The 55441-nt window shown below is 68.3% G+C and carries 62 protein-coding genes (1 of these 62 cut by a window edge); 24 read left to right on the forward strand and 38 right to left on the reverse strand.

Going from position 1 to position 55441, the window contains the following annotated elements:
- Window positions 1–25: 25 nt before the first annotated feature.
- Window positions 26–517 carry a YajQ family cyclic di-GMP-binding protein gene (locus ACFWAY_RS09650; RefSeq protein ID WP_005252088.1) on the forward strand — a complete coding sequence of 164 codons (492 nt, stop codon included), beginning with the start codon at window positions 26–28 and terminating at the stop codon, window positions 515–517.
- Window positions 518–585: 68 nt separating this feature from the next.
- Here the strand turns inward: ACFWAY_RS09650 and htpX are convergent, their stop codons facing one another.
- Complete coding sequence (gene htpX, locus ACFWAY_RS09655; RefSeq protein WP_378510533.1) at window positions 586–1446, reverse strand: zinc metalloprotease HtpX; 861 nt, start codon at window positions 1444–1446, stop codon at window positions 586–588.
- Window positions 1447–1588: 142 nt separating this feature from the next.
- The gene (locus ACFWAY_RS09660; RefSeq protein WP_378452366.1) at window positions 1589–2644 is read right to left on the reverse strand and encodes a polyprenyl synthetase family protein; all 1056 of its coding nucleotides are present in this window, start codon (window positions 2642–2644) and stop codon (window positions 1589–1591) included.
- A gap of 129 nt (window positions 2645–2773) precedes the next feature.
- Here ACFWAY_RS09660 and ACFWAY_RS09665 point away from each other — a divergent pair, with 129 nt between their 5' ends.
- Entirely contained in the window at window positions 2774–4036 is a 1263-nt protein-coding gene (locus ACFWAY_RS09665) for a geranylgeranyl reductase family protein (RefSeq protein ID WP_378452367.1), read from the forward strand.
- A gap of 3 nt (window positions 4037–4039) precedes the next feature.
- Here ACFWAY_RS09665 and ACFWAY_RS09670 read toward each other — a convergent pair whose 3' ends face one another.
- The 5 genes from ACFWAY_RS09670 to menD all read right to left on the reverse strand — a co-directional run bounded on the left by ACFWAY_RS09670 (window position 4040) and on the right by menD (window position 9514).
- Window positions 4040–4738, reverse strand: a complete 699-nt coding sequence (locus ACFWAY_RS09670) for a demethylmenaquinone methyltransferase (protein ID WP_012688877.1) — start codon at window positions 4736–4738, stop codon at window positions 4040–4042.
- A gap of 62 nt (window positions 4739–4800) precedes the next feature.
- Window positions 4801–6177, reverse strand: coding sequence for an NAD-dependent succinate-semialdehyde dehydrogenase (locus ACFWAY_RS09675; protein ID WP_378452369.1), 1377 nt, complete (start codon window positions 6175–6177; stop codon window positions 4801–4803).
- A gap of 56 nt (window positions 6178–6233) precedes the next feature.
- Entirely contained in the window at window positions 6234–7379 is a 1146-nt protein-coding gene (locus ACFWAY_RS09680; protein WP_378510534.1) for a glycosyltransferase family 4 protein, read from the reverse strand.
- A gap of 72 nt (window positions 7380–7451) precedes the next feature.
- Window positions 7452–7892, reverse strand: coding sequence for a DUF3592 domain-containing protein (locus ACFWAY_RS09685; RefSeq protein WP_378452371.1), 441 nt, complete (start codon window positions 7890–7892; stop codon window positions 7452–7454).
- The gene (gene menD / locus ACFWAY_RS09690; protein WP_378510535.1) at window positions 7889–9514 is read right to left on the reverse strand and encodes a 2-succinyl-5-enolpyruvyl-6-hydroxy-3-cyclohexene-1-carboxylic-acid synthase; all 1626 of its coding nucleotides are present in this window, start codon (window positions 9512–9514) and stop codon (window positions 7889–7891) included. The genes ACFWAY_RS09685 and menD overlap by 4 nt, the downstream gene beginning before the upstream one ends.
- A 93-nt stretch (window positions 9515–9607) precedes the next feature.
- Between menD and ACFWAY_RS09695 the strand changes: the two genes are divergently transcribed.
- Window positions 9608–10204 carry a flavin reductase family protein gene (locus ACFWAY_RS09695; RefSeq protein ID WP_378452373.1) on the forward strand — a complete coding sequence of 199 codons (597 nt, stop codon included), beginning with the start codon at window positions 9608–9610 and terminating at the stop codon, window positions 10202–10204.
- A gap of 63 nt (window positions 10205–10267) precedes the next feature.
- Entirely contained in the window at window positions 10268–11095 is an 828-nt protein-coding gene (locus ACFWAY_RS09700) for a siderophore-interacting protein (protein WP_378452374.1), read from the forward strand.
- A 54-nt stretch (window positions 11096–11149) separates the two neighbouring features.
- Here ACFWAY_RS09700 and ACFWAY_RS09705 read toward each other — a convergent pair whose 3' ends face one another.
- The 3 genes from ACFWAY_RS09705 to ACFWAY_RS09715 are packed head-to-tail and all read right to left on the reverse strand — an operon-like array spanning window position 11150 to window position 13301.
- Window positions 11150–11596 carry a DUF6918 family protein gene (locus ACFWAY_RS09705; RefSeq protein ID WP_378452375.1) on the reverse strand — a complete coding sequence of 149 codons (447 nt, stop codon included), beginning with the start codon at window positions 11594–11596 and terminating at the stop codon, window positions 11150–11152.
- Window positions 11597–11641: 45 nt separating this feature from the next.
- Window positions 11642–12643, reverse strand: a complete 1002-nt coding sequence (locus ACFWAY_RS09710) for an o-succinylbenzoate synthase (protein ID WP_378510536.1) — start codon at window positions 12641–12643, stop codon at window positions 11642–11644.
- Window positions 12644–12647: 4 nt separating this feature from the next.
- Entirely contained in the window at window positions 12648–13301 is a 654-nt protein-coding gene (locus ACFWAY_RS09715; protein ID WP_378452377.1) for a PaaI family thioesterase, read from the reverse strand.
- A 73-nt stretch (window positions 13302–13374) separates the two neighbouring features.
- On the opposite strand from ACFWAY_RS09715, the gene ACFWAY_RS09720 reads away from it, so the two are divergent.
- Window positions 13375–14292 (forward strand): 1,4-dihydroxy-2-naphthoyl-CoA synthase, encoded by a 918-nt coding sequence (locus ACFWAY_RS09720; RefSeq protein ID WP_087561619.1) that lies wholly within the window; start codon window positions 13375–13377, stop codon window positions 14290–14292.
- Between the two features lie 31 nt (window positions 14293–14323).
- Here the strand turns inward: ACFWAY_RS09720 and ACFWAY_RS09725 are convergent, their stop codons facing one another.
- A complete protein-coding gene (locus ACFWAY_RS09725; RefSeq protein ID WP_378510537.1) occupies window positions 14324–16651 on the reverse strand; it encodes an arylsulfatase in 2328 nt (775 codons plus the stop codon).
- Window positions 16652–16804: 153 nt separating this feature from the next.
- Here ACFWAY_RS09725 and ACFWAY_RS09730 point away from each other — a divergent pair, with 153 nt between their 5' ends.
- From ACFWAY_RS09730 to menE, 7 genes are all read left to right on the forward strand, one after another.
- The gene (locus tag ACFWAY_RS09730) at window positions 16805–17254 is read left to right on the forward strand and encodes a hypothetical protein (protein ID WP_037233459.1); all 450 of its coding nucleotides are present in this window, start codon (window positions 16805–16807) and stop codon (window positions 17252–17254) included.
- A 3-nt stretch (window positions 17255–17257) separates the two neighbouring features.
- Window positions 17258–17653, forward strand: coding sequence for a VOC family protein (locus ACFWAY_RS09735; RefSeq protein ID WP_378452380.1), 396 nt, complete (start codon window positions 17258–17260; stop codon window positions 17651–17653).
- 79 nt (window positions 17654–17732) lie between these two features.
- The gene (locus tag ACFWAY_RS09740; protein WP_378452381.1) at window positions 17733–18941 is read left to right on the forward strand and encodes an anion permease; all 1209 of its coding nucleotides are present in this window, start codon (window positions 17733–17735) and stop codon (window positions 18939–18941) included.
- Window positions 18942–18951: 10 nt separating this feature from the next.
- Window positions 18952–19218: a hypothetical protein gene (locus tag ACFWAY_RS09745; RefSeq protein WP_378452382.1), complete on the forward strand. Its 267-nt coding sequence runs from the start codon at window positions 18952–18954 to the stop codon at window positions 19216–19218.
- 45 nt (window positions 19219–19263) lie between these two features.
- Window positions 19264–19617 carry a DUF3349 domain-containing protein gene (locus ACFWAY_RS09750; RefSeq protein WP_378452383.1) on the forward strand — a complete coding sequence of 118 codons (354 nt, stop codon included), beginning with the start codon at window positions 19264–19266 and terminating at the stop codon, window positions 19615–19617.
- Window positions 19618–19619: 2 nt separating this feature from the next.
- Complete coding sequence (locus tag ACFWAY_RS09755) at window positions 19620–19919, forward strand: DUF3349 domain-containing protein (protein WP_005252058.1); 300 nt, start codon at window positions 19620–19622, stop codon at window positions 19917–19919.
- 28 nt (window positions 19920–19947) lie between these two features.
- Window positions 19948–21093 (forward strand): o-succinylbenzoate--CoA ligase, encoded by a 1146-nt coding sequence (menE, locus tag ACFWAY_RS09760; protein WP_378510538.1) that lies wholly within the window; start codon window positions 19948–19950, stop codon window positions 21091–21093.
- 89 nt (window positions 21094–21182) lie between these two features.
- On the opposite strand, the gene ACFWAY_RS09765 is transcribed toward menE, so the two are convergent.
- The gene (locus tag ACFWAY_RS09765) at window positions 21183–22106 is read right to left on the reverse strand and encodes a hypothetical protein (protein WP_378510539.1); all 924 of its coding nucleotides are present in this window, start codon (window positions 22104–22106) and stop codon (window positions 21183–21185) included.
- 228 nt (window positions 22107–22334) lie between these two features.
- On the opposite strand from ACFWAY_RS09765, the gene ACFWAY_RS09770 reads away from it, so the two are divergent.
- Together ACFWAY_RS09770 and ACFWAY_RS09775 are read left to right on the forward strand one after the other, a co-directional pair.
- Entirely contained in the window at window positions 22335–23321 is a 987-nt protein-coding gene (locus ACFWAY_RS09770; RefSeq protein WP_378510540.1) for an ATP-binding cassette domain-containing protein, read from the forward strand.
- On the forward strand, window positions 23318–24148 hold the full coding sequence (locus ACFWAY_RS09775; protein ID WP_378452387.1) for an ABC transporter permease: 831 nt from the start codon (window positions 23318–23320) through the stop codon (window positions 24146–24148). Before ACFWAY_RS09770 ends, ACFWAY_RS09775 begins: the two co-directional genes overlap by 4 nt.
- A gap of 53 nt (window positions 24149–24201) precedes the next feature.
- Here the strand turns inward: ACFWAY_RS09775 and tatA are convergent, their stop codons facing one another.
- Genes tatA through ACFWAY_RS09790 form a run of 3 tightly spaced genes read right to left on the reverse strand, consistent with a single transcriptional unit; the run spans window position 24202 to window position 26653 of the window.
- Window positions 24202–24369, reverse strand: a complete 168-nt coding sequence (gene tatA / locus ACFWAY_RS09780) for a Sec-independent protein translocase subunit TatA (protein WP_005252050.1) — start codon at window positions 24367–24369, stop codon at window positions 24202–24204.
- Window positions 24369–25043, reverse strand: a complete 675-nt coding sequence (locus ACFWAY_RS09785) for a RidA family protein (RefSeq protein WP_378510541.1) — start codon at window positions 25041–25043, stop codon at window positions 24369–24371. Before ACFWAY_RS09785 ends, tatA begins: the two co-directional genes overlap by 1 nt.
- Before the next feature lie 29 nt (window positions 25044–25072).
- Window positions 25073–26653 carry a flavin monoamine oxidase family protein gene (locus ACFWAY_RS09790; protein WP_378510561.1) on the reverse strand — a complete coding sequence of 527 codons (1581 nt, stop codon included), beginning with the start codon at window positions 26651–26653 and terminating at the stop codon, window positions 25073–25075.
- A 226-nt stretch (window positions 26654–26879) separates the two neighbouring features.
- Between ACFWAY_RS09790 and ACFWAY_RS09795 the strand changes: the two genes are divergently transcribed.
- Both ACFWAY_RS09795 and ACFWAY_RS09800 read left to right on the forward strand, forming a co-directional pair.
- On the forward strand, window positions 26880–28394 hold the full coding sequence (locus ACFWAY_RS09795; protein ID WP_378510542.1) for an APC family permease: 1515 nt from the start codon (window positions 26880–26882) through the stop codon (window positions 28392–28394).
- Window positions 28394–29137, forward strand: coding sequence for an IclR family transcriptional regulator (locus tag ACFWAY_RS09800; protein WP_378510543.1), 744 nt, complete (start codon window positions 28394–28396; stop codon window positions 29135–29137). The genes ACFWAY_RS09795 and ACFWAY_RS09800 overlap by 1 nt, the downstream gene beginning before the upstream one ends.
- Window positions 29138–29146: 9 nt before the next feature.
- Here the strand turns inward: ACFWAY_RS09800 and ACFWAY_RS09805 are convergent, their stop codons facing one another.
- Window positions 29147–32398, reverse strand: a complete 3252-nt coding sequence (locus ACFWAY_RS09805; protein ID WP_378510544.1) for a BTAD domain-containing putative transcriptional regulator — start codon at window positions 32396–32398, stop codon at window positions 29147–29149.
- Window positions 32399–32474: 76 nt separating this feature from the next.
- On the opposite strand from ACFWAY_RS09805, the gene ACFWAY_RS09810 reads away from it, so the two are divergent.
- On the forward strand, window positions 32475–33344 hold the full coding sequence (locus ACFWAY_RS09810; RefSeq protein WP_378452391.1) for a 1,4-dihydroxy-2-naphthoate polyprenyltransferase: 870 nt from the start codon (window positions 32475–32477) through the stop codon (window positions 33342–33344).
- Between the two features lie 13 nt (window positions 33345–33357).
- Here ACFWAY_RS09810 and ACFWAY_RS09815 read toward each other — a convergent pair whose 3' ends face one another.
- The 4 genes from ACFWAY_RS09815 to ACFWAY_RS09830 form a co-directional block, all read right to left on the reverse strand.
- Window positions 33358–33738, reverse strand: coding sequence for a phage holin family protein (locus ACFWAY_RS09815; protein WP_378452392.1), 381 nt, complete (start codon window positions 33736–33738; stop codon window positions 33358–33360).
- Between the two features lie 60 nt (window positions 33739–33798).
- On the reverse strand, window positions 33799–34365 hold the full coding sequence (locus ACFWAY_RS09820; RefSeq protein ID WP_378452393.1) for a Clp protease N-terminal domain-containing protein: 567 nt from the start codon (window positions 34363–34365) through the stop codon (window positions 33799–33801).
- Between the two features lie 6 nt (window positions 34366–34371).
- On the reverse strand, window positions 34372–34587 hold the full coding sequence (locus tag ACFWAY_RS09825; protein ID WP_005258323.1) for a hypothetical protein: 216 nt from the start codon (window positions 34585–34587) through the stop codon (window positions 34372–34374).
- A 64-nt stretch (window positions 34588–34651) separates the two neighbouring features.
- The gene (locus ACFWAY_RS09830) at window positions 34652–35404 is read right to left on the reverse strand and encodes a lysophospholipid acyltransferase family protein (protein ID WP_378452394.1); all 753 of its coding nucleotides are present in this window, start codon (window positions 35402–35404) and stop codon (window positions 34652–34654) included.
- 127 nt (window positions 35405–35531) lie between these two features.
- Between ACFWAY_RS09830 and ACFWAY_RS09835 the strand changes: the two genes are divergently transcribed.
- A complete protein-coding gene (locus ACFWAY_RS09835) occupies window positions 35532–36068 on the forward strand; it encodes a GNAT family N-acetyltransferase (protein WP_378452395.1) in 537 nt (178 codons plus the stop codon).
- On the opposite strand, the gene ACFWAY_RS09840 is transcribed toward ACFWAY_RS09835, so the two are convergent.
- Both ACFWAY_RS09840 and ACFWAY_RS09845 read right to left on the reverse strand, forming a co-directional pair.
- Window positions 36056–37165: a PLP-dependent cysteine synthase family protein gene (locus ACFWAY_RS09840; RefSeq protein WP_378510545.1), complete on the reverse strand. Its 1110-nt coding sequence runs from the start codon at window positions 37163–37165 to the stop codon at window positions 36056–36058. The two genes, ACFWAY_RS09835 and ACFWAY_RS09840, sit on opposite strands and share 13 nt — an antisense overlap.
- A complete protein-coding gene (locus tag ACFWAY_RS09845) occupies window positions 37162–37539 on the reverse strand; it encodes a DUF4229 domain-containing protein (RefSeq protein ID WP_378510546.1) in 378 nt (125 codons plus the stop codon). Before ACFWAY_RS09845 ends, ACFWAY_RS09840 begins: the two co-directional genes overlap by 4 nt.
- 188 nt (window positions 37540–37727) lie before the next feature.
- Here ACFWAY_RS09845 and ACFWAY_RS09850 point away from each other — a divergent pair, with 188 nt between their 5' ends.
- Entirely contained in the window at window positions 37728–37955 is a 228-nt protein-coding gene (locus ACFWAY_RS09850) for a BldC family transcriptional regulator (protein WP_005252019.1), read from the forward strand.
- A gap of 209 nt (window positions 37956–38164) precedes the next feature.
- Window positions 38165–38368, forward strand: coding sequence for a hypothetical protein (locus ACFWAY_RS09855; RefSeq protein WP_005252018.1), 204 nt, complete (start codon window positions 38165–38167; stop codon window positions 38366–38368).
- A 47-nt stretch (window positions 38369–38415) separates the two neighbouring features.
- Here ACFWAY_RS09855 and ACFWAY_RS09860 read toward each other — a convergent pair whose 3' ends face one another.
- From ACFWAY_RS09860 to hppD, 10 genes are all read right to left on the reverse strand, one after another.
- A complete protein-coding gene (locus ACFWAY_RS09860) occupies window positions 38416–39702 on the reverse strand; it encodes a MinD/ParA family protein (protein WP_378510547.1) in 1287 nt (428 codons plus the stop codon).
- A 94-nt stretch (window positions 39703–39796) separates the two neighbouring features.
- Window positions 39797–40774, reverse strand: a complete 978-nt coding sequence (gene ccsB / locus ACFWAY_RS09865; protein ID WP_378452398.1) for a c-type cytochrome biogenesis protein CcsB — start codon at window positions 40772–40774, stop codon at window positions 39797–39799.
- The gene (locus ACFWAY_RS09870) at window positions 40771–42435 is read right to left on the reverse strand and encodes a cytochrome c biogenesis protein ResB (protein WP_378510548.1); all 1665 of its coding nucleotides are present in this window, start codon (window positions 42433–42435) and stop codon (window positions 40771–40773) included. The genes ccsB and ACFWAY_RS09870 overlap by 4 nt, the downstream gene beginning before the upstream one ends.
- Window positions 42432–43262 carry a cytochrome c biogenesis CcdA family protein gene (locus ACFWAY_RS09875; protein ID WP_378452400.1) on the reverse strand — a complete coding sequence of 277 codons (831 nt, stop codon included), beginning with the start codon at window positions 43260–43262 and terminating at the stop codon, window positions 42432–42434. Before ACFWAY_RS09875 ends, ACFWAY_RS09870 begins: the two co-directional genes overlap by 4 nt.
- On the reverse strand, window positions 43259–43858 hold the full coding sequence (locus ACFWAY_RS09880; RefSeq protein WP_378452401.1) for a TlpA disulfide reductase family protein: 600 nt from the start codon (window positions 43856–43858) through the stop codon (window positions 43259–43261). The genes ACFWAY_RS09875 and ACFWAY_RS09880 overlap by 4 nt, the downstream gene beginning before the upstream one ends.
- Window positions 43855–44514: a histidine phosphatase family protein gene (locus ACFWAY_RS09885; RefSeq protein ID WP_378452439.1), complete on the reverse strand. Its 660-nt coding sequence runs from the start codon at window positions 44512–44514 to the stop codon at window positions 43855–43857. Before ACFWAY_RS09885 ends, ACFWAY_RS09880 begins: the two co-directional genes overlap by 4 nt.
- Before the next feature lie 79 nt (window positions 44515–44593).
- Window positions 44594–45919, reverse strand: coding sequence for a glutamate-1-semialdehyde 2,1-aminomutase (gene hemL, locus ACFWAY_RS09890; protein WP_378510549.1), 1326 nt, complete (start codon window positions 45917–45919; stop codon window positions 44594–44596).
- A gap of 61 nt (window positions 45920–45980) precedes the next feature.
- Window positions 45981–46493 carry a VOC family protein gene (locus ACFWAY_RS09895; RefSeq protein WP_378510550.1) on the reverse strand — a complete coding sequence of 171 codons (513 nt, stop codon included), beginning with the start codon at window positions 46491–46493 and terminating at the stop codon, window positions 45981–45983.
- Complete coding sequence (locus ACFWAY_RS09900) at window positions 46490–47254, reverse strand: SDR family NAD(P)-dependent oxidoreductase (protein ID WP_378510551.1); 765 nt, start codon at window positions 47252–47254, stop codon at window positions 46490–46492. The genes ACFWAY_RS09895 and ACFWAY_RS09900 overlap by 4 nt, the downstream gene beginning before the upstream one ends.
- A gap of 33 nt (window positions 47255–47287) precedes the next feature.
- On the reverse strand, window positions 47288–48496 hold the full coding sequence (gene hppD / locus ACFWAY_RS09905; protein ID WP_378452405.1) for a 4-hydroxyphenylpyruvate dioxygenase: 1209 nt from the start codon (window positions 48494–48496) through the stop codon (window positions 47288–47290).
- Between the two features lie 115 nt (window positions 48497–48611).
- Here hppD and ACFWAY_RS09910 point away from each other — a divergent pair, with 115 nt between their 5' ends.
- Entirely contained in the window at window positions 48612–49127 is a 516-nt protein-coding gene (locus ACFWAY_RS09910) for an Lrp/AsnC family transcriptional regulator (RefSeq protein ID WP_378452406.1), read from the forward strand.
- On the opposite strand, the gene ACFWAY_RS09915 is transcribed toward ACFWAY_RS09910, so the two are convergent.
- Window positions 49087–49545 carry a MarR family winged helix-turn-helix transcriptional regulator gene (locus ACFWAY_RS09915; RefSeq protein ID WP_378510552.1) on the reverse strand — a complete coding sequence of 153 codons (459 nt, stop codon included), beginning with the start codon at window positions 49543–49545 and terminating at the stop codon, window positions 49087–49089. The genes ACFWAY_RS09910 and ACFWAY_RS09915 overlap by 41 nt on opposite strands.
- Before the next feature lie 76 nt (window positions 49546–49621).
- Here ACFWAY_RS09915 and ACFWAY_RS09920 point away from each other — a divergent pair, with 76 nt between their 5' ends.
- Both ACFWAY_RS09920 and ACFWAY_RS09925 read left to right on the forward strand, forming a co-directional pair.
- Entirely contained in the window at window positions 49622–50488 is an 867-nt protein-coding gene (locus ACFWAY_RS09920) for an alpha/beta fold hydrolase (protein ID WP_378510553.1), read from the forward strand.
- Window positions 50489–50570: 82 nt separating this feature from the next.
- Window positions 50571–51074 (forward strand): DUF427 domain-containing protein, encoded by a 504-nt coding sequence (locus ACFWAY_RS09925; protein ID WP_378510554.1) that lies wholly within the window; start codon window positions 50571–50573, stop codon window positions 51072–51074.
- A 42-nt stretch (window positions 51075–51116) separates the two neighbouring features.
- Here ACFWAY_RS09925 and ACFWAY_RS09930 read toward each other — a convergent pair whose 3' ends face one another.
- Entirely contained in the window at window positions 51117–51452 is a 336-nt protein-coding gene (locus ACFWAY_RS09930; protein ID WP_378452410.1) for a DUF3099 domain-containing protein, read from the reverse strand.
- A gap of 28 nt (window positions 51453–51480) precedes the next feature.
- The gene (locus ACFWAY_RS09935) at window positions 51481–51663 is read right to left on the reverse strand and encodes a hypothetical protein (protein ID WP_378452411.1); all 183 of its coding nucleotides are present in this window, start codon (window positions 51661–51663) and stop codon (window positions 51481–51483) included.
- Between the two features lie 420 nt (window positions 51664–52083).
- Here ACFWAY_RS09935 and ACFWAY_RS09940 point away from each other — a divergent pair, with 420 nt between their 5' ends.
- Complete coding sequence (locus ACFWAY_RS09940) at window positions 52084–54030, forward strand: acyl-CoA dehydrogenase (RefSeq protein WP_378510555.1); 1947 nt, start codon at window positions 52084–52086, stop codon at window positions 54028–54030.
- On the opposite strand, the gene ACFWAY_RS09945 is transcribed toward ACFWAY_RS09940, so the two are convergent.
- The 3 genes from ACFWAY_RS09945 to ACFWAY_RS09955 all read right to left on the reverse strand — a co-directional run.
- Window positions 53962–54297: a hypothetical protein gene (locus ACFWAY_RS09945; RefSeq protein WP_378452413.1), complete on the reverse strand. Its 336-nt coding sequence runs from the start codon at window positions 54295–54297 to the stop codon at window positions 53962–53964. The genes ACFWAY_RS09940 and ACFWAY_RS09945 overlap by 69 nt on opposite strands.
- Window positions 54294–54776, reverse strand: a complete 483-nt coding sequence (locus ACFWAY_RS09950; RefSeq protein WP_378452414.1) for a hypothetical protein — start codon at window positions 54774–54776, stop codon at window positions 54294–54296. The genes ACFWAY_RS09945 and ACFWAY_RS09950 overlap by 4 nt, the downstream gene beginning before the upstream one ends.
- Before the next feature lie 255 nt (window positions 54777–55031).
- Window positions 55032–55441, reverse strand: partial view of a hypothetical protein gene (locus tag ACFWAY_RS09955; protein WP_378452415.1) — the 3' portion only. Its footprint extends 196 nt past the window's final position; only the last 410 of its 606 coding nucleotides appear in the window; its start codon lies beyond the right edge, outside the window; its stop codon occupies window positions 55032–55034.

Genomic DNA, 55441 nt, shown 5'->3' on the forward strand with positions numbered 1-55441 from the left:
AACTAGACGAAACCGGGAGTGTGAAGTGGCTGATTCGTCCTTCGATGTGGTGAGCAAGGTGGAGCGTCAAGAGGTGGACAACGCCCTGCATCAGGCCGGCAAGGAGCTGTCGACCCGGTTCGACTTCCGGAACACGGGAGCATCGATCGAATGGTCCGGCGAGGAAACCATCACCCTGACGGCCGACACCGAGGAGCGACTGCTCGCCGCCCTGGACGTCTTCAAGGAGAAACTGATCCGGCGTGACATCTCCCTGAAGGCGTTCGACGCAGGCGAGCCGGCGCAGTCCGGAAAGATCTACAAGCTGTCGGGCAGCCTCGTCCAGGGCATCACCACGGAGAACGCCAAGAAGATCACCAAGAAGATCCGCGACGAGGGCCCCAAGGGCGTCAAGGCGCAGATCCAGGGTGAGGAACTGCGGGTGAGCAGCAAGAAGCGTGACGACCTGCAGGCCGTCATCTCCCTGCTGAAGGGCGAGGACTTCGGGATCGCGCTGCAGTTCGTGAACTACCGGTAGGCGCTCCGCACCCGTGCGCCTTTCTGGTTGCAGGAACGACCAGAAAGGCGCACGGGCGGCGAAGCCGCCTACATGCCCGCCATGCGCTCGAGACGCTCGATCCGCTCGGCCATCGGCGGGTGGGTGGAGAACATCCGGCTCATCTTCTCGCCGGTGCGGAACGGGTTGGCGATCATCAGATGCGACTGCGCGGCGAGCTGAGGCTCCGGCGGCAGCGGTGCAGCCTGAGTGCCCTGCTCCAGCTTCCGTAGCGCGGACGCCAGCGCCAGGGGGTCGCCGGTGAGTTCTGCACCCGACTGGTCGGCCTGGAACTCCCGGGACCGCGACACCGCGAGTTTGACGACGGTCGCGGCGATGGGCCCGAGCAGCGCCACCAGGAGCAGCGCGATCGGGTTGGCGCCCTGTCCCCCGCCGCGCCCGCCGAACATGTTGGCGAACATGGCGAAGTTCGCGAGTCCCGACACGACGGCGGCCATGGCGCCGGCGACGGAGGAAATCAGGATGTCGCGGTTGTAGACGTGCGACAGCTCGTGTCCGAGCACGGCCCGCAACTCTCGTTCGTTGAGAATCTGCAGGATGCCGCTCGTGACGCACACCGCGGCGTGGCGCGGACTGCGCCCGGTGGCGAAAGCGTTGGGCGCGGAGGTGGGGCTGATGTAGAGCCGCGGCATCGGCTGGTGCGCGGTGGTGGCCAGTTCCCGGACGATGCGGTAGATGACCGGCGCCTGCACCTCGGTGATCGGCTGGGCGTGCATGGCCTTGAGTGCCATCTTGTCGCTGTTGAAGTACACGTACGCGTTCATTCCCACCGCGAACACGATCGCCAGCAGCAGGATGGTGGGGTTGCGGAACAACGCGCCGATGAACACGATCAGCGCCGACATGCCGACCAACAGAACCAGAGTCTTCGCCCCGTTTGCGTAGCGCACGTCACGCCTTCCTTGCCGTTGTCACCCGATCAGGTCGCCCGAGTTTCGGGATCTTGATCATTCAACGAAACACGGTGGCGGGACGGTTCCCGGTCGGACAACGAGAATCGGGTGAAGACGAGTCAGGTACTGACGATACGGCTCAGCCGACGCGCTCGATCGTGTAATCGACGAGCTTCACGAGGGCGTCGTTGGCGGGGCCCTGCGGCAGCTCGGCGAGCTGCGCGCGTGCCTGGACCGCGAACTCCTCCAGCTTGGCCTTGGCGGCGGCCATGCCGGGTGACCGTTCGAGGAGCGCGAGCGCCTCCGCGACGTCGTCGTCGTTGGTGACGGGTCCGTCGAGGAGCACCCGGAGGCGATCGGCGTCGGGTCCGTCGTCGCGCAGCGCGTACAGGACGGGCAGCGTGTGGACACCCTCGCGCAGGTCGGTTCCGGGGGTCTTGCCGGACTGCGCGGACACCGAGGAGATGTCGATGATGTCGTCGGAGATCTGGAAGGCGGTGCCCACGGCGTCGCCGAGTCGTTCGAGCCGCTTCACGTGGTCGGCGTCCGCGCCGGAGAAGGTGCCGCCGAAGCGCCCGCACGCCGCGATGAGCGAGCCCGTCTTCTCCCACACGACCTTGAGATAGTGCTCGACCGGATCCTGTTCGCCGCGAAGTCCGATCGTCTCGCGCATCTGGCCGGTGACGAGTTCGGCGAACGTCTCGGCGATGATGCGCACCGCCTCGGGACCGAGGGTCGAGACGAGACGGGACGCGTGCGCGAACAGATAGTCGCCGGCGAGGATCGCAACGCTGTTGCCCCACCGCGAGTTCGCACTGGGTGCACCGCGGCGCATCGACGCCTCGTCCATCACGTCGTCGTGGTAGAGCGTGGCGAGGTGGACCAGCTCGACGACGGTGGCCGCCGTGACCACCGACGGGTCGGAGGCCTTCGGTCCGAGCTGGGCGGTGAGCACCGTGAACAACGGGCGGAAACGCTTGCCTCCCGCCTTCGCGAGATGCAATGCGGCCTCCGTGAGGAAATCCTCCCCGTCGGAGAGCTCGCTGACCAGCAGTTCCTCTACTTGCTTCAGTCCTTCACGGACCGTGGCAGCGAGCTGCGGGTCGCCGAGATCGATCCCGGCGACCGTAGTGCCCACTACAGCGTCGGCAGCGGTGTGTGCTGCGCCCTCGGTGCTCACGTTCTCAGTACCCATCCTGTCGTCAGTGACGGCTCGGTTCCCGCGCCGTCGGTGGCGGCTCGGCTACCACGGTAGTGAACCTAGCGGTTCCACCGCCCGTCGGCCTCGCCGCGGTCGCATAGCGAAGCCTGACAGGATGTAGGTGTGGTCGCAGCAGAACAGTCCCCCGCGGGATCCCCGCATCCCACCGCCACCGATGTCCTGGTCATCGGTGCTGGTCCGGCCGGTTCCTCGGCTGCCGCGTGGGCGGCGCGCGCGGGACGTGACGTGGTCCTCGCCGACGCGGCGGTGTTCCCCCGCGACAAGACGTGTGGCGACGGACTCACCCCGCGTGCCGTCGCCGAACTCGACCATCTCGGTCTCGGCGACTGGGTGCGGTCGAAGGGGACCAACCGCGGGCTGAGGCTCAGCGGGTTCGGCCACGAGCTCGAACTCGAGTGGCCGGGCAGGTCGTTCCCGGCCGTCGGCAGCGCGGTGGCCCGCACCGAACTGGACGACAGGATCCGCGCCACCGCCGTCGACGCCGGAGCCGTCATGGTGCAGGGCGCCAAGGCGATCGGGGTCGAACGGGACGGCGACCGGGTGACGGCGGTGACCCTGAAGACCTCCGACGGAACCCATACCATCGGCTGCCGGACGCTGATCGTCGCCGACGGCGTCCGGTCCACGCTGGGCAAGCAGCTGGGTCGCGAATGGCACCGGGACACGGCCTACGGTGTGGCCGCCCGCGCCTACATCGCCACCGATCGCAGCGCCGACCCGTGGATCACCTCGCACCTCGAACTGCGGGACGATGCGGGGACGCTGCAGTCGGGCTACGGCTGGGTGTTCCCCCTCGGCACCGGAGAGGTGAACATCGGCGTCGGCACCCTCGCCACCGCCAAACGTCCGGCCCCGGGTGCGCTGCGACCGCTGCTCGACCTGTACACGGCACAGCGCCGCGACGAGTGGAACTGGGACGGCGAGCTGCGCGCGGTGGCGTCGGCGTTGCTGCCGATGGGCGGTGCGGTGTCCCACATCGCAGGCCGGAACTGGGCGATCATCGGCGACGCGGCGGCGTGCGTGAATCCGCTGAACGGCGAGGGCATCGACTACGGGCTCGAAGGCGGGCGCCTGATCGCGGAGATCCTCGACGCCGACGACCTGACGGAGCTGTGGCCCTCGATTCTCCGGGAGCGGTACGGCCGGGCGTTCTCCGTGGCGCGGCGACTCGCCGGACTGCTGACCGTCCCCCGGGTTCTGCCCACCTCCGGTCCGGTGGCGATGCGGTCCCGGGCGCTGATGACCGTCGCGGTCCGGGTCATGGGCAACCTCGTCACCGAGGAGGACAGCGACCTCACCGCCCGCGCGTGGCGGGCATCCGGGCTGCTGTCGCAGAAGGTCGACTCGCGACCGCTGTTCGGCTGACGTTCAGCGGGTGGCGCGGTGCAGGGCCACCACACCGCCGGTGAGGTTGCGCCACTGCACGTTCCGCCACCCGGCGGCCTCGATGCGCAGCGCGAGTTCCTGCTGGGTCGGCCAGGCGCGGATCGACTCCGCGAGGTACACGTAGGCGTCGGGGTTACTGCTGACGGCGCGCGCGACCCGCGGCAGCGCCTTCATCAGGTACTCCATGTAAACCGTGCGGAACGGCCCGAACACCGGGGTCGAGAACTCGCTCACGACGAGGCGGCCGCCGGGCTTGGTGACGCGGGCGATCTCGCGGAGACCGGCGTCGAAGTCGGAGACGTTGCGCAGTCCGAAGGAGATGGTCGCGGCGTCGAACACGGCGTCGGCGTAGGGCAGGTGCATCGCGTCGCCCGCGACCATCGGGACGTGGCGTCCACTGCCGGCCTGCAGCATCCCCTTGGAGAAGTCGGTGGCCACACACCACGCACCCGACCGTCCGAGTTCGACGGTCGACACGCCGGTTCCCGCCGCGAGGTCGAGAACGCGCTCCCCCGGCTTCAGTGCCAGGGCCGAGCGCGTCGCCTTGCGCCAACTGCGGTCCTGACCGAACGACAGGATCGTGTTGGTGAGGTCGTAGCGCTTCGCGACGCCGTCGAACATCGACGCGACCTCGTGCGGATCCTTTTCGAGCGACGCCCGCGAACCGTGTGTAGTTGCCACGCCCGAAACGCTACCAACCGCGCCCGCCGCCGATGTCGGCGCCGGGCGCGGTGGCGTGGCGGTCACTTCTTGGAGACCCGCACCAGCTTCTTGTTGACGAATTCGTCCATCCCCCACGGGCCGAGTTCGCGGCCCACGCCGGAGCGCTTGACGCCACCGAACGGCAACCCGGGAAGCGTCGTGCCGTGTTCGTTGACGAAGGCCATGCCGACGTCGAGCCGGTCGGCGACCTCACGTGCCCCGTCGAGGTCGGTGCTCCACACCGAACCGCTGAGACCGTAGGAGGAGGAGTTGGCGAGTTCCACGGCTTCGTCGGCGGTGGCGACCTTGTAGACGACGCCGACCGGGCCGAACAGTTCCTCGCTGTACGCCCGCATCTCGGGGGTCACGTCGACGAGCAGAGTCGGTTCGACGTACGAGCCGGGGCCGTCGATCTTCTTCCCGCCGGCGAGGAGCGTCGCGCCCTTGGCGATGGCGTCCTCGATCTGCTCGATCAGCGAATCCGCGGCGCTCTGCGAGGACAGCGGCCCGAGGACGGTCTTCGCGTCGAGCGGATCGCCGGTCGGGGTGGCCTTGAACGACTCGGCGAGCTTCGAGACGAACTCGTCGTAGTTCGGCTCGGTCACGATGAATCGCTTGGGCGAGTTGCAGGCCTGGCCCGCGTTGGACAGGCGGGCACGGGTCGCGGTCTTGACCGTGGCGTCCATATCGTTGGTGTCGAGGACGACGAACACGTCGGACCCGCCGAGTTCGAGCACCACCTTCTTGAGGTTGCGGCCCGCCGTCTCGGCGACGCTGGTCCCGGCCCGCTCGCTGCCGGTGAGGGAGACACCCTGGACACGCGGATCCGCGATCATGTCGGCGATCTGCTCGTTGGTGGCGAACACGTTGATGTACGCATCCTCGGGGAGACCGGCCTGCCGGAAGATCTCCTCCATCAGCAGCGCCGACTGCGGACAGTTCGGGGCGTGCTTGAGCAGCACGGTGTTGCCGAGCATGAGGTTCGGCGCCGCGAAACGGGCGACCTGGTAGTACGGGTAGTTCCACGGCATCACGCCGACGAGCGCACCGATCGGCCTGCGGTAGACCACGGATTCGTCCGCGCCCGGCACGTCGAGTCGTTCCGCCTCGAGCAGTGCGGGGCCGTTGTCCGCGTAGTAGCGGTAGATCGCCGAGGAAAGCTTGACTTCGCCTTTGGCCTCCCGGACGGGTTTGCCCATCTCGAGGGCGATCATCCGCGCCAGTTCGTCTTCACGCTCCGCGTAGAGATCGGCGGTTCGGCCCAGAATCCGGGCGCGTTCCTCGGCGGGGGTCGTCCGCCAGTCGAGATATCCGCTGTGGGCGCGGGAGAGCGCCGACTCCACACCTGCATCGTCCAAGGTCGTGAATTCCCGGACGGTTTCACCGGTCGCGGGATTGACAGTCTTGTACTTCGCCATACTCCGGGCAACCACGAGACGGCCTCTCGAATTCCCCACCGGTATCGATCCGGTGGTCAGGCCGCTCGGGACTCGCGAAAGTCCTGCCCGCCCACAACCGCCGCGTAGTGGCCCAGCAGCTCGTCGCAGATCGCGGGCCACGTGCGGTGCAGCACCGACTGCCGGGCGGCCTCCCCGAAGCGGGCCCGCATGCGGCGGTCGCGCAGTGCGTCGACGGCGCTCGGCAGCAGTTCGCCGAACCGGTCGACCGGGAGCAGGTAGCCGTTGCGGCAGTGCGCGACCAGATCGCGCGGTCCGCCGGCATCCGGTCCGATCACCGGCACCCCGCTGGACAGCGCCTCCTGTACCGCCTGGCAGAACGTCTCGTGCTCGCCCGGGTGGACGAAGACGTCCAGGCTCGCGTAGGCCTCCGCGAGCTCCACACCGCCGAGTTGGCCGGTGAACACCGCATCGGGCATCAACCGGTGCAGGCGGGCGCGCTCCGAGCCGTCGCCGACGATCACCAGCCGGACCCGCTGGTCGTCTGCGAGTGCGGCCAGCCGCTCGACGTGCTTCTCGGGTGCGAGCCTGCCCACGAATCCGACGACCAGCCGGTCCGAGCCGCCCAGCCAGGAGTCCCGCAAAGCGGTGCTGCGGCGGGACGGCGCGAATCGGGTGGTCTCCACGCCGCGGGCCCAGCGGTGGACCCTCGGAATCCTCTGCTCGGCGAGTGCCTCGACCGCCGACGTGGACGGCGCGAGGGTGCGGGTGCAGCCTCTGTGGATGCGACGCGTCCAGGCCCACGCCGCGCGGCTGGTGATGCCGAGGCCGTAGCTCTCGGCGAAACCCGCCACGTCCGTCTGGTACACCGCGACCGTGGGGACGTCGAGCCGGTGGGCCGCACCGAGCCCGCCGGCACCGAGGAGGAACGGTGACGCCAGATGCACGACGTCGGGGTCGAACGCCCGCAGCGCGGCGGTGAGTCCGGGCTGCGGCAGACCCACCGGGAGCGAGCTGACCTTCGGCACCATCACCGCGGGCACCCGGTGGACGGGCACGCCGTCGTGTTCGGTCGGCGCGGACGTCTGCGATCCCACCGTGTCCGGGGCGACGACCATCGCCTGGTGTCCGGTGCGCTGGAGGTGGTCGAGGACCCGCAGCACCGAGTTGGTCACACCGTTCATGTTGGGAAGAAACGATTCCGCGACGATGGCTACTCTCACGCGCTCAGCGTGGCAGTGCTCGTAGTCACAGCAGCGAGATCGACGTGACGGTCGCGCGAAGTTCCGGGAAACTCAGGATGACACTGCCGGCGAGGGCTCTGCCGAATTCTCCCGCCGCCGCAGGTACCAGATCACCGGTCCCGCGATCAGCCAGGTCACGACGATCAGCGAACCAGCGGGGACGACGGCCACGCTGGCGTCGCGGCCGGACACCCGCACCAGGTCGGGGTCGCTGCGCGCGTACTCGACGTCGATCCGCTGCCCCACCGTGAGCTTGGTCGGGTACAGCACGCCGAGTTCGGGGTTGTGCGTCACCCCGTCCGGCGTGACGAAGCTGATGGCCGACCGCAGCGACCCCGCCGACAGCACCTCTGCGGTAGCCACGCCCCGGTCGGATTGGATCGTGTGGTCGTTGCGCCAGGCGGCCAGGACGAGGAGCACGGCCAGGATCGAGATGCCGATCGCCGTCACCAACACCCCGCGCCGGACACGCCGCGTCACTTTCGCATTCACAGTTGTGCCCGCACCGCGGCGTGCAGTTCGCGCAGCCCGGAACGTTCGGTGGTCACCTCGAGCACCCGGATTCCGCGGTCGCCGGGCGCTTCGGGCGCGCTCAGCCGCGTCGACAGCTCACCCAGACCCACCAGATGATGCTCCACCCGGTAGGCGGCGCACAGTGCGGCGAGATCCATACCGTGCGGAGTACCGAAGACCCGCTCGAACACCCCTGCGTACTGCGGATCGCCCTGCTCGAGCAATTCGAAGATGCCGCCACCGTCGTCGTTGGCGACCACGATCGTCAGGTCCCGGGGCCGCGGTTCGCCCGAGCCGATGAGCAACCCGGACGCGTCGTGCAGGAACGTGAGGTCGCCGAGCAGGGCCACCGTCCGCCCCTCCTCGTAGGCCAGGGCCGCCCCGACGGCCGCGGACACGGTGCCGTCGATGCCGGCGACACCCCGGTTGGACAGCACCCGGATCTTCGGTGCGGGATAGCTGACGAGTGCCGCGTCACGCACGGGGTTGGACGCCCCGAGCAGCAACTGGTCACCGTCGGTGAGGGCGTCCATGACGGCGGCCGCCACGTGCAGACCCGTCGACTTCGAGTGGGCGGCGAGTTGCGCGCGCACCGCCTTGTCGGTGTGTTCGGACAGCGTGCGGCACCGGTTGATCCACGCCCGGTCGGGCTCACCGGACACGACGGCGCGGGTGCCGGTGGCCAGCACGTTGCCGGACACGTCGGGCCAGCGGGGGCCGGTGGTAAGCGCGTAGACGGCCACCGCCGGATCGGCGAGGACCTTCGACACGGACCGGTGGAGCGTGGGGCGTCCGGTGATGACGGCCTGCCGCGGTTTGAGCTGCGGCAGCGCCATCGGATGCACCGGAATGCCGTGCAGTGGCGCGGTCGGCTCGGCGACCGTCGGCAGTCCGGCGAGTTCCGGCCGGAGCGCAGACCCGTGCCCGGAGATCACGATGGTGTCGGGGGTGATGTCGAGGTCCATCGGCACGTCGAGCGTCGCGTGCTGGGTGGTGGTCCACGCCGCCCCACCCGGCCGTCCCTGCGGGACCGGACCCTGCGCGTGGACGTCGGGAACGAGCGGTTCCCGGAGCGGGATGTCGAAGTGCACGGGACCGGCGTTGCCCGACCTCGTGCCGCGCGCCGCGGCGAGGACCCGGCACACGGCCGAACGCCACTGGCTGTTCTGCCGGGCGTCGTCCTCGGCCAGGCCCAGGCTGATGGTCGCGCGCACCTGGCTGCCGAACAGTCCGAGTTGCTCGATGGTCTGGTTGGCGCCCGTGCCGAGCATCTCGTACGGACGGTTGGCGCTGAGCACCACGAGCGGCACCCGGGCGTAGTTCGCCTCGAGGACCGCGGGTCCGAGATTGGCGACCGCGGTGCCGGACGTCATGACGATCGGGACGGGGCGCTTGCCGGCCACGGCCAGGCCGAGCGCGAGGAATCCCGCGGTGCGTTCGTCGATGCGCATGTGCAGACGCAGCCGGCCCTCGAGATCGGCGGCCTGCAGGGCGAACGCCAGCGGCGCGTTGCGCGAACCCGGGCAGAGCACGACCTCGCGTACTCCCCCGCGGACCAGTTCGTCGACGACCGCGGTGGCTTGTGCAGTGGACGGGTTCACGACATCAAGAGTGTCAGATACTCCGGCAACCCTGTCCGGCGACCTCGCCGGGTGAGTTCACGGCCACATCGCGGGCGCTGACACCATGAACGCATGCGCACTCTCTTCGATCCCGCCGAGCTTCCCCCACACCGCATGTATCAGGTGCTGACCGCTTCGATCGTGCCCCGGCCGATCGCGTGGGTGTCCACCGTCTCGGCGGACGGGGTGGCCAACCTGGCCCCGTACAGCTTCTTCTCGGTGTCCAGCACCCACCCGCCGGTGGTGCAGTTCACCTCGGTCACCCGCAAGGACAGCCTTCGCAACATCGAGGCGACGGGAGAGTTCGTGATCAACCTGGCGACGGAGCCGCTGATGTCGACGGTCAACGCCAGTTCCGCCACGTATGACAGCGACGTCGACGAGTTCGCCGCGCTGGGCATCGACACCGAACCCAGCGAGCGGGTCCGTCCCGTCCGGGTCGCGGGTTCGCCGGTCGCCATCGAATGCACCCTGCACCAGGTGATACCTGTCGGTGACTCGTTCGTGGTGATGGGCGACGTCGTCACGGTCGCGGTGCGGCCCGAGGCGCTCGCCGACGACGGACTTCCGGACTTCGCGGAACTCGCCCCGCTCAGCCGCCTCGGCCGCAACGAGTGGGGCCTGCCGCCGAAGGTCGTGATGCGCGACCGCCCTCGTCGCCCCGAATAAGAGATCGATTGGTTAGGCTTACCTGACAAAATCGCACCGCTACCCGGGGGAGTAACCAACGCCATGGCTCAACGCAGCAAGTTCGTCAAACCTCAGAGTCGCCGGATCGCGTCCGCTCGAGTCGTCGCGGGCAAGCAGATCAGCCCGAACTTCGTCCGCGTCACGATCGCGGGCGAAGAACTCGACTCCGTCAGCCCGATGGGGTTCGACCAGTGGTTCCGGATGTTCATCCCCCAGCGGGGACAGAGCACGCTGCGGCTTCCGACCAGCGCAAGCAACCTCTGGTACGCCCAGTACAAGCTGATGTCCAAGGACACCCGGCCGGTCGTGCGCAACTACACGATCCGCGAGATCCGCGTGGCGGGATCGGGAACGTTCGGCGACACCACCGAGATCGACATCGACTTCGCCTCGCACGGTGACCTCGGTCCCGCATCGGCGTGGGCGGACGCGGCTGCGGCCGGTGACGAGGTGGCGATCCTCGACGAGGGCCTGATCTACAACCCGACGCCGGACGCCGAGTGGCAGCTGCTGGTCGGTGACGAGAGCGCCCTTCCCGCAATCGTCGGGATCCTGCGATCGGCACCGCGGGACCTGCGGGCCGAAGTGTTCGTCGAGATTCCCGATGCCGAAGACGCGCAAGATGTTTCGGTGGGTGACGGCGTGAACGTGCACTGGCTGGTGCGCGAGGACGCCGATGCCCGTCCGGGAGTGCTCGCGCTGAACACGGTGAAACAGGCGGAACTGCCGACCGGGCCGTCCTATACGTTCGTCGCCGGCGAGAGCGAGTTGACGACGGCGTTGCGCCGCCACCTCGTGAACGAGCGCAGCATCCCGAAGTCGAACATCTCGTTCACCGGGTACTGGCGCCACGGCCACGCTGCCAACTGACCACAGGTGAGTGGCACGGCACGCCTGGGCGCGCCGTGCCACTCACCTGGGTTCTCAGTTGGCGTGCTTCTGAACGAGGGCGCCCAGACGCGGAAGTGCCTCGATCACATTCTTCTTCGCCGACGGACGCAGCGACGAGTACACCTTCTTGACAGCACCGCGGTCGCTGCCCTCGATACGCTCGTCGGTCACACCGAGGAGCGAGTCCGAGACCTCGTCGCTACGCGCGACCAGGTACTCGGAGAATCCGGCCTCACCACTGACGGTGAAGGCCTGCCAGTACGGCTCGAGCTTGGCGACGAATGCCGGCAGCAGGCCCTCGATGGCGTCCGGCACGATCGACGGTCCCACCTTCTTGACGGCGCCGTATCCACCCTTGAGTGCCAGTCCCGAGGCCCCCGACTTGTCCGAAACCTCCGCGTCGATGAGAGCCTGGACGTCTGCGATGACCGCAGGAACGCGCGACTCGTCGAGCAGGGTTTCGTTCAGAGCTGCAACCACTTTCAATGCCTCCGTATTGACTGAGCGATCAGGTCCGGCCAGACACTATACGAAAAACCGGACTCCGCGTTGTTCGAGCAGGCCATGGCACCGGCGCGTCCGCTCGATCCACCAGCGTGAACGCTCCGCGGACGCGGCGAGAGCCGCGACGAGTTCGACGTCGGGTACCACCGCTTCGACGGTGAGCTCGCCGTCGACGGGTTCGCGGGCACGGGCCACGTCCGCCTCGAAGAGTCCCCCGGTACCCAGGCCGCACGCGAACTGCAATTCGGGGAGGGCTGCGGCAGCGGCGACACCGGCGGCGATGCCGACAGCGGTGTCCAAGGCGCTCGACACGACCACCGGCACACCGTACGACGACAACTCGTCCGCGAGCGACAGCAGCCGCCGCATCCCCCCGAGCGGGGCGACCTTCACGACGGCCACATCGGCACCGCCTGCCCGCACGACCTTCAGCGGATCCTCGGCGCGCCGGATGCTTTCGTCGGCGGCCACGCGCACGTCGGGCATCCGCCTGCGGACCTCCACCAATTCGGGCACACTCGCGCACGGCTGCTCGGCGTATTCGAGCGGACCGTCCGCGGTCAGTGCCCGCAGCGCGGTCTCGGCCTCGTCGACCGACCATCCCCCGTTCGCGTCGACGCGCACGTTCGGAACGAGTGCGCGGACCGCCCGCACCCGCGCGACGTCGTCGTCGAGGGTCTGACCACGTTCGGCCACTTTCACTTTCGCGGTCCGCGCCCCGGGGTAACGGTCGAGCACGGCGGGCACGCGGGCGGCGTCGACGGCAGGGACGGTGGCGTTGATCGGCACCTGCGTGCGCACCGCGGGCGGCGGCCCCAGCCAGGCGTCCTCGATCGCCGACTGCAACCAGTGCGCCGCCTCGTCGTCCGCGTACTCGGGGAACGGCGCGAACTCGCCCCACCCTGCGGGACCGCGCAGCAGCAACGCTTCTCGCGTCGTGATGCCGCGGAACCGCATGCGCATGGGCAGACTCACCACGACGGCGTCGGCCAGGACCTCCTCCACGGAGGGCAGGGATGTCACGGGGTCAGGGCTGCCCGGGCAGCAACTGGAGCATGAGGGCCTCGCAGTCGGCGAGCAACGTGTCGTCCTGCATCAACCGTGCGGTGATGAACGTCTTGCGCCCCTCCACGCGGTCGACGCTGCCCTCGACGGTCAGACGCGTGTCGAGCGGGGTGATCGCGCGATAGTTCACGTGCAGGTAGGCGGTGCGACTGATGGGCCGACCGTACGCGTGGACGATCATGCCCATCAGGTCGTCGAACAGCAGCGGCAGCGTGCCGCCGTGCGCGGCGCCGTTGCCACCGAGGTGGTAGCGCCGGAACATGCCCACGCTGCGCACCCCGTCAGGCCCGAACTTCTCGATGGTCCACGGCGGCATGAGGAGACTCCCCCGGCCCGGCAACTCGATCGTGCGGCCCGCCGGCGACCGCCCCTCGGGAACGACGTGCGGTCCGAGCAGTTCGGCCAGCTTCTCCACCTGGTCCGCGGCCTGCGTGAGCACGTCGTCCGGGGCGTCGACCGACACCGCGAGGTCCTGCAACGTGCGCATTCCCTCGACGAACCGCGCCCAGTCCGGACCGGGTGTCACCGGCTCGTACTTGGGGAACCCGCCGTGGTGCTCGTACTCGTCGTCGCCCTTGCCGTCGAGACGGGTGACGTCGGCAGCCTGTTCGCTCATACCTGCACGGTAAACCCGGGCAAACCCGTGCGCGCGCGGACACCCGCCGACGGCACCCGATAACCTCGGAGCCGTGACTTTCAACCCGCAGCACTGGCGACCGGTTCCCGGTTTCGAGAACCTGACCGACATCACCTACCACCGGCATGTCACCCAGGGAATCGTCCGGGTGGCGTTCGACCGTCCCGAAGTGCGCAACGCCTTCCGCCCGCACACCGTCGACGAGTTGTACCAGGCGCTCGACCACGCCCGGATGACGTCCGACGTGGGCGCCGTGCTGCTCACCGGCAACGGTCCGAGCCCCAAGGACGAGGGCTGGGCGTTCTGCTCCGGCGGCGACCAGCGCATCCGCGGACGCAGCGGATACCAGTACACCGAGCAGGATGCGACCACCGGCCGCGCCGGCGAAACCGCGGACACCGTCGACAAGGCCCGCGCCGGACGTCTCCACATCCTCGAGGTCCAGCGGCTGATCCGGTTCATGCCGAAGGTCGTCATCTGCCTCGTCAACGGCTGGGCCGCGGGCGGCGGTCACAGCCTGCACGTGGTGTGCGACCTGACGCTCGCCAGCCGCGAACACGCCCGTTTCAAGCAGACCGACGCCGACGTCGGCAGCTTCGACGGCGGATACGGCAGCGCCTACCTCGCCAAGATGGTCGGCCAGAAGTTCGCCCGCGAGATCTTCTTCCTCGGTGAGACGTACACCGCGGAGGAGATGCACCAGATGGGCGCCGTCAACAAGGTCGTCGACCACGCCGAACTCGAGGACGTCGCGATCGACTGGGCCACCAAGATCAACGGCAAGTCCCCGCAGGCGCAGCGCATGCTCAAGTACGCGTTCAACCTGCAGGACGACGGTCTCGTCGGTCAGCAGCTGTTCGCCGGCGAGGCAACCCGCATGGCGTACATGACGGACGAAGCCGTCGAGGGCCGCGATTCCTTCCTCGAGAAGCGCGAACCCGACTGGAAGCCGTACCCCTGGTATTTCTGACGCGGCCCGCATCCCGTACTTCTGAGGTCCCCTACGTGTACTCGACCGCCATGCGGTCGATGGTGCCGTTGAACGGGAACGGCGCCCGGTCGTAGTAGTCCAGCGACACCGGGGAACCGAGGCAGGTGCCGACGTCGAGACAGTCGTTGGCTGTGAACAGCAACGGCACGCTCACCGGCACCTGCCCCTCCCCGACGACACTGCCGTCGACACAGAGCTTCACGTTCAGCGGGCCGCCGGGCCGCGCCTCGACGAACTCCGTGACCACCTGCACCGTGCGGGTGCCCGGCGGGATCGGCACGGTCGAACGAATCTTGGTGCGCATCAGGATGAACAGGTTGTACTCGAAACAGAGGTAGCCGTCGTCGACGAAGCACGTGAGTCCGCCGGCGTTGCTTCCCAGTGCGTAGAGCACTCCGCTCGGATTCTCCGGCGCCGAGAGGTCGAGGGTCACCCGGTTGTTCTTGTTGCCCAGCGCGGGAGCGCAGAACTCGGGCATGCGGATCGTGTCGCCGGAGAACTCCCAGCTCGTGTACGGCGTCGTGATCCGCTGTTCGGGATGCAATGCGATGACCCACAGCCCGCCGCCGACCGGGAGCGCATTGTTCTTCGCGGCCTCGATCGCGAACAGTTCCCGCAGTTGCGCCAGCTTCTGCGGATGCTGCTCGGCGAGGTCCCGGTTCTGGGTCCAGTCCTCGTCCAGGTTGTAGAGCTCCCACGTGTCGTCGTCCGGGCTCCAGTCGCGGATGCCACCGGGCACACCCGCCGCCCAGGGTGCGCGTGGCCCGAACGCGGACGCCATCCAGCCGTCGTGGTAGATCGCCCGGCTGCCCATGATCTCGAAGTACTGGGTGAGCTTTCCCCCTGTCGCGCCGGGTTCGACGAGCGTCTGCGCGAAGCTGGCGCCGTCTACCGGGTCCTGCGGAACACCGTTCACCGTCCGCGGCGGGGTGATCCCGACGATGTCGTACAGCGTCGGCATCACGTCGTTGCAGTGCAGAAAATGCGTGCGGGGTGTCGGGTCGGGGGTCACCTTCGCCGGCCACCGCACGACCATCGGGTTGCGGGTGCCACCGAGATGGGACGCCAATAGCTTCATTCCCTTGTACGGCGCGCTGCCCGCCCACGCCCAGCCCGCGTGATACATGTTGTCGGTCTTCGGCGACCCCAGGACGTCGAGACCACCGAGTTGTTCGAGGGCCGCGATGTGCTGCGCCGGTGTCGTGGGAATGCCGTTCTGCGCCAACAGTTCACTGATCGTGCCGTTCTGCCCCTCACCGGACGAGCCGTTGTCGCCCCAGATGTACAGGATCAGCGTGTCGTCCCGGTACCCCAAACGGTCCAGCTCGTCGAACAGCCTGCCCACCTGGACGTCACAGTGCTCGGCGTACCCGGCCGCGACCTCCATCAGCCGACGCTGGAAGGGCTTCTCGTCCTCGGGAATGTCGTCCCACGCGGCCATCGTCGGATCGCGGTCGGTCAGCTCCGCTTCGGGGGGAATCCAGCCCTTCTCCTTCGCCCTCGCGAAGACCCGCTCCCGGTAGGCATCCCAGCCGTCGTCGAACTTCCGGGCGTACTTGTCGGCCCACGGTTTCATGATGTGGTGCGGTCCGTGCAGGCAACCGCTGGCCCAGTACATGAAGAACGGCTTGTCGGCGTCGAACGCCTTGTGCCTGCGCAGCCAGCCGATGGCGTCGTCCGCGAGATCCTCACTGAGGTGGTACCCCTGCCCCGGGGTCTTCGGGGGCAGCACCACCGTCGTGTTACGCACCAGGTTCGGCTCGTACTGCGACGCCTCGCCGGCGAGGAATCCGTAGAAGTACTCGAACCCGAGACCCGTCGGCCAGTTGTCGAACGGACCGGCGGCGGTGGTCTCCTCGGCCGGCGTGTTGTGCCATTTCCCGAATGCGGCAGTGCTGTACCCGTACTGGCGCAGGACCTCGGGCCCCGTCGCACTCGACCGGGGGATGTGGCCGGAGTAGCCGTCCCAGTCGTTGGCCAGCTCGGCGATCTGCCCGTTCCCCACGCGATGGTGGTTGCGGCCGGTCAGCAGCGACGCCCGGGTCGGCGAACACATTGCGGTCGTATGGAATCGGTTGTACCCGACACCGTCCTGCAACATCGCGTCGAGCGTCGGGGTGTTCACCTCACCGCCGAGGCCGCTCGGCAGACCCGGCCCGGCGTCGTCGATGAGGACGATCAGAACGTTCGGGGCGTCGTCGGGCAGCCTCCGCTTCTTCGGATGGGGGCTGTACACCGACTCCTGCATCGTCCGGCCGGCGATGCTTCCCGACGGCGTCGGCGGAAATGGTAACGATTCGCCGCCCGGCATCGGCTCGCCTGTCACGCTCGAACTCATGGCCCAGTCCCCTCGTCGTCCGACGCTGTCGATCCAGTCCAGCACCGGGCGGTCACGCACGAGTAGACCCTCGGAGGGTGAAATACGCGGGCGGATTCGTCGCCTCGGCAGGAGAGGGCACGCCGCGTCTCCGATTCGGGCACACTGACCCACATGAGCATCGACCGCGAGCTCCCCGCACCGGAACATCGTCGTCCGCCCGGAGTGAGTGACGACACCGTCGCCGCGCTCGGAAAGTTGTCGGAGGCCCTCGAAACGGTCGAGCGTGCCCGCGGGCACCTCTACTCGTTCCATCAGCTGATCGGACACGCCGATCTTCAGCTCGGTGAAGCCGTCGACGCGCTGCGGGACGCCGGACACGCGGCCGTCGCGGACCGGGTGCAGTCCGAGCTCGTGGGCCGCAACGTCGTCGAGGGCCGGTGGACGTTCCAGCTCGTCGAGGAGTTCGACGACCACTACTGGTCGCCGCTGCGCGAGCACGAACGTGGCGCACGTCACGAACTCGCCGACGGACGGCGGCACCTGTTCGAGGCGGAGATGAAGGAAGATCGACGCACACACGGCCGGACGGGACACGAAGCCCGGCCCGGCGAAGGAGGGTGACGGGTGGAGATCCTCAGCAGCAGGACGATTCTGCGGCCGCGCGACTACACGACGACGCTGAGCTTCTACCGCGACATCCTCGGGCTCGCCACCGCTCGCGAATACCCCGGGGGCACGGTGTTCTTCGCCGGTCAGGGCCTGATCGAGGTTGCCGCGCACGGTGGAACCGGCGAGTCGTCCTCCTTCGACGGCGCCCTGTGGCTGCAGGTTCGCGATCTCACCGCAGTCCAGACCGAGCTGGTTCTCGCCGGGGTGAAGATCGACCGCGAGGCCCGGCAGGAACCGTGGGGGCTGTTCGAGATGTGGATCGCGGACCCCGACGGAATCCCGATCGTTCTGGTGCAGATCCCGGAGGATCACCCCATCCGCCGCGACCTCCGTCCGAAGGGTGAGAACTGACGGGAGGCCATACGCAGGAGTGATTCTGTACACCGGACGTCAGCTGTACATTTTCGGTTGAAATCCGCACAATCTGGGTGTGACCGCAGAGCTCGTAGTTCTCCTGGTGGTAGTCGTCACCGCCCTCGCATTCGACTTCACGAACGGCTTTCACGACACCGGCAATGCAATGGCCACCTCGATCGCGACGGGAGCTCTGCGACCCAAGGCCGCTGTCGCGCTCTCCGCATCGTTGAATCTGGTCGGCGCGTTCCTGTCCGTGGAGGTTGCGGCGACTGTCGCCAAGGGCGTGGTGAACCTGGGAGAAGTGGGCGGCGAGGATCTGCTGCTCATCGTGTTCGCCGGCCTGGTCGGCGGCATCATCTGGAATCTGGCGACGTGGCTGCTCGGCCTGCCGTCGAGCTCTTCCCACGCACTGTTCGGCGGACTGATCGGTGCCGCCATCGCGTCCATCGGCATGAGCGGTGTCGAGTGGGGTGGCGTGCTCAGCAAGGTCGTCGTTCCCGCCGTCCTCGCCCCCGTGGTCGCAGCACTGGTCGCCACCGCGGGCACCAAGCTGGTCTACCGGATCACCTCCGGCGTGCCGGAGGACACCAAGGAACACGGATTCCGCATCGGTCAGATCGGTTCCGCGTCCCTGGTGTCGCTGGCCCACGGAACGAACGACGCCCAGAAGACGATGGGCGTGATCTTCCTCGCACTCGTCGCACACGGATCCCTGTCCGCCGACGACGAAATGCCGTTCTGGGTGAAGCTCAGTTGTGCGATCGCCATCGCGCTCGGCACCTATCTCGGCGGCTGGCGCATCATCCGCACGCTCGGCAAGGGACTCGTCGAGATCGCCGCTCCCCAGGGCATGGCCGCGGAGTCTTCGTCCGCCGCCATCATCCTGACGTCCAGCCACCTCGGACTGCCGCTGTCCACGACACACGTCGCGACCGGTTCCATCCTCGGCACCGGGCTCGGCCGCAAGGGCGCCGAGGTTCGCTGGGGCATCGCCGGACGCATGGCCGTCGCATGGCTGGTCACACTGCCGTCCGCGGCGATCGTGGGAGCCGTGTGCTGGGTCATCGCGCACGTGATCGGCGGTCTGCCCGGTGTTCTCGTCGTGTTCGCCGCCCTGATCGTGCTCGCCGGGTTCATGTACCTGCGCTCCCGCCTGCAGCCGGTGACGTCCGGCAACGTGAACGCCGAGTGGGAGTCGGGCGAGGCCCACGTTCCCGCCGAACCCACCGAGCCGGGAGTGGCCGAGACCGCGGACTCCGCCGGTCCCGCCACGAACCGCTGAGGGGCTCGCCATGACATTGCTGACCACCACCATCCACTCGCTCTGGCAGGTCATCCTCGTCGGTCTGCTGTTCGGTGCCGGCCTACCCGCGATTTTCGCGCTCGGCCTGCGGTCGCTCGGCGGCACGGACACCGGTGAGGGAGTCTCGCAGCCGACCGTCGCCGGCCGGATCGGCGCCTGGGCCTGCTTCGCCGTGGTGCTGATCGCGATCATCACTGGGATACTTCTCTTGATGCAGGGCTTTTTGGCCGGCAGCTTCGGTATCCACATCTTCTGAGCGGCGACCACGAGTCCCGTTCCATCGACGAAAGAGGCCGAACGCGTGCCCACGAATTCACTTCGCTCCGTGCTCGACTGGCTACGCGCCGGGTACCCCGAGGGAATCCCGGCGAAGGACCATTTCGCGCTGCTGGCAGTGCTGCGTCGCCGTCTCACCGACGACGAGATCGAACAGGTCGTCGCGCTGTCCATCGAGATGGCCCACGAGACACCCGAACGCCACGTCGACTACGACAACATCCGCCGCCTCATCAGCGAGATCACCCACGAGGAACCCTCCGAGGACGACGTCGCCCGGGTGACGGAGAACCTCGAGGCCGGAGGGTGGCCGGTCGGACCCGACGCCGAATGCGGCGAAGGTTCCGGCGACACGGAAGAAATCCGCGACGCAGGCTAGCCATGAGCCTTCCACCGTTTCTCTCCTCCATCATCGGCTGGCTGCGAGCCGGCTACCCGAACGGCGTGCCCGAGCAGGACTACATTCCGTTGTTCGCGCTGCTCACCCGCCGTCTGTCGGAAGACGAGGTGGACGCCGTCGCCGACGCCCTCGTCGAGGAGGGCGACCTTCCCATCGAGAAGACCGACATCCAGGTGCTCATCACCAAGGTCACCGACGAGTTGCCGCTCGAGTCCGACGTCGACCGGGTGCGCAGCAACCTCGCCGCAGGCGGCTGGCCGCTTGCCGGGCCAGCCCAGTGATGCGATGGCCGCTGGCCGGGCCAGCCCAGTGAGCGAACTGCAGGTCCTGCCCGTCCCCTCCGGCGCCGGGGTTCTCGACATCCTGCCGCAGCTGTCGGCGATCCTCGACGGAACCGCCCCCGCCGCGCTCCCCGTCCCCGCCGCTGACGAGCGGGAGACCCGCCGACTGACGGACGCACTGCGCCCCGGGGAGCCGATCGACGACGGTGTCGCACTCGTGGTCGCGACATCCGGCACGACCGGAGTGCCGAAGGGGGCCATGCTCTCCGCGGCCGCCCTCCGTACCAGCGGTGACGCGACACACGCGCGCCTCGGCGGTCCGGGCGCCTGGCTGCTGACGCTTCCCGCCCACCACATCGCAGGCATGCAGGTGTTGCTGCGCAGTGTCGTCGCGGGCACCGAGCCGGTGGTGATCGACGTGACCGACGGCTTCGACCCCGGTGCGCTGCCCGCCGCAGTCGCGTCGATGAGCGGTCCCCGCCGCTACACCTCGCTTGTCCCGACCCAGCTGGTCAAGGCCCTCGACCACCCCGACGCGGTGGCGGCACTGGCCGCACTCGACGCCGTCCTCCTCGGCGGCGCCGCGACCCCCGCCCCGGTCCTGCGGCGCGCCGTCGACGCCGGCATCACCGTCGTCCGCACGTATGGAATGAGCGAGACGTGCGGTGGATGCGTGTACGACGGGGTGCCCCTCGACGGCGCCCGGGTGCGGATCGACGGCGACGGCCGCGTCCTCCTCGGCGGGCCCATGCTCGCGTCCGGTTACCGCGGCCTCCCCGACCATCCGGCGTTCGCCGAACCCGACTGGTTCCGCACCGACGACGCCGGCGCCGTCACCGACGGCGTCCTCAGCATCTCCGGCAGGCTCGACGAGGCCATCTCCACCGGCGGTCTCACCGTCGTCCCGCAAGTGGTCGAGGCGGCCCTCGTCGCGCACCCCGCGGTCCGCGAATGCGCGGTGATCGGCCTCCCCGACGAGCGACTGGGGCGCCGCGTCACCGCCGTCGTCGTCGCCGAGCCCGGCACCGAACCGACACTCGCCGAACTCCGCTCCTTCGTCGAACGCACCCTCGACCCCACCGCCGCCCCACGCGAACTGCACCTCGTCGACGCCCTCCCCCTCAGAGGTCCGGGGAAGATCGACCGGCGAGCGCTGGAATCGCGGTTCGGCTAGCGGTTCGCCTGTCTGCGTAGTTGCACACCGATTCGCCAGATTCCCGTGCAATTGCGTGTGATTCCAGCCATTCGGTGGGCGGGAATGGGTCACCGGCGCCGCGAGCGAACACACGCGCGCTCGAATCGCGCCTTCACGGCGTCGAACCGCCCGAGGTCCGCCCACACCCACCGGATCACCTCGAGGCCCGTGTCGCGTATCGCATCCTCCCGCAACTTCTCCTTCGCCACGATGTCGGCCGATTGCCCGGAGCCGAATCTGTACTTGCCCATCCCGTCGAACTCGCCGACAACTCCCCAGCGCTCCCAGAAGAAGTCGACGCGGCCGACGAACGCACCTACGTCGGTGCGCACTTCGTGTTGCAGCGCGGGCGCCGGCATCCCACACTCGCGCATCCTGATTCGACTGAGCGACTCACCAGGACTCTCACTGCCTCCGTCCAACAGAGCCACTGCGCGGCGCGCGGCACCGATGCCTTTGCGGCGCCCGTGACGCTCCACCACAGCCTGGACGTCGCCGATCGACAGACCGCCTCGATGCAACGCGCAATCGCCGATCACGACGGCCTGGTCCAACGATTCCGATCGCGCCACGTCCACCACGGTCCGGGCGAGCGAGGTCACTGCCACGCCGTCGATCTCCGTCACATCGTCACGGTCGAGTGGAGCGATGTGACAGTGCAGTGTCGCGGTCCGTCGGCCGCCCGATCGACGCTCCCGGCTCAGGTGCACCCGATCGAGGTTCACCGCACCGACATCGAGTCCGTGAAGGACGGCGGCGGACGCGTGGCTGACCACGACCTCACCCCCGTGCGCCACGACGGCCGCAGCGACCCGGGCTCGGTGCATCTCAACCGCATCCAGTGATGCCGCGCTGTCGCAGTGGAGGTAGGCACCCGCAGCCACGGCGACCAGTTGTCCCGACGTCCTCGCGCGGCGCAGGTCCGGGTCGGTGATTCCGTCGGCCAATGCATGGCGGCGAAAGATCAGGTCCTCTGCTCTCTTATCGAGCATCCTGCACCCTGCTCGACGCCGGCCGCCCTCTCCGACCAGGGAAAACAGTCCACCTGTGGATAACCGACTGGTTGTGGAAAACCACATCCGCACACCGATTCGTCAGATTCCGACGCAATTGCCCTCGATTCCGACCAATGTCTGTGAATCCGCAGAACAACAAGGTCCGCAAGGCCGTGCAAGAGGCGTGCAAGCCCGCTGCAAGGGGTGGGCTGCATCGTCTACGGCATGAACCTCACTGCAACTCCCCCAGCCATCGAGGCCGACGGGCTCGTGAAGCTCTTCGGCCGTCAGCGTGCCGTCGACGGCGTGAGCCTGTCCGTTCCGACCGGGTCGGTGTACGGAGTGCTCGGCCCGAACGGCGCCGGCAAGACCACCACGGTGCGAATGCTTGCGACGCTGTTGCGTCCGGACGGCGGTGAGGCTCGCGTCTTCGGCCACGACGTGGTGCGCGAACCGAACGCGGTGCGCTCGCTGGTCGGTGTCACGGGCCAGTACGCGTCCGTCGACGAGGACCTGTCGGCGGTCGAGAATCTGGTGATCTTCGCCCGGCTGCTCGGGCTCAGCCGGGGTGATGCCCGCCGCAAGTGCGCGGAACTGCTCGAGGAGTTCGACCTTATCGAGGCGGCGACGAAGCCGCTGAAGAATTTCTCGGGCGGCATGCGCCGACGTCTGGACCTGGCGGCCAGCCTGATTGCCCATCCCCCGCTGTTGTTCCTCGACGAGCCGACGACGGGTCTGGACCCTCGGACGCGCGCCCAGATGTGGGACACCATCCGCAGGCTGGTCGCGGAAGGGTCGACGGTGCTGCTCACCACGCAGTACCTCGACGAAGCGGATCAGCTGGCCGACCGGATCGCCGTCATCGACCACGGAAAGGTGATCGCGGACGGCACGGCCGACGAGCTGAAGGCGTCCGTGGGCATCTCCTCGCTGCAGTTGACCCTGGCCGACCGCGGACAGACCGACGACGCGCGTTCGGTGATCGCACACACCCTCGGTGTGGACGTGGCGATCACGCCGGAGATCGGCCGCCTCACCGCGCCGATGACCGATCCGTCGCTCACCGTGGAACTCCTGATCCGACTGCGCGACCACGGGATCGCCGTCGACGAGATCACCGTCCAGAAGCCGAGTCTCGACGAGGTCTTCCTCACCATCACCGGCCACGGCGCAGACGCCACTGAGGCCGACACCGAACGGAGCGTCGCATGACCACCACCCTCGAATCCCGCACTTCCGCGGGCCCCCGACCGATTCCGGAGGCCCGGAACCGAATCAGCCTCGAGCAGTCCGTCGCCAACACGCTGACCATGGCGTACCGGGGACTGCTCAAGATCAAGCACAACCCGGAACAACTGTTCGACGTCGTCGTCCAGCCGATCATCTTCACGTTGATGTTCACGTACATCTTCGGTGGCGCCATCTCCGGCGACGTGGCGTCGTATCTGCCGATCATCATCCCGGGCATCCTGGTCCAGACGGTGATCACCACGTCGATAGTGACGGGGACCCAACTGCGGGAAGACATGGACAAGGGCGTCTTCGACCGCTTCAAGTCCCTGCCGATCGCCCGCATCGCGCCGCTGTCCGGTGCGCTCCTCGCCGACGTCGTGCGGTACGGCATCGCCACGACCATCACGTTCGCCGTCGGTATCGCGATGGGTTACCGGCCCGGCGGCGGTGTCGTCGGGGTCGTGTCGGCAGGCGCGCTCGTCATCGTCTGCGCCTTCTCGATCAGCTGGATCTTCGCCCTGATGGGCGTCCTGATGAGCAAAGCGTCGTCGGTGCAGGGCATTTCGATGCTCATCCTGTTTCCGCTGACGTTCATGTCCAACGCATTCGTGCCCGCCGACACGATGCCGGGCTGGATGCAGGCGTTCGTCAACGTCAACCCCGTGTCGCACGTCGTGACCGCGGTGCGTGAACTCGTCAACGACGGCCACTTCGGTGTCCACGTCGTGTGGGCGCTGCTCGGCGCCGCCGTGATCGTCGCGATCATGGCTCCGCTGACGGTCCGGACCTACATGCGTAAGGCCTGACACCCGAAGAACGAAGCGAGCCGGTGGACGCGGGGTCCACCGGCTCGCTTCGCCTATTTCTCCAGTTCGGGGGCGTCCGCCTGCAACTCCCCCACCTCGGTCTTGAGGATCCGCATCGACCGTCCCAGGCCGCGGGCGGCGTCCGGAAGCTTCTTCGACCCGAACAGCACCACGAGCACCACCGCGATGATCGCCCAGTGGCTCGGGCTCAGCGCCCCCACTACTGGGGCTCCTCACCGTCGGGGTACACAGCGTCCACCTCGACCTCGACGAGCCAGCCCGCGGCAGGCAGGCTCGCGACCTCGAGCGCGAACCGGCTGGGACGCGCGGAGTTCCGTTCCATCGGGGCGGCCGGTTCCGCGGTGCCGAGCGGGACCAGTTCGGTGTCACCGGTGTCGAGGTTGGTGTTCGCGAAGAACTGCCGGTAGGCGCGGTTCCAGCCGGCGTAGTCGGCGCGGTCTGTGCCGGGGGCGTTGTCGAGGAACACCCGCATGGTCACGACGTCCTCGAGCGTGAGGCCCTGCGCCTCGAGATTGTCGCGAATCCGCTTCAGCGCGTTGATGCCCTGCGCTTCGGTGATCGTGACTCCGGCCGGGAGTGCGCCGCCCGAGAATACGTCGGTGTCGATGTACGACTCGGGGGTTCCCTCGGGTGCGGCCTTGTTGGACGCGCCCGGGCCGATGCCGCTCGACTTGTAGACGGCGGTGCCGCCACCGATGGCCACACCCTGCGCGATCATCGGATTCGCCTCGCCGGCTTCGAGAACGGACTTGGAGACGAAGGTGCTCGCGGGCGCTTCCGCTGCCGCCTCCTCGGAGGAGCACGACGTCGCCCCGGCGATCAGAGCGGATGCGGCAAGTGCCGCGGTGACGGCCTTGGTACGAAAAGACTTCACAGTGCACAACTCCTTGTTCGAGGGGAAGGTCAGGCTTCCTGGGCCACGCGCTCGTGGATGTGGGTGACGACGTCGCGGGCGGACGTCAGGGCGCCGTGCTGCCAGGCGATGGCGTTGGACAGGTGGTCGCCGGCGAAGTAGATCTTGTCGACGGGTTCGAGCAGCTTCTCGTACTCGGGAGTGGCCGCCCCGCCGTGCGAGCCGCCACTGCCCGCCCAGTTGGCCCAGGCGCTCTCGGAATATTTGGTGCGCCGCCAGCTGCCCGAGAACGACGACGAGATGTCGCGGGTGTACTTGTCGCCGTGGATCTCCGAGCCCTCCGCGATCGCCTTGGCGAGCCGCTGGCGGTGCGTGAGGGACTCGAACGCCTCCTGCCGCTTGCCGCTGCTGTAGTAGGCGACGACCACGCCCCGGTCGGAGTTGTAGTGGTCGTACGGGAACATGATCTGCGAGATGTCCATGTCGGTGTTGGATGCGCCGCCGTAGATGCGGTCCTCCGTCTCCCACCACCGGCGCGAGTACTCGATGCCGAGCTTCCCGGACGACGACGGCTTGGCCGCCTTCAGCGCGGTGAGCACGTCGGCGGGCAGATTGTTCTGGAGTCGTCCGACGAGGTGCGGCGGGATCGTGCAGATCGCGTAGTCGGCGGTGATCGACTTCTTCGAGCCGCCGGCGGTGTACTCGACGGTGACGCCTTCGGACACGTTCTTCATCGACGTGACCTCGGCTCCGAAGACGATGTTGTCGGTGCCGATCCTGTCCTGGAACGCGTAGTAGATCCGGTCCATGCCGCCGACCGGAGAAAACATCATCATCGCCTGGTCGTAGCCGAAGTCGAAGCTGAAGTTGCGGCCGATGCCGCTGCGGATCACTTCCTGCATCGCGAACGGCTTCTTCTCGGTGCCGAAGTTCAGGCCGGCTCCGGGCTCGGAATCGTAACCGCGACGCGAGGATCCGAGGTAGCGGCCGTCGTCCGACAGGTCACCGAAGTCACTGAGGAACTCCGACAGCGCGTCCTTGTCCTCCCGGCTCAGCACCTGGTCCAGGGCGCCCTGATCGGTGGCCTTCTTCAACAGCTCCGACATGTAGCCGAACGTGTCGGCCTTCGCGGCCCGGTAGGTGACGGACTGCCCCGACAGCGACGTGTCGCTCTCGTAGTTCACGAACGTGTTGGCGTTCTGGTTCCCGAAGCCCTGGATCTCGACGCCGAGTTCGCGGCAGTAGTCGAGCGTGATGTGGCTCTGCGGGATGCGGGTGGCGCCGACGTTGTAGAAGTGGCCCTCCGAGAACGTGCACTTCTGCGTCTCGCCGCCCAGGTCCGTCTCCTCGGTGCCGCCCCGGGCGGTCCAGACCCGGCCACCGGGCCGGGTGCGCGCCTCGAGGACCGTCACCGTGTATCCGGCCTTCTGCAGTTCGAACGCCGAACACAGACCGGCCGGGCCGCCGCCGAGCACCACCACGGAGTGATTGCCCTTCACCTTCCCGATCAGATCGCCGGCCGCGAGCGGCTGGAAGGCGCGGGCGGGCGCGGCGGTCGACGGTGCGAGCCCGAGCGTCGACATCGCCCCGTACGCGAGGCCCGCGCCCCCGGTGGCCCCGAGGCCCTTCATGAAAGATCTACGTGTGAATGCCAATTCGCGCTCCCATTCTTGCGCCCGGCGACCCGGGTAACTTGTCCGGATTCATCCTGGGAGGGAGGCGAGTCGGGCAGTTGTCGGCGGCGAAACAGTCTGAGGCCGGCGAGCGAGAACGGGCGCGTGCCGTTCTCACTCCCGAGTCGGAGTTCGACCCGAAACCGAAACTTTTCGGCAACACGACCCGGCTAGTTTCACGCGCATGTCAGCCCTTTCCGACGCGATCGCGCGTTCGTTCGCCACCCGCGAGCCCGAACGTCAGGCCCTGTCGCCGTTGCGCGCGCTGGGCCGGCGGCAGTTGTCCGGCTTCGAGGTTCTCGCGCAGTCGGTGGCCACGACGGCTCCGGCGGTGTCGATGGTGGTCCTGCCCGTCACCATGTTCACCCATCAGATGCTGCTGAGCGGTCTGATCACGATCGTCGTCGCGACGGTGGTGGTCTCCCTGATCGCGGTGTGTGTCTCGCAGTTCACGCGCCGCATGGCGGCCGCGGGCGGCCTCTACAGTTTCGTGTTCCAGGGCCTCGGCACGCGAGCCGCGCTGACCGCCGGGGTCGCCATGCTCACCAAGTACGTGGGCAGTGCGGTGATGACGCTGTACCACGGTGGCCAGGCCGTGATCGCGACGCTCGGCTTCTTCGGTCTGGAATTGCGTGACCCCGCCGAGCGTCTCCTCGTCTATGCCGGGATCGCGATCGTGATCCTCGGCTGCCTGGTCCGGGGGGTGCGGTTCGCGGCCCTCGCCATCCTCGCCGTCGAATCGTGCTCGTTGCTGTTCATCGTCGGTCTGATGATCGTGACCGGCGCGGGCGGCCAGCACGCCGCGGTGCCGCCGTCCGATTCCGCGTACGGGCCGCTGCTCATGACGCTGGCCGCGGTGTTCGCCCTGGCCGGCTTCGAGAGCGCCACGTTCTTCGGTCCGGAGGCCAAGCGCCCGCTCGCCACCGTCACCCGCACCGTGATGCTCACGCCGATGATCTGCGGCGGCCTGTTCATCTTCTCGGCGTGGGCCGCCTGGTCCGGTCGCACGGACACCCTGGTCAACGCTTATCTGCACGGCACCGGCACCGGGGTCGACCCGGCCGTGGTGATCGCCCTGAACCTCGGGTTGGGCACGTCGTGGCTGGCGTCGGCGATGGCGTCGTCGAATGCCGCTTCGCGGCTGCTGTATTCGATGGGGATCGAACGGGTCGTCCCGCGTCTGTTCGCCCGGGTACACCGCAGCTATCGCACTCCGTACGCGGCGCTGGCCGTCATCGTGTGCGCCGTGTGCGCCGGTGCCGCAACGTTCGGCATCGTCGGGAAATCGACCGGATTCGGTCACGTGCAGCTGATCGCCAGGACTGCGGTGGTCGCGGCGTACGTCCTGGTGGCCGTGGCGTCGGTGCGGTTCCTCAACCGGATCGGGGAGCACACCCCTCTCGTCCTGGCAGCGGGAGTCGCGGGCAGCGCCGCCGGCGGAATCGTCCTGGCCTACATGCTGTTCGTGAACGTGGCCCACGGCTTCTCGATGGTCCCCACCGTGGTGCTGACCCTGTTGCTGTCGGGTTCGGTGTGGCAGCTGTACCTGCGATGGCGCCACCCGGCGACTGTGCGGTCGATGGGTGTGTTCGACACCGCGGAAACGGACGATGTGCTGCCGGGAGCCGGGGTGTTCGCCACGGACGCCGCCGGAAACCTCGCGTTGACGGCGGCTGGACGTACCCCCGGGTCCCGGTGATGGGCGCCCGAGCCGGGGAGATCGCGGGCCACGAACCACGCGCCGTGCAGAAGGCACTCGCTTTGCTCGAGGCCGTAGCTCAGCTCGGGTCCGGGGCGACCGCGCGAGACATCGCCGCACACGCGGGGATCCCCCAGGCCACGGCGTACCGGCTGCTCAATCTCCTGACCGCCGACGGCTATCTGGTGCGGATCGCCGATCTGTCCGGGTTCGCGCTGGGCCGCAGGACCAGGCAGCTCGCGGGGGCGGATGCGGCGCCGGACCCGGTCGACCGCCACGCTGTACTCGAAGAGCTGCGGGAGCAGGTGCGTTTCGGGGTCCATCTGACGTCGTTCGCGGGCGGCCGGGTGCGACTGATCGACCGGGACCCCGACCACGAACTCAGCGGCGAGAACACGATCGCCACGCACCTGCACGCGTCCGCCATCGGCAAGATCCTCCTCGCGTCCCGTCCGGACCTGGTGCCGCCGAGTCTGCGCCGGGTCACGTCGCGGACCATCACCGACATCGGCGCGTTGCAGGGCGAACTCGACACCGTCCGTCACACGGGTTCGGCCCGAGAGGTCGACGAGGTGCGGGTGGGCCGCAGCGCCGTCGCCGTCCCGGTGCACGACGCGCAGAACACGGTGGTCGGTTGCCTCGCGGCGATCGGCAAGACCGGACGCCTGGCCGTCGACGATCCGGAACTCACCGACCTCCTGCGCTCGTGCGCGGCCCGGGTGAGCGGCCGGGTCCCCGCCTGAGGCCGGCACTCACCTCGAACTGGCGAGCATGTCCAGGATTTCGGCGCGCACCGCGCGACGCGACCAGTTGCCGAACCGCTTCTGCGCCGACTCCCAGCGGTCCGCGCCCACCCGCTCGAGTGCGAACGCGAGGTGCCGGGGGTGTCGCAGCGAGGCGATGTCCTGCCGGGCACGGGCCCGGACCGACAACGCCAGCAAGGCGAGGCCCCGATCCGGATCACCGGCAGCGAGCTCGAAGCAACCGACACCGGCCGCGACGGCTCCGGTGACCGGCAGATCCTGGTAGGCACCCTGTCCCAACCTGGACAGCGCTGCCTCCGCGAGCTTCGGCACGAACTCCACCATCATCTCGGACCGGCCGTGCAGCACGTGAGCGCACACCACCGACGCCGCCAGCATCATTCCGAACGGATCGGCGAACGGCTCGGACAGCATCCGGGGATACACCATGTCCAGCGCCTCACGATAGAGGGCTAGCCCGCGTTCGACGTCGCCGTCCGCGAGATCGATTTCCGCGAGACTGCCGGTGGCGGCGGCCCGCCATTCGTCCGGCCGGTGGTCGTCCGTCCCCGTGCCCGCACCGCGATGCTCGAGTACCGTCTCGGCCAGCACTTTCCGGCCGGCCTCCACGTCACCGTCGGCGATCAGCGCAGAGGCCTGGAAGCCCCACAGCTGATCCGCCTCCTCCTGCGCACCCAGCTTCCGCATGCCCTCGACAGCGTCCTGATAGTGCCGCACCGCGTCCCGGTACTCGCCGGACTGGCTGTGCAGTGAACCGAGGAACTGCGACGCCATCGCTGTGCCCCACACGTCACCGATCGCCCCGCACAGTTCGGACACGGTCGCGGCATCCTTCATCGCGCCGCGGAAGTCGCCGAGGTTCTCACGCATGCTTGCCCGCGCGGACATCGCGGCCGCGCGGGTCTCCGGATCGTCGGAGCGCACGCCTTCCGCGACGATCCTGGCCAGGCGCCGTCCCGAACCCAGCGACAGGATGAGCCGCACCGCCAACCCGGTGATCGATGGAACGTCGGGGCGCTCCCGGAGCAGGTGACGCAGCCGGATCCGGGTGCGGGCGAGCGTGCGCGTCTGGCCGCCGAACACCAGGTGCATCGCCGCGAGCAGGAACGTGTACGCCACCAATTCCGAACCGACGTCCGCCAGGTCCGCGTCCGCCGTCGACCCGAGAATGCGCGGCGTCCAGTTCATCACCTCCGAGTGCGCGCCCCGAATGGCCCACAGGCCGCCCAGCACCGGGAACACGGTCGCCACCGTCTCGGCGTCGTCGCGCTCGACCGCCCACCTGAGGACCGCGAGCAGGTTGTCGTGATCGGCGTCGATGTCGTCCGCGAGCGCGACCTGGTCGGTGCGGCACCGGCGGAGCGCCTCGGACGCGAACCGGCTTGCCCAAACCCCTTGTCGGGCAAACACTTCCGATTCCTCGCCGACCGCCGCGAGCTGTTCCTCACCGTATTCGCGCACCGTCTCGAGCATGTAGTAGCGCAGCGTGTCCGATGTCTCCGACACGGACAGCAGGGATTGATTCACGAGTCCCTCGACGGCGTCCACGACGTCGTCGACGCCGTCCCACTCCGCGATCGTCCGGGCGGCGTCGAGGGTGAACCCCGCCGGGAACCGGCAGAGTCTGCGCAGCGCGATCTGCTGTTGCTCGCCCAGAAGCTGCCAGCTCCAGTCGATGACGGCGTGCAGGGTGCGGTGCCGCGCGGGCGACGTCGGGTCGTGCGACCGCAGCAGCGCGAACCGGTGCTCGAGCCGTCGGCCGATGTCCTCGACACTCATGCTGCGTACCCGCGCGGCGGCCAGTTCGATCGCGAGCGGGAGACCGTCGAGGGTGCGGCAGACACTGCGCACGGTCTCCGGGTCGAGGCGCGCCGTGGGCCGCACGGCGCGGGCGCGCGCCGTGAACAGTTGCACGGCCGGCGCCTCGTCGTCGTCGATCGCGAGCGGCGGCAGCGGGTACACGGTCTCGGACGCGAGCATGAGGGGTGACCGGCTGGTGGCGAGGACGGTCAGCTGGTCGCCCGCCGCCACCAGGTCGGCCACGACCTCGGAGCAGGCGCCGATGACGTGCTCACAGTTGTCGAGGATCAGGAGCATCGGCCCCGCCGACAACGCTTCCCGGAGCCGCTCCCGCGCCGAATGGACGCGGCTGACGGTGAGCCGGCCCGGCGCGATGTCGACCTCGCTGAGCCCGAGCGTGCTGCTGATCGCCGCCACGACGTCCTCGCTGCTGCGCAGCGACGCGAGCTCCACCAGAGCCACGGACGTCCCCACGGCGGCCCGCGCACCCAGTTCGTGCGCGAGTCGCGTCTTGCCGGCACCGCCGGGCCCGAGGATGGTCACCACCCGCGAGGACGTGAGCAACCTCTCGATCTCCGCGATGTCCGAGTCGCGCCCCAGGAGGGCGTTGGGTGCCGCGCGGAGCCCGATCGCCGTCCGATCCGGCGACGCGAGGTGCGGAGCCGCCACCTCATCGGGACGTCCGCCGCGCAGGATCTCGGTGTGCAGGGCGACGAGCGCCGGCGACGGATCGGCCCCCAGCCGGGACACCATCCGCTTGCGGAAGGTCGCGAACACGTCCAGCGCCTCGTTGTCCCGACCGAGCCCGGCGAGCGCCCGCATCAGGTGCGCGTGCGCCTGCTCGTCCAGAGGTTCGGCGGCGACGTGGCCCAGCGCCTTCGGGAGGACGGCGTCCCAGTCTTCGACCGCAACCAGCGCCGCCAGTTCCGCGGCCTCGAGCTGCCTCCGGATCACGGCGGCGTCGGCGGCGAGTTCCGTTGCGGTGGCACCGCCGGGAAGGTCGGCGCCCGGGTCTCCCCGCCACAACGCGAGGGCGTCGCGGATCTCGTCCGGCCCGACGCTGCGTCCGTTCCCCCGGCCCCTCAGCCGGCGTGCCACGTCCTCCGCGCGCGTCAGATCGACGGCGTCCCTGGGTACCGCCAGCCGGTAACCGGCCGGGCCGATCTCCAGCGCCCCGTCCGGCAACGCCGCGCGCAGACGGGAGACCTGCGTGTGCAGCGCATTCATCGGGGACCGCGGTGGATCCTCGCCCCACACCTCGTCGATGAGCGCCTGCGCCGACCGGCTCCGGCCAGGATCGCGGGCGAGAGCAACCAGCAGGCTGCGCGCGCGGGTGCCGGGCAGCGGTGCGAGCACGCCCGATCGCCACGTCGATACCTCACCCAACAAGGCGACCTGAATCGGTGTGCTTGCCGGTGCCGCCCTCTCGTCCACGCTCATGTGCTGGTCCACCGCGTTCGATGGTATTGCACGGCGTGGGTGCGGGCGTCTTCTCGCTCGGTGCAAAGATCGGTACATGGCAACGGCTGCTCAATGGATCGAAGGCGCTCGTCCGCGCACCCTCCCGAACGCGATCGCCCCGGTGCTCGTTGGCACCGGCGCCGCGGCGTCGCTCGGCGGCGCGGTCTGGTGGAAGGCAGTGCTGGCACTGGTGGTCTCTCTCGCGTTGATCGTGGGCGTCAATTTCGCCAACGACTACTCGGACGGGATCCGCGGCACCGACGACGAGCGGGTGGGGCCGCTACGGCTCGTCGGGTCGAAGCTGGTGACACCGTCGGCGGTGAAGGCTGCGGCCATCGCCTGCTTCGGCGTCGCCGCGGTGGCCGGCCTGGTCCTCGCCGCGACCACCGCCTGGTGGCTCGTACTGATCGGCGCCCTGTGCATCGTGGGCGCCTGGTTCTACACGGGCGGCAAGAAGCCGTACGGCTACAGCGGCTTCGGCGAGGTCGCCGTCTTCGTGTTCTTCGGTCTCGTCGCCGTGCTGGGCACCCAGTACGTGCAGGCCGAGACGGTGGATTGGGCCGGTCTCGTGTCCGCGATCGCCGTCGGTTCGTTCTCGAGCGCGGTTCTCGTCGCCAACAATCTGCGGGACATTCCCACCGACACCGAATCCGGCAAGCGCACGCTCGCCGTCCGGCTCGGCGACTCGCGGACCCGCATTCTGCATCTCGTCACGCTGACGGTCCCGTTCGTGGTGACTCTCGTCCTGGTGCTGCGCACCCCCTGGGCGCTCGTCGGACTGCTCGCGCTGCCTCTCGCGGTCCGGGCGAACGCGCCGGTCCGCTCCGGCGGCCTGGGCCTCGCACTGATTCCCGCGCTTCGGGATTCGGGGCTGGCGATGCTGATCTGGGGCGCCGCCACCGCCGTGGCCCTGTCGGCCGCCTGAGCGGCCCGCCGCGTCAGTCGCCGTCCGGGAGAAGGATGCCGAGGAGGAAGTTGACGATCGAGATGATCAGGCCTCCCCACAGTGCGGTCCAGAAGCCGTCGACGGTCAGGCCGTAATCGGTCTGGGAGCTCAGCCATGCGGTGAGCAGCAGCATCAGGGCATTGATCACCAGGGTGAACAGGCCGAGCGTCAGGATCAGCAACGGCAGCGACAGCAGCTTCACCAGTGGTTTGACGAAGATGTTGACGACGGTGAACACCAGCGCGATGCCGAGCAGCACCACGATGTCCCATCCGGTTCCGTTGCCCGAACTGGAGATGTCGATGCCCGACACCCAAGCTGCCGCCAGCCAGATCGCGAACGCGTTGATGACGAGGCGTACCAAGAAGGTCATGGGTGCATGCTGGCACATCGTTCGGACAAACGGGAACCGGATAACCCGGGACCCGCACGGTCAGGCGGCGCGGTCGTCGAGGGCCGCGTGTACGCGACGGCGGAGTTCGCCGACACCGACCTGGACCTCGAGGATCTCCCGCGTCGTGCCGTCGGCCACCCGCAGCACTCCGAGGAAGATGTGCTCGGCGCCGATGTGATCGTCCTTGCGCGCCAGCGCCTCCCGCAGTGACAACTCGATTGCCTTCTTGGCGTCGCGGGTGAACCCGATGTGCCCCGACTTCCGGCCGAACCAGCCGCGCTTCTCCGACGGCTCCTCGGGATCGAGGACGCCCTTGCCGAAGTTCTGCTCGAGGCTCTGGCGCACCGCGTCGAGGTCGATCCCGATCGATTCGAGCGCTTCCGCGTCGGCGTCGCTCAAGGCCGTGCCGTGCGTCGCGACGGTCGATCGCGACTTCTCCTCCTCGATACCGGCGTCGGCGAGGATGCCGTGGACGGGTTCGGTTTGCACGGACAGCAGCGCGAGCACGAGGTGTTCGGGCCCGATCTGTGGCGACTTTAGTGCGCGCGCTTCCTGTTGCGCGCCGATCACCACAGCCCGAGCGTCCGTCGAGAATCGTTCGAACATCCGCCGTTACCTCCCTCTCCGATTGTGCTTCTGATGGACGGCCTGCCTGCTCACCTCGAGGGAGTCGGCGATCGCCTGCCAGGACCAGCCCTGCGCGCGGGCGTTGGCGACCTGGATGGCCTCGAGCCGTTCGAGGAGACGCCGCAGCGCACGCACGGCCCGCAACCCCTCGGCGGGGTCGGGGCTGCCCGCTGCTGCGGCGAGCGTGGTTGCTTCGGTCATGTTGTCAATTTAGGTTGACACCGACCCAGGTGTCAACCCTTCTTGACAAATCTCGGAGCGGCCGTCAGTACGCCGCCACCGCCCCGTCGACGGCGATCTGCAGATCCTTCTGCACGACGTGGGCGATATCCATCGGTTTCGCCGGGAGGTCGAACAACGGCTCTCCGACGAAGACGCTGGCCGACTTCACGTTCTCGGTATCGGGCCCGTCGGCGTCCGGTCCGTAACTGATGCCGATGGACAGCAGCACGGGTGAGACTCCGCGATCTGCCGCACGTTTCGCGATGTGACCGACGCCGCTGTTGATGTGCTGCAGACGGGTCGGGTCGTCCTCGTTGCACGTGCCCTCGGGGAAGATCGCCAGGTTGTCACCGCGGCACAGGCGTTCGGCGGAGATGTCCATCATGAGCCGGCCCGCGTCGGCGACCGCCCGGAGACCGTAGTTCTTGCTGCGGAACACCGGGATACCGCCCATCATGTCGACCTTCTTGTGCAGGTCGGGGTCGACGAACAGTTCGTCCTTCGCGAGCACCCGGGTGCGTCCGATCGCGCGGCGCAGCGGCGTCTTCCAGGCCGTGGCCGCAAGCGTGTACTGATCGCTGTGGGTGATGTGATTGGCGGCGACGATCAACACCCTGCCGGACTTCACCAGCCCGGCCAGCTGCGCCTTCGCGTCGTCCGCGTACACGACCCGCGGCCGGTACTTGGCATACAGCGACGCGTACGCCAGCTTGGCGAGCACCCGATTCTGCTGATGGTCGCGGTAGTACGCGTACACCGCTTCGTAGTTCTCGAGAGTTACCTCGGGCTTCTCCATGCTCGTCCCCGCTCCGTCGTCCTAACGCCAGGCTACCAACCTACGGTTGCGTAGCCTACGGTGGAGTAAGTTTTGGGAAAGTGCAGGGAGACTGTGCGAACAGCACGATTTCGGGTACAAAAGACCTGTGATCCGCACGGCCATTTCCACCGACCTGCCCGCTCTGCAAGACATCGAAATCGCGGCGGGTGCGCCGTTCCGTGACATCGGAATGGACGCCGTAGCCGACGATCCCCCGTTCACACTCGACGAGCTGACCGAATACCTCCAGCTGGAGTGCATTTGGGTCGCGGTCGACCCAGACGATGCCCCGGTCGCCTATGCGCTCGTCGCCATGGTCGACGGGGGCGCGCACATCGAGCAGGTGTCGGTCCACCCCGGCCACGCCCGCCAGGGGCTCGGCGCCCTGCTCCTCGACGAGATCTCGTCGTGGGCGGCCGTCCGCGGACTGCCCGCCCTCACCCTCACCACGTTCGTCGACGTCCCGTGGAACGCCCCCTACTACGAGCGGCTGGGTTTCCGCCCGCTACTGGAAGACGCACTGACCCCGGGCCTGTCCCGCATCCGCGCCGACGAGGCCCGGCACGGCCTCGCCGCGTGGCCGCGGGTCACGATGTCCCGCCCGGTGACGGCGCCGGTGCGTACCGCGCCTCAGCCGGGCTGAACGGGCCACTCCCCGGTCGCCGCGAAGCGATCGAGCACCGCCGCCGAACCCGAGAGGTCGATGCCCTCCCCGGCCACCCAGTCGTCGTCGAAGTAGGTGTCCGCGTAGCGTTCGCCGCCGTCGCACAGGATCGTGACCACACTGCCGGACCGTCCGGCCGCGAGCATCTCCGCGACGACCGTGAACGCACCCCACAGGTTCGTGCCCGTGGAACCGCCGACCCGGCGACCCAGCACCGAACTGGCGTGCCGAGCCGTCGCGATGGACGCGGCGTCGGGCACCCGCATCATCCGGTCGATGACCTGCCCGACGAACGACGGCTCCACCCGCGGCCTGCCGATGCCCTCGATGCGCGAGGGCATCCCCGTCGCGAAGTCGCAGGAGTTGGTGTCGTAGCCGCCGAAGAACGCCGAGTTCTCCGGATCCACCACGAGCAGACGGGTCGCGTGCCTGCGGTAGCGGATGTACCGGCCCAGCGTCGCGCTGGTGCCGCCGGTGCCGGCGCTCATGACGAGCCACTCCGGCACGGGGTGTTCTTCACGAATCATCTGGTGGTAGATCGACTCGGCGATGTTGTTGTTGCCCCGCCAGTCGGTGGCCCGCTCCGCGTGCGTGAACTGGTCCATGAAGTGACCGTTCGTCTCCGCGGCGAGCCGCCGGGCCTCGCTGTAGATCTCCGGCGGCCGGTCGATGAAGTGGCAGCGACCGCCCTGCGCCTCGATGAGGGCAATCTTCGCGCCGCTCGTGCTGCGCGGCATGACTGCGACGAAGTCGAGGCCGAGCATCTTCGCGAAGTACGCCTCGCTGACGGCCGTGGACCCCGAGGACGCCTCGATCACCGTCGTCCCCTCGGTGACCCATCCGTTGCAGATCGCGTAAAGGAACAGCGACCGGGCCAGCCGATGTTTGAGGCTGCCCGTGATGTGGGTCGACTCGTCCTTCAGATAGAGCTGCACACCCCATTCGACGGGCAGCGGGTAGCGCAGCAGATGCGTGTCCGCGCTGCGCTGCGCGTCGGCGTCGATGAGGCGGACGGCGTTGTCCACCCAGTCACGCGGAAAACTCCGGTCGATGACGACGCAATCGCCGTCCGTCACCGGGACGTGCCCTCACCGCGGAGCCTGGCACGCAGATCGGCCTGGTCGGCGCGACGCTGCGCGTCGAACGCGGCGATCCCCTCGTTGACCCGCCGGCGGAGTTTCGCGAACAGCAGCAGCGACAGCGGGAGTGCGATGAGGACCGCGAAGATGGCCGCGACGAGCAGCGGCACGGCGACTCCGACGAGTGCGGCCACCCCGAGGATGATGGCGCCGATCACGACGACCAGCAGCAGCCGGGCGATCGAATAGGTCGCGACGTCGCGCGCCAGCTGCCCCTTGGTCACCCGCCCGCCCTGCTTGGCCGGTGCGCTCGAATCGGCTGCACCGGGGCGCTCGACCTGGTCTTCTGGCTTCTCGGATGACTCACTCACGCTCCCAGGTTACCCATCGCCGAGGCCGCTCCTCACACGTCCGACTTATCCGATTTGTCTATTACCTCCCCTTTACCAACATTAGATCGTTCGAGTACCCGGGGTGCCAGATGCCACGATGACCCGAGATCAGTCGCAACAGCGGCCGGCTTCAGCACAGACCAGTCGAAAGCAGTGGAGGACCGTCGATGAGCGCACCCACCTACAACGGACCCGGATTCAGCGGATCCAACGAAGCCCTCATGACCCCGGGCCAGGTGGCTGCCCTGTTCCATGTCGACCCGAAGACCGTGACGCGATGGGCGCACGCGGGCCGGCTCGGATCGCTGCGCACCCCCGGCGGGCATCGCCGCTTCCGCGAGGCCGAGGTCATGCAGTTGCTCCGCTCCCTGACGACGGAGGCGGGCCGACCGTAGATTCGGAGGCGGGCCGACCGTAGATTCGGAGGCGGGCCGACCGTAGATTCGGAGGCGGGCCGACCGTAGATTCGGAGGCGGGCCGACCGTAGGGCTCTGACCGCGACCGCACTGCCCGGACGCCTTGCGGCCGGGTGGGTGCCCTCTGCCGCCGACGCGGCTACGCTCAGGGATACCGGCTACCCTCGAGCGGTGTAAGGAGGTGCGCGGTGATCTATCTGTTGGCACTCATCGGGCTCGTGACAGTGGCGGTCCTGCTCTGGAAGGCGTTCGGTCCGAACACGAGGCCCGTGCTCAGCAACCGGGTGCAGGGACCCGACGACGATCCGGATTTCCTGTGGAAGGTCGATCGGGAGACCCGTCGGAAGAAGTCCGACGAACCCGACGCCGGTCCGGCGGACCCTGCCGGGTGAGCCGAAGCCGGGGTGCCGGTCGATCCGGCACCCTCGGTGTCGTTGCCTCAGCGACGATCCTGTAGCGCGAAACTGGACGCCGGGAAGTCCGACGCCACCGCGGCGGCCAGTTCGAGAAGAGCGTTGCGCGTCTTGGGACGCAGCCGCTCGAGTTCGATCTCGGCGCCCTCTTCGAGGTGCGGATCGAACGGAATCAGCCGAACCAGCCGGCACCGCTGCTCGAAATGCTCGACGACCTTCGGCAGGTCCACCTTGCCCGACCGCGGGCGCACCGCGTTGACGACGGCCACCGACCGGGACACCAGTTCGCGGTATCCGTGGGCGTCGAGCCAGTCGAGTGTCGCGGAGGCGCTGCGGGCGCCGTCGACGGAGCCCGAGCTGACCACCACGAGCGCGTCGGCCTCTTCGAGGATGGTCTGCATGGCGGAATGCATCAGTCCGGTGCCGCAGTCGGTGAGGACGATGCTGTAGAACTTCTCGAGCATCGTGACGGTCCGCGAGTAGTCGTCCGCGCTGAACGCCTCCGAGACCGCCGGGTCGCTGTCGGACGCGAGCACCTCGAGCCGGTGCCTGCTTTGCGACGTGTAACTGCGGACGTCGCTGTATTTTTCGATGCTCTGCTCGTCGCGCAGCAGGTTGCGCACCGTGGCCGGGGTCTCGAGGGGAATCTTCTGACTGAGCGTGCCCCGGTCGGGGTTGGCGTCGACGGCGATGACGCGGTCGCCGCGCAGCGACGCGAACGTGGAGCCGAGGGTCGCGGTGGTGGTGGTCTTGCCCACACCGCCTTTGAGGCTCAGCAGCGCGATCTTGTAGCAACCCTGCAGCGGATGGTTGACCTGCTTGGTCAGCTCGATCCGACGCTGTTCTTTCGGGCTGTTGCCGACGTTGACGTAGCGGCCGGACAGTTGGTACAGCGCCTTGCGCCACCCCGTGGTGGGGGCCGGCTTGACCTGCTTGAGGAGCAGCGACGTCGACAGGTCGCGCGCCGACACCGCGTACTGCTGATCGGCAGTCGTGTCGTGCGGGCGACCGGCGGGTTGCTGGGGCGCGAACGCGCCGGGTTGCGGCTGGGGTGCGTGCTGCACGGGCGGCGCCTGCTGCGGCGGCGTGAACGTTCCCTGCCCGGAAGCCTGCTGCGGGGCGGGGGCCTGCTGCGGGGCGGGTGCGGCGGAGGGGGCCTGGACACCGGGCTGCGCGAACGGGTTGGGACCCTGCGGCTGAACGTACGGGGCCTGCCGCGCGGCGTTCCATGCGGCGGCCGATGCGTGGTCGTCCCCGGGCGGATTCGATGCAGGCCGTACCGGCTCCCACATGCCGGCGTTGTTTTCGGACATGGCTGAACATCCCCCTCGTGAAGTCTCCATCGTCCCCACCGGATCACACCGGTCGGAGACGTCGCGGCGGAAGGATATCAGTCGGTGACTACCGTCAGTTGAGGCCCGCGTACGAGTGCAATCCCGACACCACCATGTTGATGATGAACAGGTTGAACAGCATCGCGACGAAGCCCGCCACGTTGATCCATGCGGCCTTGGTGTCGCGCCATCCCGACGTCGCGCGGGCGTGGAGGTAGGCGGCGTAGATCACCCAGGCGATGAACGACACCGTCTCCTTGGGGTCCCAGCCCCAGAATCGGCCCCAGGCGGCCTCGGCCCAGATGGCGCCGAGGATGACTCCCGCGCCGAACAGCGGGAACCCGATGATGGTGGTCTTGTACGCCAGCCGGTCCAGGGTCTGCGCGTCGGGCAGTCGCTCCGCTATCCGCGCGAACACGCCCGTTCCCTCCTCGCCGCGCGGGTACCGCATGCGCAGCAGGAACAGCAGGCTCGCGATGCCCGACACCAGGAACACGCCGGAACCGACGCTCACGATGGTGACGTGGATGGGCAGCCAGTACGACCGCAGCGCGGGCACCACGGGCGCCGCGTCCGCGTACAGCACGGTGGCGGCGAGAAACATCAGGATCAGGACGGGGACGAGCAGGAACACCCACATCGACCGGTACGCCGGCTTCGACAGGAGAGCGAGACCGACGACGAGTGCGGCCGCGCAGGCCATGGTCACGAACTCGTACATGTTGCCGAGCGGGAATCGCTCGGTGGCGAATCCGCGCAGCACGATCGACGCGAAGATCAGCACCGTGCCGACGACGAGCACGGCCGCGCCCATGCCGCCGAAGCGCTCGGACATGGGCTTCTTCGGCTGCTCGACCAGTCGGCCGGGAACCGAGGGCGCTTCGGCCGGGCGAGCGCCGGAGCCTGCCGACACGAGTTCCCGATCCTGCACGGCCTGCGCCCGGGTGGACGCGTACTGCACGATGAGCAGCACGAGTGCCAGCACCAGCACGGTGAAGGCTGATCGGAAGGCCCAGTCGCTGTACTGCGCCAGTGTCTCGTTGGTCGTCATCGTTGGCTCTCCTGCGCGTCAGGCTTCGTGTCGTCCGTGAGCAGACGGGTGCAGAGTCGGCCGAACTCGTCGCCCCAGCCGGCCTGATCGGTCCGGGCGAGTCCACCAAGCTCTACTACAGTACGTCGTGGGTCAAGATCGGAAGCGTCCGCGGGGTAGATGCGGGCCCACACGCGGCGGCGCTTGACCAGCAGCGAGACGAGCAGTCCGGCCATCATCGTCAGCGCCGACACCAGCACCCACTGCTGCGCCGGGTCGTGCGACACCTGCAGGTTCACGAAGTCCACGGCACCGTCGAACCGCACCTGGGTGCCGTCGGCCAGCGTCGAACTCTCCCCCGGTTTCAGATTCACCCGGTCCTGCTTCACGAGCCGGCCCTGGTTGATCAATTCGGTGTTCAGCGAGAACAGCGACTGCGGGTTGCCCGTATCGAGACCGGTGTCGCCCTTGTAGATGTCGATGGCGACGGCCGGGTCGTTCATCGCCGGGTAGCTCGACGCCAGCAGATTGCCGTGGAACAGCGCGGTCGGGGCGAACAGTCCCTCGATCGCGATCTGGTTCTTCCGGCGCTCGTCGGTGTCGGTGTACATGCCGCCGGGCGGGTCGAACCGCATCGCACCGCTGCTGAGGAACGTCGTCGCGTCGTCCGGACGCCACTGCAGCGTCTCGGTGCGGGTTTCCCCGTTCGGGAACGTGACGGTGAACGTCGGCGCGTACCCGTGCCCCTGCAGATAGACGCGGTCACCCTCGACGCGGAGCGGGTGGTTGACCTGCAACTGGCCGTCCCGCCACGTGTTCGTCTCGAGGTCGTCGCCGGCCTGGTAGGCGATGTTGGACGTGAACATCTCGGCCTGACCGCTGTCGAGGTAGTCGGCCGCGAAGTCCTTGACCTTGACGCACAGCGGCGTCATACCCGTGCCGTCCTGCGTGTTGCCGGCCTTGAAGGAATCGAAGACCGCGGGCGACGTGGTGCAGAAGCCGGGACCGTTGTTGGCGACCACGATGACGTTGCCCTCGTAGCCGAACAGCTTGCCGACGGCAATCGCGACGAGCAACGCCACGAGCGACAGGTGGAAGACGAGGTTGCCGAGCTCGCGGAAGTAGCCCTTCTCCGCGGAGATGGTGATCTCGCCGTCGTGTGCGGCGCGCTCCCCGCCCTCGCGGGTCTCGACCCGCCACCCCTTCAGGTGAGTGCGGATGCGGGTGGCGAGTTCCTCCGGTGTCTCGTCGACCCGGTCCTCGTGGTGGTGCGGAAGTCGCGCGAGATTCCGCGGGGCAGGCACCGGACGGGTGCGCAGCGCCTTGGCGTGGTCGACGCAGCGCGGCAGGATGCAGCCGACGAGCGAGATGAAGAGCAGGACGTAGATCGCGGTGAACCAGAAGCTGCCGAACACGTCGAACAGCTCGAGTTTGTCCATCCACGGACCGAGGGTCGGCCGGTTCGAGATGTACTCGTCGACCTTGCCCGCGTTGAGGCTGCGCTGCGGGAGCAGGGCGCCGGGGATGGCCGCGAGGGCCAGCAGGAACAGCAGCACCAGCGCAGTGCGCATGGATGTGAGGCCACGCCAGGTGTTGCGGACGACCGCGAACGCGCGGCCCGGGAGCGATTGACGGGGCACGGGTGCGGCTTCCGGGGCCTCGGGAGTCTGGGTGTCGCTCATATAGGGAGGGTCACTTCCGAGATAAAGGCGTCGCGAACCCAGCCGACGAACTGGTCCCACGCGCCGGTGACGAGGGCGATGCCCACGGCCACCAGCATGATTCCGCCGAAGATTTGAATGGCGCGCGCGTTGCGGCGCAGCCAGCCGACACCGCGCAGCGCGCGGGACGAGCCGAGCGCCAGGATCACGAACGGCAACCCGAGGCCGAGGCAGTACGCGACGATGAGGGCCACTCCGCGGGCGGCAGTGGCACCGTCGGTGCCTGCGGCCAGGGAGATGACACCCGCCAGGGTGGGGCCGAGGCACGGGGTCCAGCCCAGCGCGAACACGGCACCGAGCAGCGGGGCCCCGGCCAGGCTGGAGATGCGGCGCGGCTCGAGCCTCGTGTCGCGCTGCAGGGCCGGGATCAGGCCGATGAACACCAGGCCCATAGCGATGGTGACCACCCCGCCGACCCGCATCAGGATGTCGCGGTTGATCGCGAGCGCCGAGATGGCGCCGAACACGGACGCGGTGGCCAGCACGAACACCACGGTGAAACCGGCGACGAACAGGGCTGCGGCGCCCGCGACCCGCAGCCGTCCGTCGGCGACCGTCTTCGTGCGGGTGGCCGCCTCCTCCGCGGTGACGGCCGGGGAGTCGGCGCCGACCACACCCGCGAGGTAGGACAGGTATCCGGGAACGAGGGGCACGACGCACGGTGACGCGAACGACACCAGGCCGGCGAGGACGCACGCGCCGAGCGCGAGCAGCAGCGGCCCGGATGCCGCGGTGGACTGGAAGGCGTCGCCGACGCCGCCGGCGAGAAGGGTAGTGCTAGTGCTCACGATTCCTGCGCCACCCGTTCGACCACCGGCTTCAGGTCCTCGGCGAGCAGTTCCTTCAGGAACACGGCGGCCACGCGGTGTTCCCGGTCGAGCACGATCGTGGTGGGGATGACGCTCGTGGGGTAGTTCTGCCCCAGCGCGATCATCGTCCGCATGGCGGGGTCGTAGATCGACGGGTACGACACCTTGTTGTCGATCACGAAGTCCTGCGCCTTGTCCTGCTGGTTGTCCCGCACGTTGATCCCGAGGAACGACACTCCCTGATCCTTGGTCTCCTCGTACACCTGCTCGAGGTCGTTCGCCTCACCCCGGCACGGGCCGCACCACTGCCCCCACACGTTGAGGACCACGACCTGCCCCTCGAAATCGTCGAGCGAGGTGGTCTTCCCGTCGGTCATCAGATCGGGTCCGGACACCGTGCCGATGGTGCCGCGGTCGGCAGGCGGGTCGTAGAAGATCTCCGTCTGCCCGCCCGGCGACACGAAGTCGAACGTGCCGCCCTGGGCCACGGCGTCGTCGCCGGACGCACACGCCGACAGCGACACCGCGGCCGTACAGATCACCGCGAGAAGCCCGGCGAAGCGCCCCCGACTCATGCCCCGGTCACCCTCGGATCCGACGCGCCCGCGGGCTCCGAGTACACGATGTCGATGAGGGTGTCGCCCTCGTAGACGAGGGACGTCAGCGACGCGAGACCGCACTGACGGTGCCGAGGGTCGTGCCACAGCCGCTCCCCCTGCAGGAACCGGCGGAGGGTCCAGACGGGGAGCTGGTGGCTGACGACGACGGCCTCGTGGCCCACCGCCGACACGCGGGCGCTGTTGACGGCGGCCAGCATGCGGTGCGCGATCTGCAGGTACGGCTCGCCCCACGACGGTGTGAACGGGTCGCGCAGTTTCCACCAGTGCCGGGGACGGGACAGCGCGCCGTCGCCGACGGACACCTTGAGGCCCTCGAATTCGTTGCCCGCCTCGATGAGGTTCTCGTCGGTCGCGATGTCGACGCCGTGCGCGTCGGCGATCGGAACCGCCGTCTCCTGCGCCCGCTGCAGCGGTGAGGACACTACGTGCGTGATGTCGTGCTTGGCCAGTACCGACGCCACCGCGCGGGCCTGCGCCTCACCCGTCACCGACAGCCGGAACCCGGGGAGCCTGCCGTAGAGGATTCCGCGCGGGTTGTGCACCTCGCCGTGCCGGAGCACGTGCACGATGGTGCGGGTCTGTGTGTGGTCGGGATGATCGGCTTCGGTCACGTTGCGGTTCCTCGGGTCGGGACGGGAGGGCGGGTGGGTGTCGGCGGCCGGGGTGCCGGCCGCGAGGGGGGACGTCACGTCAGGGCTGGACGGCCGCGGCGGCGGCCTTCGCGGCGTGCGGCAGGGCGTCGGCGATGATCGAGAAGGCTCTGTCGTCCATGGCGGCGGAGACGAACCACGCCTCGAACGCGCTCGGCGGCGGATACACCCCGCGCGAGAGCAGCCCGTGAAAGAAAGCCGGGAAACGCCAGGTCTGAGCGGCCTTGGCCTCGGCGTAATTGGTCACCGGGTCCTCGCTGAAGAACACGCTGAGCATCGTGCCTGCGGTCTGCACCCGGTGCGGCACGCTCTCGGCGGTCAGCGCGTCGGACAGCAGGGTCCGCAGGGTGGCACTGTTGCGCTCGAGTGCGTCGTACACGCCCTGGTCCGCGGCCCGCAGGCTGGCGAGCCCGGCGGCGACGGCGACGGGGTTCCCGGACAGGGTGCCCGCCTGGTAGACGGGTCCGGCCGGGGCGAGATGCGCCATGACGTCGGCGCGGCCACCGAATGCGGCGGCGGGCAGACCACCGCTCATCACCTTGCCGAACGTGTACAGGTCACCGGCGACGCCGTCGAGTCCGAACCAGCCGGCGGAGCTGACGCGGAATCCGGTCATCACCTCGTCCATGATGAGCAGCGCGCCGTTGTCGGTGGTCAGCTTCCGCAGGCCCTCGTTGAATCCGGGCTGCGGCGCCACTGCGCCCATGTTGCCGGCGGCGGCCTCGGTGATGACGCACGCGATCCGGCCCTCGTTCGCGGCGAAGGCCTGGGCGACGGCGTCGAGATCGTTGTAGGGAACGACGATGGTGTCCTCGGCTTGCGCACCCGTCACGCCGGGCGACGTCGGGAGGCCGAACGTGGCGAGCCCCGAGCCGGCGTCGGCCAGCAGCGCGTCGACGTGTCCGTGGTAGCAGCCGGAGAACTTGAGGATCTTGGTTCGGCCGGTGAATCCGCGGGCGAGGCGGACTGCGCTCATGGTGGCTTCGGTGCCGGAGTTGACCAGGCGCACCTTCTCCACCGGCGCGACACGGCCGACGATCTCCTCGGCCAGTTCGATCTCGCCCTCGGTGGGCGCCCCGAACGACAGTCCGGTGGCGGCCGCCTTCTGGACAGCCTGGACGACGGCGGGGTGCGCGTGCCCGAGGATCATCGGTCCCCAGGAACAGATGAGGTCGACGTAGTCGTTGCCGTCGACGTCGGTGAGGGTGTAGCCGGACGCTTCCTTGATGAACCGCGGGGTGCCGCCGACCGAGTGGAAGGCCCGCACCGGGGAGTTGACGCCGCCGGGGATGACCAGATCAGCCCTCTCGAAGAGCTGAGCGGAGCGGGATGCGTGCACGTCGGGGTCACCGGAGGAAACAGTCACGGCCTCCAGTGTCCCAGTTCTGTCGAATTTGCCAACGACAGGGTGTAGTGGGTGGCCAGGATCACTCTGCCCGATCCGTCGTGCCGGATGATTCCGGGACGAGCGAGGCGAACATCGCCCGCATCTCCTCGGACAGTTTCATCAGTTCCACGTAGCCGCCGAGTGGGCCGCCCTCGAGGTAGGCGAACTCCATCCCGACGCCCTCGAACCGGCCCCGCTGCACCACTGGCAGTCCCCGGCGCCCGGCTTCGCCGAGGGTGGCCTCGAAGTCTTCGGGAACCCAGGCCACGTGATGGACGCCGGGACCGCTGGTCTCCAGCTGTTCTGTATAGAGGTTGCGTCCCGACACCGGCTGGATCAGCTCGAGCTGCTGTCCGCCGGCGTATCCGAGCGACACGTGGACCACGTAGTCGGCGGGCCGCCCGCGGTATGCGCAGTGCTCGGGGCCGAAGTGCACGTCCGGGAGCCGCAACCATCGCGCGACGCCCAACTGTTCCGTGAAGTACCGCTCCGCCGACTCGATGTCGTCGACGACCCAGCAGATCTGGAAGATCGGGCCTTCGACGAGGCTCATGCCATTTTCCCGTTGTCCACCGAGTACACGGCTCCGTGAATGGCGGACGCGTCGCCGGATGCGAGGAAGGCCACCGTCTTCGCCACGTCCTCGGGTTCCATCAGCCCTCTCGGGGAGGCCGACTTCATGACGAGCTCGAAATCGACACCGTCGGGGAACGCGAAATTGGTGACCTGGGGCGTCATCATCCCGCCCGGGCAGACGGCGTTGATCCGCAGCGGCGTGCCGGTGAACTCGAGTGCCATCGCGCGGGTGAGACCCACCAGTCCGTGCTTGGCGGCGCAGTAGCCGGCCGAGTACGCCTGCCCCTCCAGTCCGGCGACGGACGCGACGTTGACGATGTTGCCTCCGCGTTCGAGCAGATGCGGCAGCGCTGCCCGCGACAGGTAGAACGGCCCGTTCAGGTTCACGGCGAGATCGCGTGCCCAGTCTTCGTCCGTGACGTCCGCGGTGTGCCGGAGGGTGTGCGAACCGGCGACGTTGATCAGGACGTCGAGCCCGCCGAGCCCGGAGACGCAGGCTGCCACGGCCGCGCCGCATGCTTCCGGCGACGCCACGTCCGCGGGCGCACAGTGCCCCGCGGCCTCCGGTCCGGCGATCTCGATCATGTTCTGCCGCAGCGCATCCCCGTCCCGCGCGACCCCGAAGACGCGCGCCCCGCGGTCGGTGAGGAGCCGGGCGACGGCCCGCCCGAGCCCCGAGGAGGCCCCGGTGACGAGAGCGACTTTCCCTGCGAACGTTCCCCGATCCGTGTCATCCATCAGTCGATGATGCACTGCGTGCCGATCGGAGGTTCACAGATTGCCCCGCGCCGCCTGCTCGCGCTCGATGGATTCGAACAGTGCCTGGAAGTTGCCCGCCCCGAACCCGAGCGAACCGTGCCGTTCGATCAGCTCGAAGAACACGGTCGGCCGGTCGCCGAGCGGTTTGGTGAAGATCTGCAGGAGGTATCCGTCCTCGTCGCGGTCGACGAGGATTCCGCGCTTCTGCAGTTCCTCCACCGGCACCCGCACCTTCCCGATCCGGGCACGCAACTGGGGGTCCTCGTAATACGCATCGGGTGTGTTCAGGAACTCGACGCCCTCGGCCCGCAGCGCGTCCACCGTCGCGAGGATGTCTCCGGTCGCGAGGGCCAGATGCTGGCAGCCCGGCTCACCGTAGAACTCGAGATATTCGTCGATCTGCGACTTCTTCTTGCCCACCGCGGGTTCGTTGAGCGGGAACTTCACCCGGTGGTTGCCGTTCGCCACGACCTTCGACATGAGTGCCGAGTACTCCGTGGCGATGTCGTCGCCGACGAATTCGGCCATGTTCGTGAACCCCATGACCCGGTTGTAGAACCGGACCCAGTGATCCATCCGGCCCATCTCGACATTGCCGACGGCGTGGTCGAGCGCCTGGAACAACCGCGTGGGTTTACCCGGTCGCGCCGCGAAACCGCTGGTGCGCGGAACAAATCCGGGTAGGTAGGGGCCGTCGTACCGGCTGCGGTCGACGATGGTGTGCCGGGTGCTGCCATACGTGGCGATCGCCGCGAGCCGCACGGTGCCGAACTGATCGGTGGCGTCGCGCGGCTCCTCGAGAATGGTGGCCCCCTGCGAGCGTGCGTGCGCGATGCAGCGGTCGACGTCGAGAACTTCCATCGCCAGGTCCACCACGCCGTCGCCGTGGGCCCGGTGATGGTCCGCGAGCGGGCTCTTCGGATCCACGGCGCCGTGCAGCACGAACCGTGCCGAACCGGACTCGAGGACGAACGACTTGTGCGAGCGCTGACCGGTTTCCGGCCCGGCGTAGGCGACGAGGGTCATGCCCCACGTGGAGACGAAGTACTGCACGCTCTGCGTCGCGTTGCCGCACACGAAGACCACGGCATCCATCGCGACCACGGGAAACGGGTCCGACGCGTCGTCGTGTTCGACGAGCCCGACCAACTGCCGGAGCTCGTCGGTCTCCAGGTGTGCGGCCACCTCGCGGGGCGTCAGGCGAATGTCGGCGGTAGTCATACCTCACTGTGATCCAGCACACATCACTGCGCAACGGTGCTTCTTGACGCTGTTCAATCTGTACAGAATGCTGGATACAAATACGGATCGACCCTACATATTGACCAGGGACGCCATGAGTATCGATCAGCTCGACGCCGCACTGCTCGACCTGCTGCATGCCGAGCCGAAGGTCGGGGTGCTCGAGGCGTCGAGACGCCTGGGGGTGGCGCGCGGCACCGTTCAGGCCCGGCTCGATCGACTCGAACGCACCGGCGTGATCGCCAGTTCGGCACCGACCCTCGACGCGGAGGCTCTGGGGTTTCCGGTGGTCGCGTTCGCCACCCTCGAGATAGCCCAGGGCAACGGGCACTCCGCGGTCGTCGAGCACCTCACCGCTATCCCCGAAGTACTCGAGGCACACACGATCACCGGAGCCGGCGACGTCCTGGTCCGCGTGGTGGCGCGCACCCACGCCGACCTGCAGCGGGTGATCAACTCGATCGTCGACGGGCACAACGTCCTTCGCTCGTCGACGGTCATCGCGACGCAGACCCAGATCGCCCTGCGTCACGAGCAACTCGTCCGCGCCGCGGTCCCGCCGCCAACTGTCAACGGCCCTCGGGACTCAGCTCGTCCAGCAGTGAACTGAGCAGGTAGCAGGCGTCGTCGAACCGGTCGTGGCCGACGATGCCGCCCCAGTGGTGCTCGATCTCGGCGACCCGCACCGCGGCGTCCTGCAGCGCCTGCCGTCCCCGCGCGGTCGGGACGACCAGTTTCGCCCGCCGGTCCCGCGTGTCCGGAACCCGCTCGACATACCCGAGGTCCTCGAGATCGTTGATCAGTTCGGATGCGGCGGACAGGCTCAATTCGGCGCGTGAGGCGATCTCCGTCAACCGCCGCCCGTCCCAGCCGATGTTGCCGAAGATCTGCAGATGCGGCGGGCGGATGTCGCCGTAACCGCGCTCTGCCATGGGCTCGCTCAACTCCCGGCGGAACTCGTGAAGCAAACGAACCAGCAGCTGTCCTACCGCCGGCCGATCGGACGGCAAACCTCTTGACGGCTCCATGACACAGGAGAATACTACGGTTACCGAAGTTTTGGTTTCCGAAGCAATACTCGACATCACGCACCCGGGGCATCCCATGGACACACAATCGATCACCCGGACCATCCCGACGAGCGTCGGGAACCTCGCCGTCCACGTCACCGGCAGCGGACCGCCGACCGTGCTGTGGCACAGCCTGTTCGTCGACTCGACGACCTGGGCGCCCCTGCGCAGCCATCTGGTCGCGCACCGGCAGTTGATATCGATCGACGGACCCGGCCATGGAGCGAGTACCGCCGTGCAGCGGCGGTTCACGATGGAGGAGTGTGCGGCGGCGGCCATCGCCGTCCTCGACGCACTCGACGTCACCGAGCCCGTCGACTGGGTGGGCAACGCCTGGGGTGGACACGTCGGACTCGTCGCGGCCGCCCACACTCCCGACCGGTGCCGCACCGTGGTCACCATCGGAACACCGATCGAAGCCCTCACCCGCCGGGAGCGCGCCAGGATCGTGCCGATGGTGTGGGCCTACCGCATCGCCGGGCCGATTCCACCGCTCACAACCGCGGTGATGAACGTCCTTCTCGGCAAGGAGCTTTCACGAACTCACCAGCAACAGTTCCTAGCCGTCTCACGCACCTTCCGGCAGGCTCCGCGACGGGGCATGCACGAGGCGATGCAGTCGATCATGCTGCACCGCAAGGGGCTTGACCCTCTCATCCCCCGGATCGTAGCGCCGACGCTGATGGTCGTCCCCCGCGCAGACACGATGATCTCCATCGAGCGGGCACGGGCCGCCGCGGCGACAATGCCGCACGCCGCGGCCACCACGGTGGACGGCGCCGGCCACATCACACCCCTGATCGCCGACCCTGCCGTACTCGCCGACCTGTTCACCGCCTTCTGGCACGACCCGGTGGGATACCTCGCCACGATCACCGACGGAACCGAGAGGGTCCGCTGAACATGATCGAACGCACTGCGGGAGGTAGTCGTGGGCGGACTGTTCATGGGATTGCCGTTCTGACAACGTCGGCGGACCTTCCGTGACGAGCGGCCACCCCGTGCCGGACCCCGTCGGTCCGGGGCAGGAATCGGTGTGGGACTACCCGCGCCCTCCCGCGGTCCGAGGGAGCGACGAACTGGTGGAGGTGTGGTTCGGCGGGCAACTCGTCGCACGCACACGCAACCCGCTGCGACTGCTCGAGACGAGCCACCCGCCGACGTACTACCTGCCGCGCAGGTGCTTCGCCGAGGGGGTCCTGCGTCCGATTGCCTGGAGCACCGTGTGCGAGTGGAAGGGGCGGGCCGACTATTTCGACGTCGTCGCGGGCGGACACGTCGCCGCGCGTGCGGCGTGGCACTATCCCCGACCGGTTGCCGGGTACGAATCCCTCGTCGGGTACGTGGCGGTGATGCCGGGACCGATGGACGGATGTTTCGTCGAGGGCGAGCGGGTGCGGCCACAGACCGGGGGTTTCTACGGCGGGTGGATCACCGATCGGGTGGTCGGCCCGTTCAAGGGCGGGCCCGGCACTCTCTTCTGGTGATCGACGCGACCGCGCTTCCAATGATCGCCCCGATCGTGCGGCTCACCCACCACCACTGCGGGGCTCTTCGTTCTGCCACGGCGGTAGATCGTGGACGATCAGGCCGACGAACCACGGCAGCGGAAGCGACACACCGATGATCGCCACAGCCGCCCACGGGTTGCCGGTGACTCCGTAGACCACCGCCGACAGCAGGAACGCGAGAGTCCTGCCGGACGCCACGATCACGTATTTCCGCACCCGTCGCCGATGCTGTTCCTCGAGTGACACCGACGCCGTGGTGATGCTGATCGGGTGGCGTGCGGTGCCACTCGGCGCGGAGGCCCACCAAGTGCCTGCACCTGTGACGGCGGACCGTAGTGCGTGGGAAAAGCTCACCGCACGGGAGTACCCGATACCGACCCGGTCAGTCGCGGATGCCGCTGCGAATCCAGTGCTGGATCCGCCAGATCACGTTGTACAGATTGAAGGGTGCGACATCGTAGGTGTCCCACTCCTGGCCGACATGGGCGGTCCATTCCGGGATCCGGCCACAGCAGATCTGGTGGTCGAACACGGCGAACAGGGCATTGCAGACAGCAGCACGCATCAGGTTTCTCCTGAATCGGGGCGGCCCCGGACCGGGGCTAGCCTTGGTGCGGGCTGCTGCGCATACGAGCACAGTACACGGCTGTACCGACAACACTTGTCGCAATCTGCCGACAGATCTCGCACGTCCGATGTTCCGGTCGGCCGGAGGGAGGTGACCGCAGATGCGTAGAGCAAGAATGCTTCTCGGCGGTACACCGGAGCGAGTGGCGCGGCCACGATTCCCGTCGGCTCGACCGACTCGCCTCGCCCCGAGGTCGCTGTGATCACCGGCGCCGGACGAATCGTCGTCAGCACGACGGCGCCGGCCGAATACCCACAGTCCTTGCTCCCGGGCTTCGGCACCTTCGCTGTGCCCTGATCGCCCGACCTGTTCCTCGACCGACATCGCGCGCCTCACGGCGACGGCTACTGTCGAGTCATGGCCACCACAGCTGACCACCTGAGAAGCACACTCGACGGACGCTGGCGGGAGGTACGCGAGCGCGTCAGGGCGGAATTGTCCGGCTCCCCCGACTTCGCGCCGCACTACACCCCCGACCTCGACGAGGCTCGCACCAAGACGCTGGCGCAGTTGCGTCTGCTCGCGAGCAACGGCTATGCCGCCGACGGATTCGCGAAAGACCACGGCGGCACCGGTGACGCCGGCGCCGCAGTGACGAGCATCGAGATGCTCGCGATGTCCGACCTGTCCCTGATGGTCAAGGCAGGCGTGCAGTGGGGACTGTTCGGCGGCGCGATCGAGAATCTCGGCACCGCGCGCCATCACGAGGCGTACGTGAAGCGTCTCGTCGACCTGGATCTGCTGGGTTGTTTCGCGATGACCGAGACGGGTCACGGCAGCGACGTGCAGGCACTCGAAACCACCGCCACGTACGACGCGGACGCCGGCGAATTCGTCATCCACTCCCCCACGCCGTCCTCGCGCAAGGACTACATCGGCGGGGCGGCGCAGCACGCGACGATGGCAGCCGTGTTCGCGCAGTTGATCACGGGCGGCGAGTCGCAGGGTGTGCACTGCTTCGTGGTGCCGATCCGTGACGAGGACGGCAACGACCTCCCCGGCGTGCACACGTCGGACTGCGGGTACAAGGGCGGGCTTCCCGGCGTCGACAACGGCCGAATCACGTTCGACCAGGTGAGAATTCCGCGGGAGAACCTTCTCAACAAGTACGCCGACGTGGAACCCGACGGCACGTACACCTCGCCGATCGACAACGCGAACCGCCGATTCTTCACGATGGTGGGCACTCTCGTGCGGGGACGCGTCACGGTGGGCGGGTCGGCCGGCGCCGCCGCCCGCGTCGCATTGTCGATCGCGACCCGATATGCATTGCAGCGCAGGCAGTTCAATGCACCGCAGGACGAGGACGAGGTGCTGCTCATGGACTACCTCGTCCACCAGCGCAGGCTGTTCCCGTTGATCGCACACTCCTACGCTCTGCAGTTCGCCCAGAACGAGCTCGTCGCCAAGATGCACGAGATCCAGAGCAGTGCCGACGCCGACCCCCAGGAACAGCGTGAGCTCGAGGGCCGCGCCGCCGGGCTCAAGGTTGCGAACACCTGGCACGCCACCCGCGCGATCCAGGAGGCCCGTGAAGCGTGTGGCGGCGCCGGGTACATGGCCGAGAACCGTCTCACGGCGCTCAAGGCGGACACCGATGTGTTCACGACATTCGAGGGCGACAACCACGTCCTGACGCAGCTGGTGGCCAAGGAACTGCTCACGTCCTACGCGGACGAGGTACGCGGCATGAGCCCCGTCGAATGGATGCGCTTCGCGGCCACCACGGTCTCCGACGTCGTCAAGAAGCGGACCGCCGCGCAGCAGATCATCCAGACGATCCTCGACACGAGGCAGGACAACGAGGAGGACGGCAGCCTCTTCAACCGCGGCACCCAGCTGACGATGTTCGAGGACCGCGAGCAGTACCTGCTCTCGACCGCCGCCCGTCGCCTCCAGGGCGCGCAGAAGCGTGAGGAGAACCCGTTCGACGCCTTCAATTTCGTGCAGGATCACGTGCTGCACGCCGCGCAGGCCCACATCGACCGGGTCGTGCTCGAGGCGTTCGTCGCCGGCATCGACGAATGCGAGGACGACGAGGCCCGCGAACTGCTGAGCGATGTCTGCGACCTCTACGCGCTGAGCGTGATCGAGGAAGACAAGGCCTGGTTCATGGAGCACCGGCAGCTGTCGGTGGAGCGGTCGAAGGCGGTGCAGCGGGGAATCAACGAACGATGCCGGTCGCTGCGGCCGCACGCGCAGACCTTGATCGAGGGACTCGGGGTTCCCGAAGCGCTACTCGGCTCCGCGATGCTCGACGGTCCCGGGACCGACACCGTCCGCAAGACCCAGATCTTCCGGTGACGACGGCGGCTCGGCGGGTTCGCCCGCCGGGCCGGACCGCAACCGGCGCACCGAGTCGATCACCAGCAACCCGGCGACTGTCACCAGTCCGGCGGCGACGGCGATCCACGACCCCGAATACGCGGTTCCCGCGAAGGAGGGTGCACCCGGCGCCACGGGCCCGAACTCAGATGTGACCTGGGCATGGTTCCAGCACCACACGGCGGCGACGACGCCGACCATGGCGCCGATCCACTCCGCTGCCGCCACGACGGTCCCGCGGTTCATTCCGCCGACCCGCCCGCCGACTTCGCGAGCAACGACTCGAGCTGCGCGCGGAGTCCCTCGTCGTCCTTCGCCCACGCCTGCACCAGGGCGCCGCCCCGCAGTCGGAGTCCGATTCCGGTGCGTCGCCGGGGAACCGCGGACAGTTCGCCCAGACTCCGGGCCGTCTCCCACGGCTGCTGTACGTACGCCTCGGGGTCGGCGGGTGGCATGATCTTCAGGATCTCGGCGATCGGCAGATCTTCGGTGCCCTGCCGCAACGACGACGTCGTGAGTTCGACGCTGGCGTGTCTGCGGGCCGCCACCACCTGCACGTAGACGAACCCGCTGAGCAGCACCGCGAACAGCGGCAGCGCGAACCAGTGCACGACCGGGCCGGTCAGCAGTTCGATGATCAAGGCGATCAGGCAGAACACCGGACCGAACGCCACCAGCCGCCAGCGGGCGCCGGGCTCACTGAACAGGACGGCTGGTTCGCTCACACGCTCATCCTGCGACATCGTGGCCCGCGAGGAAAACGTGAGGCACGTCAGGAGAGGGCGCCCGGGATCACGACGAGCAACAGAGTCAGCAGCACGAACGCCACGATGATCGCGAACATCAGTGCTTCCTTGCGAGACCCGTGTGCTCGATCGTCAGCGCGCATGGAGAAAAGTCCTTCGGTCGAAATGAAGTCTGCGGTCTGCCCTTGTGACGTACTTCACGGTACATCTTTATGTTTCACGAGCAAATCGAAGCTACTCGCCGGAGGGGGGCAACCTCAGAAAGTAGCTGTTGGAATCCTTGCGGTGCATCAGCACGACGGCGCCGACGGCCACCACGGCCTGGAGGATCTGCACGCCGCCGAGAGCGAGCGCGGTGCCGCTACCGTCGGATCCGATGCCGAAGAGCACCGGGACGGTCCACACCACCATCATCACGCACGCGATGGTGAGCAGCATCCGGGCCCAGTTCCGGCCCTTGCGCATGAAGTGCACGAACAGGAGAAAGAGCCCGGTGAGGATCAGGATGAGCACGACCGTCAGCCCGATACCTACGTAGAACAGCGTCTCCACGCTGTCGCGGCTCATGTCGACCTCGCCGGATGTGACGCTGGGGTTGTTCATCAGTTCGTCGACGAACGTCGACTTCTCCCCCACCACCAGAA

This window comes from Rhodococcus sp. NPDC059968 (assembly GCF_042738615.1).
Classification (GTDB): Bacteria; Actinomycetota; Actinomycetes; order Mycobacteriales; family Mycobacteriaceae; genus Rhodococcus_F.

Bases quoted from the DNA above. Each gene is read 5' to 3' on its own strand.
- ACFWAY_RS09660 (WP_378452366.1), bottom strand. From the start codon at position 2,644: ATGGGTACTGAGAACGTGAGCACCGAGGGCGCAGCACACACCGCTGCC.
- ACFWAY_RS09675 (WP_378452369.1), bottom strand. From the start codon at position 6,177: ATGGCGAAGTACAAGACTGTCAATCCCGCGACCGGTGAAACCGTCCGG.
- ACFWAY_RS09695 (WP_378452373.1), top strand. From the start codon at position 9,608: ATGCGCACTCTCTTCGATCCCGCCGAGCTTCCCCCACACCGCATGTAT.
- ACFWAY_RS09700 (WP_378452374.1), top strand. From the start codon at position 10,268: ATGGCTCAACGCAGCAAGTTCGTCAAACCTCAGAGTCGCCGGATCGCG.
- ACFWAY_RS09715 (WP_378452377.1), bottom strand. From the start codon at position 13,301: ATGAGCGAACAGGCTGCCGACGTCACCCGTCTCGACGGCAAGGGCGAC.
- ACFWAY_RS09725 (WP_378510537.1), bottom strand. From the start codon at position 16,651: ATGAGTTCGAGCGTGACAGGCGAGCCGATGCCGGGCGGCGAATCGTTA.
- ACFWAY_RS09730 (WP_037233459.1), top strand. From the start codon at position 16,805: ATGAGCATCGACCGCGAGCTCCCCGCACCGGAACATCGTCGTCCGCCC.
- ACFWAY_RS09745 (WP_378452382.1), top strand. From the start codon at position 18,952: ATGACATTGCTGACCACCACCATCCACTCGCTCTGGCAGGTCATCCTC.
- ACFWAY_RS09755 (WP_005252058.1), top strand. From the start codon at position 19,620: ATGAGCCTTCCACCGTTTCTCTCCTCCATCATCGGCTGGCTGCGAGCC.
- ACFWAY_RS09765 (WP_378510539.1), bottom strand. From the start codon at position 22,106: ATGCTCGATAAGAGAGCAGAGGACCTGATCTTTCGCCGCCATGCATTG.
- ACFWAY_RS09770 (WP_378510540.1), top strand. From the start codon at position 22,335: ATGAACCTCACTGCAACTCCCCCAGCCATCGAGGCCGACGGGCTCGTG.
- ACFWAY_RS09775 (WP_378452387.1), top strand. From the start codon at position 23,318: ATGACCACCACCCTCGAATCCCGCACTTCCGCGGGCCCCCGACCGATT.
- ACFWAY_RS09790 (WP_378510561.1), bottom strand. From the start codon at position 26,653: ATGAAGGGCCTCGGGGCCACCGGGGGCGCGGGCCTCGCGTACGGGGCG.
- ACFWAY_RS09795 (WP_378510542.1), top strand. From the start codon at position 26,880: ATGTCAGCCCTTTCCGACGCGATCGCGCGTTCGTTCGCCACCCGCGAG.
- ACFWAY_RS09800 (WP_378510543.1), top strand. From the start codon at position 28,394: ATGGGCGCCCGAGCCGGGGAGATCGCGGGCCACGAACCACGCGCCGTG.
- ACFWAY_RS09805 (WP_378510544.1), bottom strand. From the start codon at position 32,398: ATGAGCGTGGACGAGAGGGCGGCACCGGCAAGCACACCGATTCAGGTC.
- ACFWAY_RS09810 (WP_378452391.1), top strand. From the start codon at position 32,475: ATGGCAACGGCTGCTCAATGGATCGAAGGCGCTCGTCCGCGCACCCTC.
- ACFWAY_RS09815 (WP_378452392.1), bottom strand. From the start codon at position 33,738: ATGACCTTCTTGGTACGCCTCGTCATCAACGCGTTCGCGATCTGGCTG.
- ACFWAY_RS09820 (WP_378452393.1), bottom strand. From the start codon at position 34,365: ATGTTCGAACGATTCTCGACGGACGCTCGGGCTGTGGTGATCGGCGCG.
- ACFWAY_RS09825 (WP_005258323.1), bottom strand. From the start codon at position 34,587: ATGACCGAAGCAACCACGCTCGCCGCAGCAGCGGGCAGCCCCGACCCC.
- ACFWAY_RS09830 (WP_378452394.1), bottom strand. From the start codon at position 35,404: ATGGAGAAGCCCGAGGTAACTCTCGAGAACTACGAAGCGGTGTACGCG.
- ACFWAY_RS09850 (WP_005252019.1), top strand. From the start codon at position 37,728: ATGAGCGCACCCACCTACAACGGACCCGGATTCAGCGGATCCAACGAA.
- ACFWAY_RS09860 (WP_378510547.1), bottom strand. From the start codon at position 39,702: ATGTCCGAAAACAACGCCGGCATGTGGGAGCCGGTACGGCCTGCATCG.
- ccsB (WP_378452398.1), bottom strand. From the start codon at position 40,774: ATGACGACCAACGAGACACTGGCGCAGTACAGCGACTGGGCCTTCCGA.
- ACFWAY_RS09870 (WP_378510548.1), bottom strand. From the start codon at position 42,435: ATGAGCGACACCCAGACTCCCGAGGCCCCGGAAGCCGCACCCGTGCCC.
- ACFWAY_RS09880 (WP_378452401.1), bottom strand. From the start codon at position 43,858: ATGAGTCGGGGGCGCTTCGCCGGGCTTCTCGCGGTGATCTGTACGGCC.
- ACFWAY_RS09895 (WP_378510550.1), bottom strand. From the start codon at position 46,493: ATGAGCCTCGTCGAAGGCCCGATCTTCCAGATCTGCTGGGTCGTCGAC.
- ACFWAY_RS09900 (WP_378510551.1), bottom strand. From the start codon at position 47,254: ATGGATGACACGGATCGGGGAACGTTCGCAGGGAAAGTCGCTCTCGTC.
- hppD (WP_378452405.1), bottom strand. From the start codon at position 48,496: ATGACTACCGCCGACATTCGCCTGACGCCCCGCGAGGTGGCCGCACAC.
- ACFWAY_RS09910 (WP_378452406.1), top strand. From the start codon at position 48,612: ATGAGTATCGATCAGCTCGACGCCGCACTGCTCGACCTGCTGCATGCC.
- ACFWAY_RS09915 (WP_378510552.1), bottom strand. From the start codon at position 49,545: ATGGAGCCGTCAAGAGGTTTGCCGTCCGATCGGCCGGCGGTAGGACAG.
- ACFWAY_RS09920 (WP_378510553.1), top strand. From the start codon at position 49,622: ATGGACACACAATCGATCACCCGGACCATCCCGACGAGCGTCGGGAAC.
- ACFWAY_RS09935 (WP_378452411.1), bottom strand. From the start codon at position 51,663: ATGCGTGCTGCTGTCTGCAATGCCCTGTTCGCCGTGTTCGACCACCAG.
- ACFWAY_RS09940 (WP_378510555.1), top strand. From the start codon at position 52,084: ATGGCCACCACAGCTGACCACCTGAGAAGCACACTCGACGGACGCTGG.
- ACFWAY_RS09945 (WP_378452413.1), bottom strand. From the start codon at position 54,297: ATGAACCGCGGGACCGTCGTGGCGGCAGCGGAGTGGATCGGCGCCATG.